Annotated in this window: 51 protein-coding genes, 2 tRNA genes and 1 pseudogene (2 of these 54 running past the window's edge); 24 read left to right on the plus strand and 30 right to left on the minus strand. The window is 55.8% G+C overall.

The window, feature by feature from the left end; genetic code table 11:
• The 12 genes from ybgF to RGU70_RS17010 form a co-directional block, all read left to right on the plus strand.
• Nucleotides 1-532 carry the 3' portion of a tol-pal system protein YbgF gene (gene ybgF, locus RGU70_RS16955; RefSeq protein WP_322210546.1) on the plus strand. 218 nt of this gene lie to the left of the window's left edge, so the window shows 532 of its 750 coding nt (coding positions 219-750); its start codon lies beyond the left edge, outside the window; it ends in the stop codon at nucleotides 530-532.
• Between the two features lie 85 nt (nucleotides 533-617).
• Nucleotides 618-693: transfer RNA gene (locus tag RGU70_RS16960), tRNA-Lys, on the plus strand.
• Nucleotides 694-1,052: 359 nt separating this feature from the next.
• The gene (locus tag RGU70_RS16965) at nucleotides 1,053-1,778 is read left to right on the plus strand and encodes a YebC/PmpR family DNA-binding transcriptional regulator (RefSeq protein ID WP_322210547.1); all 726 of its coding nucleotides are present in this window, start codon (nucleotides 1,053-1,055) and stop codon (nucleotides 1,776-1,778) included.
• Nucleotides 1,779-1,863: 85 nt separating this feature from the next.
• Nucleotides 1,864-3,135 (plus strand): phosphoribosylamine--glycine ligase, encoded by a 1,272-nt coding sequence (gene purD, locus RGU70_RS16970; RefSeq protein ID WP_322210548.1) that lies wholly within the window; start codon nucleotides 1,864-1,866, stop codon nucleotides 3,133-3,135.
• A gap of 87 nt (nucleotides 3,136-3,222) precedes the next feature.
• Nucleotides 3,223-4,134 (plus strand): oxygen-dependent coproporphyrinogen oxidase, encoded by a 912-nt coding sequence (gene hemF, locus RGU70_RS16975; protein ID WP_322210549.1) that lies wholly within the window; start codon nucleotides 3,223-3,225, stop codon nucleotides 4,132-4,134.
• The gene (locus RGU70_RS16980) at nucleotides 4,134-4,799 is read left to right on the plus strand and encodes a nicotinate-nucleotide adenylyltransferase (RefSeq protein WP_322210550.1); all 666 of its coding nucleotides are present in this window, start codon (nucleotides 4,134-4,136) and stop codon (nucleotides 4,797-4,799) included. The genes hemF and RGU70_RS16980 overlap by 1 nt, the downstream gene beginning before the upstream one ends.
• Entirely contained in the window at nucleotides 4,800-5,579 is a 780-nt protein-coding gene (rsfS, locus tag RGU70_RS16985) for a ribosome silencing factor (RefSeq protein ID WP_322210551.1), read from the plus strand. It abuts the gene before it with no gap.
• A gap of 12 nt (nucleotides 5,580-5,591) precedes the next feature.
• Nucleotides 5,592-6,062 carry a 23S rRNA (pseudouridine(1915)-N(3))-methyltransferase RlmH gene (gene rlmH / locus RGU70_RS16990; protein ID WP_322210552.1) on the plus strand — a complete coding sequence of 157 codons (471 nt, stop codon included), beginning with the start codon at nucleotides 5,592-5,594 and terminating at the stop codon, nucleotides 6,060-6,062.
• 137 nt (nucleotides 6,063-6,199) lie between these two features.
• Nucleotides 6,200-6,802, plus strand: a complete 603-nt coding sequence (locus RGU70_RS16995; RefSeq protein ID WP_322210553.1) for a Maf family protein — start codon at nucleotides 6,200-6,202, stop codon at nucleotides 6,800-6,802.
• Nucleotides 6,799-8,262, plus strand: a complete 1,464-nt coding sequence (rng, locus tag RGU70_RS17000) for a ribonuclease G (protein WP_322210554.1) — start codon at nucleotides 6,799-6,801, stop codon at nucleotides 8,260-8,262. The genes RGU70_RS16995 and rng overlap by 4 nt, the downstream gene beginning before the upstream one ends.
• A gap of 103 nt (nucleotides 8,263-8,365) precedes the next feature.
• Nucleotides 8,366-8,992: a sigma-70 family RNA polymerase sigma factor gene (locus RGU70_RS17005; protein ID WP_322210555.1), complete on the plus strand. Its 627-nt coding sequence runs from the start codon at nucleotides 8,366-8,368 to the stop codon at nucleotides 8,990-8,992.
• Entirely contained in the window at nucleotides 8,989-9,663 is a 675-nt protein-coding gene (locus RGU70_RS17010) for an anti-sigma factor domain-containing protein (protein WP_322210556.1), read from the plus strand. The genes RGU70_RS17005 and RGU70_RS17010 overlap by 4 nt, the downstream gene beginning before the upstream one ends.
• Before the next feature lie 174 nt (nucleotides 9,664-9,837).
• Here the strand turns inward: RGU70_RS17010 and RGU70_RS17015 are convergent, their stop codons facing one another.
• The 8 genes from RGU70_RS17015 to dnaE all read right to left on the minus strand — a co-directional run bounded on the left by RGU70_RS17015 (nucleotide 9,838) and on the right by dnaE (nucleotide 20,709).
• Nucleotides 9,838-10,962: a glycosyltransferase family 9 protein gene (locus tag RGU70_RS17015; RefSeq protein ID WP_322210557.1), complete on the minus strand. Its 1,125-nt coding sequence runs from the start codon at nucleotides 10,960-10,962 to the stop codon at nucleotides 9,838-9,840.
• Between the two features lie 23 nt (nucleotides 10,963-10,985).
• Nucleotides 10,986-11,966, minus strand: coding sequence for a glycosyltransferase family 8 protein (locus RGU70_RS17020; protein WP_322210558.1), 981 nt, complete (start codon nucleotides 11,964-11,966; stop codon nucleotides 10,986-10,988).
• A complete protein-coding gene (locus RGU70_RS17025; protein WP_322210559.1) occupies nucleotides 11,963-13,000 on the minus strand; it encodes a glycosyltransferase family 8 protein in 1,038 nt (345 codons plus the stop codon). Before RGU70_RS17025 ends, RGU70_RS17020 begins: the two co-directional genes overlap by 4 nt.
• Nucleotides 13,001-14,095 (minus strand): glycosyltransferase family 9 protein, encoded by a 1,095-nt coding sequence (locus tag RGU70_RS17030; RefSeq protein ID WP_322210560.1) that lies wholly within the window; start codon nucleotides 14,093-14,095, stop codon nucleotides 13,001-13,003. It abuts the gene before it with no gap.
• Between the two features lie 76 nt (nucleotides 14,096-14,171).
• Nucleotides 14,172-15,908 (minus strand): lipid A export permease/ATP-binding protein MsbA, encoded by a 1,737-nt coding sequence (gene msbA / locus RGU70_RS17035; protein ID WP_322210561.1) that lies wholly within the window; start codon nucleotides 15,906-15,908, stop codon nucleotides 14,172-14,174.
• 19 nt (nucleotides 15,909-15,927) lie between these two features.
• On the minus strand, nucleotides 15,928-16,677 hold the full coding sequence (locus tag RGU70_RS17040) for an O-antigen ligase family protein (protein WP_322210562.1): 750 nt from the start codon (nucleotides 16,675-16,677) through the stop codon (nucleotides 15,928-15,930).
• A complete protein-coding gene (locus tag RGU70_RS17045) occupies nucleotides 16,674-17,249 on the minus strand; it encodes a hypothetical protein (protein WP_322210563.1) in 576 nt (191 codons plus the stop codon). The genes RGU70_RS17040 and RGU70_RS17045 overlap by 4 nt, the downstream gene beginning before the upstream one ends.
• 1 nt (nucleotide 17,250) lies before the next feature.
• On the minus strand, nucleotides 17,251-20,709 hold the full coding sequence (gene dnaE / locus RGU70_RS17050; protein ID WP_322210564.1) for a DNA polymerase III subunit alpha: 3,459 nt from the start codon (nucleotides 20,707-20,709) through the stop codon (nucleotides 17,251-17,253).
• Between the two features lie 157 nt (nucleotides 20,710-20,866).
• Between dnaE and RGU70_RS17055 the strand changes: the two genes are divergently transcribed.
• Nucleotides 20,867-21,745 (plus strand): sulfurtransferase, encoded by an 879-nt coding sequence (locus RGU70_RS17055; RefSeq protein ID WP_322210565.1) that lies wholly within the window; start codon nucleotides 20,867-20,869, stop codon nucleotides 21,743-21,745.
• Nucleotides 21,746-21,873: 128 nt separating this feature from the next.
• On the opposite strand, the gene RGU70_RS17060 is transcribed toward RGU70_RS17055, so the two are convergent.
• Both RGU70_RS17060 and RGU70_RS17065 read right to left on the minus strand, forming a co-directional pair.
• On the minus strand, nucleotides 21,874-22,446 hold the full coding sequence (locus RGU70_RS17060) for a flavodoxin family protein (protein WP_322210566.1): 573 nt from the start codon (nucleotides 22,444-22,446) through the stop codon (nucleotides 21,874-21,876).
• 113 nt (nucleotides 22,447-22,559) lie between these two features.
• Nucleotides 22,560-23,261 (minus strand): pirin family protein, encoded by a 702-nt coding sequence (locus tag RGU70_RS17065; protein ID WP_322210567.1) that lies wholly within the window; start codon nucleotides 23,259-23,261, stop codon nucleotides 22,560-22,562.
• 145 nt (nucleotides 23,262-23,406) lie between these two features.
• Between RGU70_RS17065 and RGU70_RS17070 the strand changes: the two genes are divergently transcribed.
• On the plus strand, nucleotides 23,407-24,393 hold the full coding sequence (locus RGU70_RS17070) for a LysR family transcriptional regulator (protein WP_322210568.1): 987 nt from the start codon (nucleotides 23,407-23,409) through the stop codon (nucleotides 24,391-24,393).
• 724 nt (nucleotides 24,394-25,117) lie between these two features.
• On the opposite strand, the gene RGU70_RS17075 is transcribed toward RGU70_RS17070, so the two are convergent.
• The 7 genes and pseudogenes from RGU70_RS17075 to RGU70_RS17105 all read right to left on the minus strand — a co-directional run bounded on the left by RGU70_RS17075 (nucleotide 25,118) and on the right by RGU70_RS17105 (nucleotide 32,118).
• Nucleotides 25,118-26,644: a DEAD/DEAH box helicase gene (locus tag RGU70_RS17075; RefSeq protein ID WP_322210569.1), complete on the minus strand. Its 1,527-nt coding sequence runs from the start codon at nucleotides 26,642-26,644 to the stop codon at nucleotides 25,118-25,120.
• A gap of 240 nt (nucleotides 26,645-26,884) precedes the next feature.
• A complete protein-coding gene (locus RGU70_RS17080; RefSeq protein WP_322210570.1) occupies nucleotides 26,885-27,568 on the minus strand; it encodes a fumarylacetoacetate hydrolase family protein in 684 nt (227 codons plus the stop codon).
• A gap of 63 nt (nucleotides 27,569-27,631) precedes the next feature.
• The gene (locus RGU70_RS17085) at nucleotides 27,632-28,936 is read right to left on the minus strand and encodes an MFS transporter (RefSeq protein ID WP_322210571.1); all 1,305 of its coding nucleotides are present in this window, start codon (nucleotides 28,934-28,936) and stop codon (nucleotides 27,632-27,634) included.
• Nucleotides 28,937-29,143: 207 nt separating this feature from the next.
• Nucleotides 29,144-29,587: a MarR family winged helix-turn-helix transcriptional regulator gene (locus RGU70_RS17090; RefSeq protein ID WP_322210572.1), complete on the minus strand. Its 444-nt coding sequence runs from the start codon at nucleotides 29,585-29,587 to the stop codon at nucleotides 29,144-29,146.
• 221 nt (nucleotides 29,588-29,808) lie between these two features.
• Nucleotides 29,809-30,564, minus strand: coding sequence for a transporter (locus tag RGU70_RS17095; protein WP_322210573.1), 756 nt, complete (start codon nucleotides 30,562-30,564; stop codon nucleotides 29,809-29,811).
• Nucleotides 30,565-30,935: 371 nt separating this feature from the next.
• Nucleotides 30,936-31,441: pseudogene (locus RGU70_RS17100) on the minus strand (MFS transporter); the annotation flags it as partial.
• Between the two features lie 44 nt (nucleotides 31,442-31,485).
• Complete coding sequence (locus tag RGU70_RS17105) at nucleotides 31,486-32,118, minus strand: isochorismatase family protein (RefSeq protein WP_322210574.1); 633 nt, start codon at nucleotides 32,116-32,118, stop codon at nucleotides 31,486-31,488.
• 180 nt (nucleotides 32,119-32,298) lie between these two features.
• Here RGU70_RS17105 and RGU70_RS17110 point away from each other — a divergent pair, with 180 nt between their 5' ends.
• Nucleotides 32,299-33,252, plus strand: a complete 954-nt coding sequence (locus RGU70_RS17110) for a GlxA family transcriptional regulator (RefSeq protein ID WP_322210575.1) — start codon at nucleotides 32,299-32,301, stop codon at nucleotides 33,250-33,252.
• A 109-nt stretch (nucleotides 33,253-33,361) separates the two neighbouring features.
• The gene (locus tag RGU70_RS17115; RefSeq protein WP_322210576.1) at nucleotides 33,362-34,012 is read left to right on the plus strand and encodes a TIGR02466 family protein; all 651 of its coding nucleotides are present in this window, start codon (nucleotides 33,362-33,364) and stop codon (nucleotides 34,010-34,012) included.
• A gap of 86 nt (nucleotides 34,013-34,098) precedes the next feature.
• Here RGU70_RS17115 and RGU70_RS17120 read toward each other — a convergent pair whose 3' ends face one another.
• The 4 genes from RGU70_RS17120 to rpoD form a co-directional block, all read right to left on the minus strand.
• Nucleotides 34,099-35,751 (minus strand): bifunctional diguanylate cyclase/phosphodiesterase, encoded by a 1,653-nt coding sequence (locus RGU70_RS17120; RefSeq protein ID WP_322210577.1) that lies wholly within the window; start codon nucleotides 35,749-35,751, stop codon nucleotides 34,099-34,101.
• A gap of 9 nt (nucleotides 35,752-35,760) precedes the next feature.
• Nucleotides 35,761-36,585 (minus strand): alpha/beta hydrolase, encoded by an 825-nt coding sequence (locus tag RGU70_RS17125; RefSeq protein ID WP_322210578.1) that lies wholly within the window; start codon nucleotides 36,583-36,585, stop codon nucleotides 35,761-35,763.
• Between the two features lie 189 nt (nucleotides 36,586-36,774).
• Nucleotides 36,775-36,853: transfer RNA gene (locus RGU70_RS17130), tRNA-Ile, on the minus strand.
• A gap of 32 nt (nucleotides 36,854-36,885) precedes the next feature.
• On the minus strand, nucleotides 36,886-39,102 hold the full coding sequence (gene rpoD, locus RGU70_RS17135; protein ID WP_322210579.1) for an RNA polymerase sigma factor RpoD: 2,217 nt from the start codon (nucleotides 39,100-39,102) through the stop codon (nucleotides 36,886-36,888).
• Nucleotides 39,103-39,175: 73 nt separating this feature from the next.
• On the opposite strand from rpoD, the gene RGU70_RS17140 reads away from it, so the two are divergent.
• Nucleotides 39,176-39,682, plus strand: a complete 507-nt coding sequence (locus tag RGU70_RS17140; protein WP_322210580.1) for a hypothetical protein — start codon at nucleotides 39,176-39,178, stop codon at nucleotides 39,680-39,682.
• Between the two features lie 189 nt (nucleotides 39,683-39,871).
• Here RGU70_RS17140 and dnaG read toward each other — a convergent pair whose 3' ends face one another.
• The 7 genes from dnaG to RGU70_RS17175 form a co-directional block, all read right to left on the minus strand.
• Nucleotides 39,872-41,662: a DNA primase gene (gene dnaG / locus RGU70_RS17145; protein ID WP_322210581.1), complete on the minus strand. Its 1,791-nt coding sequence runs from the start codon at nucleotides 41,660-41,662 to the stop codon at nucleotides 39,872-39,874.
• A 49-nt stretch (nucleotides 41,663-41,711) separates the two neighbouring features.
• A complete protein-coding gene (locus tag RGU70_RS17150) occupies nucleotides 41,712-42,155 on the minus strand; it encodes a GatB/YqeY domain-containing protein (protein WP_322210582.1) in 444 nt (147 codons plus the stop codon).
• 222 nt (nucleotides 42,156-42,377) lie between these two features.
• Nucleotides 42,378-42,590: a 30S ribosomal protein S21 gene (gene rpsU / locus RGU70_RS17155; protein WP_008451879.1), complete on the minus strand. Its 213-nt coding sequence runs from the start codon at nucleotides 42,588-42,590 to the stop codon at nucleotides 42,378-42,380.
• A 122-nt stretch (nucleotides 42,591-42,712) separates the two neighbouring features.
• Nucleotides 42,713-43,909, minus strand: a complete 1,197-nt coding sequence (locus RGU70_RS17160; protein WP_322210583.1) for an NAD(P)/FAD-dependent oxidoreductase — start codon at nucleotides 43,907-43,909, stop codon at nucleotides 42,713-42,715.
• Between the two features lie 185 nt (nucleotides 43,910-44,094).
• Nucleotides 44,095-45,288, minus strand: a complete 1,194-nt coding sequence (locus RGU70_RS17165) for a YbdK family carboxylate-amine ligase (protein WP_322210845.1) — start codon at nucleotides 45,286-45,288, stop codon at nucleotides 44,095-44,097.
• A gap of 17 nt (nucleotides 45,289-45,305) precedes the next feature.
• The gene (locus tag RGU70_RS17170) at nucleotides 45,306-46,517 is read right to left on the minus strand and encodes a cation:proton antiporter (RefSeq protein ID WP_322210584.1); all 1,212 of its coding nucleotides are present in this window, start codon (nucleotides 46,515-46,517) and stop codon (nucleotides 45,306-45,308) included.
• A 168-nt stretch (nucleotides 46,518-46,685) separates the two neighbouring features.
• On the minus strand, nucleotides 46,686-46,823 hold the full coding sequence (locus RGU70_RS17175) for a hypothetical protein (protein ID WP_322210585.1): 138 nt from the start codon (nucleotides 46,821-46,823) through the stop codon (nucleotides 46,686-46,688).
• 229 nt (nucleotides 46,824-47,052) lie between these two features.
• Here RGU70_RS17175 and trxA point away from each other — a divergent pair, with 229 nt between their 5' ends.
• The 6 genes from trxA to RGU70_RS17205 all read left to right on the plus strand — a co-directional run bounded on the left by trxA (nucleotide 47,053) and on the right by RGU70_RS17205 (nucleotide 54,262).
• The gene (gene trxA / locus RGU70_RS17180; RefSeq protein WP_322210586.1) at nucleotides 47,053-47,379 is read left to right on the plus strand and encodes a thioredoxin TrxA; all 327 of its coding nucleotides are present in this window, start codon (nucleotides 47,053-47,055) and stop codon (nucleotides 47,377-47,379) included.
• 95 nt (nucleotides 47,380-47,474) lie between these two features.
• The gene (gene rho, locus RGU70_RS17185) at nucleotides 47,475-48,737 is read left to right on the plus strand and encodes a transcription termination factor Rho (RefSeq protein ID WP_322210587.1); all 1,263 of its coding nucleotides are present in this window, start codon (nucleotides 47,475-47,477) and stop codon (nucleotides 48,735-48,737) included.
• 241 nt (nucleotides 48,738-48,978) lie between these two features.
• On the plus strand, nucleotides 48,979-50,259 hold the full coding sequence (locus RGU70_RS17190) for an MFS transporter (RefSeq protein ID WP_322210588.1): 1,281 nt from the start codon (nucleotides 48,979-48,981) through the stop codon (nucleotides 50,257-50,259).
• 166 nt (nucleotides 50,260-50,425) lie between these two features.
• On the plus strand, nucleotides 50,426-50,698 hold the full coding sequence (locus RGU70_RS17195; RefSeq protein ID WP_322210589.1) for a type B 50S ribosomal protein L31: 273 nt from the start codon (nucleotides 50,426-50,428) through the stop codon (nucleotides 50,696-50,698).
• Between the two features lie 284 nt (nucleotides 50,699-50,982).
• On the plus strand, nucleotides 50,983-52,719 hold the full coding sequence (locus RGU70_RS17200) for a glycosyltransferase (protein ID WP_322210590.1): 1,737 nt from the start codon (nucleotides 50,983-50,985) through the stop codon (nucleotides 52,717-52,719).
• 190 nt (nucleotides 52,720-52,909) lie between these two features.
• Nucleotides 52,910-54,262 (plus strand): MATE family efflux transporter, encoded by a 1,353-nt coding sequence (locus RGU70_RS17205; RefSeq protein ID WP_322210591.1) that lies wholly within the window; start codon nucleotides 52,910-52,912, stop codon nucleotides 54,260-54,262.
• 4 nt (nucleotides 54,263-54,266) lie between these two features.
• Here the strand turns inward: RGU70_RS17205 and RGU70_RS17210 are convergent, their stop codons facing one another.
• The gene (locus RGU70_RS17210) at nucleotides 54,267-55,733 is read right to left on the minus strand and encodes a putative bifunctional diguanylate cyclase/phosphodiesterase (RefSeq protein ID WP_322210592.1); all 1,467 of its coding nucleotides are present in this window, start codon (nucleotides 55,731-55,733) and stop codon (nucleotides 54,267-54,269) included.
• Between the two features lie 277 nt (nucleotides 55,734-56,010).
• Nucleotides 56,011-56,994 carry a DNA-binding protein YbiB gene (gene ybiB, locus RGU70_RS17215; protein WP_322210593.1) on the minus strand — a complete coding sequence of 328 codons (984 nt, stop codon included), beginning with the start codon at nucleotides 56,992-56,994 and terminating at the stop codon, nucleotides 56,011-56,013.
• Between the two features lie 237 nt (nucleotides 56,995-57,231).
• Here ybiB and tsaD point away from each other — a divergent pair, with 237 nt between their 5' ends.
• Nucleotides 57,232-57,671, plus strand: partial view of a tRNA (adenosine(37)-N6)-threonylcarbamoyltransferase complex transferase subunit TsaD gene (tsaD, locus tag RGU70_RS17220; protein ID WP_322210846.1) — the start only. Its footprint extends 586 nt past the window's final position; only the first 440 of its 1,026 coding nucleotides appear in the window; the start codon lies at nucleotides 57,232-57,234; its stop codon lies off the right edge, out of view.

Here is a 57,671-nt window from a genome sequence, read left to right on the forward strand (position 1 = left end):
GGAAATTGCCGACTTGCGCGGCCAGGTTGAGGTTCTTGCCAATGAGCTGGCCAATACGCAGCAACGTCAAAAAGATTTTTATCTTGATCTGGATGCGCGACTGCGCAAGCAGGAACCGCAAACGGTCACGGTGGACGGTAAGGATGTCAGCGTCGAGCCGTCCGAGCAAAAATCTTACGATGCCGCGCTGGCGCAATTCAAGGGCGGAGATTACAAGGGCGCCATCAGCGCCTTCTCCGACTTTGTAAAGCGCCACCCGGAATCGGGTTATGCCGCCGCCTCCCAATACTGGCTGGGCAACAGCTATTACGCTCAGCGCGATTACAAGGCGGCGATTGCTGCGCAGTCTCTGGTAGTGAAGAACTATCCTGACAATCCCAAGGTACCCGATGCGCTGCTCAATATGGCAAGCTCGTATGCGGAATTGAAGGACAAAGCTGCCACAAAAAAGACATTGGAAACGCTGGTCAAGAAATATCCCGACTCCACAGCGGCAAAAACCGGCAAGGATCGCCTGTCATCGCTCAAATAAGCCACTCTTCAAGCATGTTTATGGAGATAATCGAGTTTGGTGTTTGACAGCGTAGGGCAAAGTTGCATATAATTGCCGTCTTTCGGGGTCGTTAGCTCAGCTGGTAGAGCAGCGGACTTTTAATCCGTTGGTCGCAGGTTCGAATCCCGCACGGCCTACCACGAATACAGTAGTACAGATAAAGGTTACCCGCTTAGGCGCGTAACCTTTTTTTGCGTCTTAGCACTCACTTAGACACTCACTTAGCACACTCACCTAGCGATCACTTCTAAGGTATTAGGGGCTGTTGGCGTTTCACTGCGCCTAGGCAGTCACCGCCTGCTTGCGCGGCCGCACCCGCAAATGAAACGATAACAGGCACTAGTCATGCAGCCGAAATCCGCACCCGTACGGTATGGTAAAATCGCGCTCCGATTACATGAAAAACCGGCCAGGAAAATGCCGTTTATGGCAATCCCTCGCAGCTATCCGCTGCTGCCGGTTTTCGCAATGCCTACTTAAGTGCGCAGGAAAAAATATCATGGCAGGACACAGCAAATGGGCCAACATCAAACACAAAAAGGCCGCTACCGACGCTAAACGCGGCAAGGTATGGACCCGCCTGATCAAGGAAATTACCGTCGCGGCACGCATGGGCGGCGGCGACGCTGACACCAACCCGCGACTGCGACTGGCAATGGACAAAGCCTCCGACGCCAACATGCCCAAAGACAACGTCGTGCGCGCTACCCAACGCGGTGCCGGCAATCTCGACGGTGCCAGCTATGAAGAAGTGCGCTACGAAGGCTACGGTATCGACGGCGCGGCCATCATTGTCGACTGCATGACCGACAACCGTATCCGCACCGTGGCAGAAGTCCGCCACGCGTTTTCCAAATTCGGCGGCAACATGGGAACGGAAGGCTCGGTCGCCTTCATGTTCAAGCACTGCGGACAGCTGCTGTACGCCCCAGGCACTGATGAAGACAAACTGATGGAAGCCGCGCTGGAAGCCGGTGCTGAAGACATCATCAGCGACGAAGAAGGCGGCCTCGAAGTGCTGACCGCCCCGCTCGATTTTTCCGTCGTCAAGACCGCACTCGAAGCCGCAGGCTTCAAGGCCGAAATGGCGGAGATCATCATGAAGCCAGCCACCGAAACCGTGTTTGAGGGCGAAAACGCGATCAAGATGCAAAAGCTGCTCGATGCACTGGAAAATCTGGACGACGTGCAGGAAATTTTCAGCAACGCCATCATCGATGCCTAATGCACGACTAATGCACGACTGACCATGCACGACTACGCCTAATGCGCGACTCTTTGAACTGCCCCTACTCTACTGACTGCACCCTATGAAAATTCTCGTCGTTGGCTCTGGTGGCCGCGAACACGCGCTGGCCTGGAAGATCTCCCAATCCGAGCGCATCCAAACCGTTTTTGTCGCACCCGGCAATGGCGGTACGGCACTCGATGGCAATTTGCATAATATCGACATCACCGACCTCAATGAACTGGCCGACTTTGTCGAAAAAGAACATGTCGCGCTAACCGTCGTCGGGCCGGAAGTACCGCTGGCGGCCGGTATCGTCAACCTGTTTCGTGCGCGCGGACTCAAAATATTCGGCCCGACCAAAGAAGCAGCACAACTGGAAAGCTCCAAGGATTTTGCTAAATCCTTCATGCAACGTCACAACATCCCGACCGCGCTGTCCCAAACCTTTTCCGACAGTGTGGCGGCACACGCCTATATCGATCAGCAGGGCGCACCCATCGTCATCAAGGCAGATGGTCTGGCAGCAGGCAAAGGCGTCGTCGTCGCCATGTCGCTGGAAGAAGCCCACGGCGCGATTGACATGATGCTGTCCGATAACAAACTCGGCGATGCCGGCGCACGCGTCGTCATCGAAGAATTCCTGCCCGGCGAAGAAGCCAGTTTCATCGTGATGGTCGACGGCAAGAACATCCTGCCGCTGGCTACGAGTCAGGATCACAAGCGCCTGAAAGACCACGACGAAGGCCCCAACACCGGCGGAATGGGCGCGTACTCCCCTGCTCCTATCGTGACGCCCGAACTGCATGCGCGCGTGATGCGCGAAATCATCATCCCGACCGTGCAAGGCATGGCCAAGGACGGCATCCCGTTCACAGGTTTTTTGTACGCCGGTCTGATGATCGACGACAAGGGTCATGCGAAAACGCTGGAATTCAACTGCCGCATGGGCGATCCAGAAACACAGCCCATCATGGCCCGCCTCAAGACCGATTTGCTCAGCGTCATGGAACATGCGGTTGCCGGCACCCTGGATACCATCGAACTGGAATGGGACCGTCGTACCGCGCTCGGCGTCGTACTGGCCGCCGCAGGCTATCCCGATGCGCCACGCAAAGGCGATCTGATTACCGACATCCCACCAGCAACAACGGATTGCGTGACGTTTCATGCCGGCACCCTCCTGGACGACAACAAACGCCTGCTCAGCAACGGCGGCCGCGTACTGTGCGTCGTCGGTCTGGGCGACAGCGTCAAAATGGCGCAAAGACAAGCCTATGCAGCGGTCGACATGGTGCGGCTGGACGGCGTGCAATTACGGCGCGATATCGGCTGGCGCGCCATCAAGAAATAAGGCGGCAAACACAGCGCTGCGGCACTTCCCCGCCGCAGCGGCCACAACAGGGTACAATACCCGGTGCTATTCAACCCGCCCGCCGCCGTGACCTCTATCGTTCCCACTCCAGCCGCCGTTAAAACTTACCTGCAAGGTTTGCAACAACGCATCGTCACGGCACTTGAAGAAGTCGATGGCAACGCTTTTTTATCGGATAGCTGGGAACGCCCTGAAGGTGGAGGCGGCACCTCCCGGCTGCTTGAAGAGGGCAATGTATTCGAACGCGCAGGGGTCGGTTTTTCGCACGTAACCGGCAGCAGTTTGCCGCCATCGGCTGCCGCCAACCGCCCGGAAATCGCGGGAAGAGCATGGCAAGCAATGGGTGTGTCGCTGGTACTGCATCCACGCAACCCATACGCGCCGACAGTACACATGAATGTGCGTTTTTTCTCCACCAGCGCAGAAGGCGAAGACCCTGTCTGGTGGTTCGGCGGCGGTATGGATCTGACGCCGTACTATGGCTTTACAGAGGATGCGCAACATTTTCATCGAAGCTGCCGCGATGCAGTAACACCATTCGGCGATGCGCTTTATCCCGAATTCAAACAATGGTGCGACCGCTATTTTTACCTGAAGCACCGGCAAGAGCCACGCGGTATCGGCGGTATCTTTTTCGATGACTTCAACGCCCTCGGCTTCGACGACAGTTTCAACATGATGCAAAGCGTGGGCGACCATTTTTTAGATGCCTACCTGCCGCTGCTAGAGCGTCGCAAGGATATCCCCTACGGCGAGCAGGAACGCGATTTCCAGGCTTACCGGCGCGGCCGTTACGTCGAATTCAACCTGGTGTTTGATCGTGGCACGCTGTTCGGGCTGCAATCGGGCGGACGGACGGAGTCGATCCTGATGTCGATGCCGCCTGTAGTGAAATGGCGCTATAACTGGCAGCCCCCGGAACATAGCGAGGAAGCCCGTCTGTATTCGGAATTTCTGGTACACAGGGACTGGCTGTAGTGACCGCGCCTTCAGCATCGCGCTGCATCGCGATCTTGGGTGGGAGCTTCGACCCCGTGCATAACGGCCATGTCGCACTGGCGCAATATTTTGTCGATCTGCTGCATCCCGACGAGCTACATGTGCTCCCTGCCGGCAACCCGTGGCAAAAGCATGGATTGCAGGCATCGGCCGCAGATCGGGTGGAAATGGTCCGGCGCGCTTTCGACAACCAGAAAGTGCCCGTCGTCATCGACGAACAGGAAATACTCCGCTCCACCGCGACGTTTACGATCGACACCCTGCGCGCGCTGCGTGAAGAACTGGGACCGGACGTTTCTATCGTCTTTTTGATGGGTGCCGATCAATTGCAACATCTGAACACCTGGCAAGGCTGGCGCCAATTGTTCGACTACGCCCATCTGTGCGCCGCTTCGCGTCCCGGCTTCGGCATGGGCGCGGCGCACGTACCGCAAGAAGTGGCGCAAGAATTTGCCAGCCGCAATGCAACACCGCAACAAATCGCCTCGCATTCACACGGCCTTACCTGCCTGGCGTCCAACCTGGCGGTGGACATATCCTCCACCGCCATTCGCGCCAGCCTGCATAACGGAGAACGACCGGATGTGTTAATTCCGGCCCGGGTGCTAGACTACATCGAACAACATCACCTATATCAAAGCTAAATGGACATCAAAAAACTGCAAGCCCTCGTCGTTGACGCACTAGAAGACGTCAAAGCGCAAGACATCATGGTGTTCGACACCACCCACCTGACAAGTCTGTTCGACCGCGTAGCAGTCGCTTCCGGCACCTCGAACCGTCAGACAAAAGCGCTGGCAGCATCGGTGCGCGACAAGGTCAAGGAAAACGGCGGCGTAGTCCTCAGCGTTGAAGGTGGCGACACCGGCGAATGGGTACTGGTCGATCTGGGCGACATGGTCGTCCATGTCATGCAACCTGCCATCCGCGCTTACTATCGTCTGGAAGAAATCTGGGGCGAAAAGCCAGTGAAATTCGGCGCGGCAAAACGCACCGGCTCCAGCGCCAGCGCCAAAAAAGAAGAAGAACTGCTGCCTAAAAAGACCCGCCACCTGACGGTCAATCAAAGCGATGCAGTGACACCGAAAAAACCCGGCGTCCGCAAAACGGCAGCCGCTGCTGCACCTGCTGAAAAGCCGGCGAAAAAAGCGCCGGCCAAAACCACGCGCGCACGCCCGGTTGCGGAGAAAGTCGCTGCAAAGTCGGCAGTGAAGCCAGCAGCTAAATCGGCCGGAAAACCAGAAACCAAAACCAGCGCACCGCGCAAACCGGTCGCCAGCAAAGCCGTCGGTAAAAAAATCAAAGTCTCTGCAACGAAGAGCGCTACGGCATCGAAAGCAGCTTCCAAGGCCGCTCCGGCAGCACGTAAATCACCTACCGTTCCACGCGCCAAGCCTAAGGCAACAAAACCTAAGGCCGTCTAACGCAGCGACGGCATGCAGCTATTGATCATTGCGGTCGGTCACAAGATGCCGACCTGGATCGAAACCGGCTTCGGCGAATATGCTAAACGCATGCCGCCCGAATGCCGGCTGTTACTCAAAGAAATCAAACCGGTCGAGCGTTCCGGCGGCAAAACCGCTGAATCGGCGATGGCTATTGAGCGCACACGCATTGAAGCGGCCTTGCCGAAAGGCGTGCGCATCATTGCGCTTGACGAGCACGGCAAGGACCTCACCAGCATGCAACTGTCGACCTGCCTGACGCAATGGCAGCAGGACGGGCGCGATCTCGCCTTCGTCATCGGTGGCGCTGACGGACTGGATGTCGGCTTCAAACAGAAAGCCGATATGCTGGTGCGCATTTCCAGTCTCACACTGCCGCACGGCATGGTGCGCGTATTGCTCGCCGAGCAACTCTACCGCGCCTGGTCTATCACCCAAAACCATCCTTATCACCGGGTTTGATCAGCACCACTATTACCGTAGAAAAACCTGTCCTTAGTGCAAGGTAGACAAGAGGCATCAGCTCTGCTACGGTGAGTCGTCCCAGTGACAGCGACGCGTATTTTCCGCAGCAACAGCCACCCATACCGGACATTTCTATGATGTTGCACGACCGAATAATTTACCTTGCATCGAAGAGCCCGCGCCGCCGCGAATTGCTGCTGCAAATTGGGGTGTCATGCGAATTATTGCTGGGCGCACAAGAAGTCGATGAAAGCGTGCATCCTGCGGAAAGCCCTACCGATTACGTCGCCCGCGTCACACGCGACAAAGCCATCAACGCCCAGCATCTGATGGAACAACGCAAGCTTTTGCCACGCCCTATTCTCGCCGCCGACACTACCGTGGTGCTCGACGGGCAGATCCTCGGCAAGCCCGCCAGCGAAGCGCAGGCGATCGCCATGCTGGCAAGCCTGTCCGGACGCACCCATCAGGTGCTGACCAGCGTCGTCGTCTGCCACCACAACAACCGCTGGCAAATCACACACTCTTCCGAAGTCCGCTTTGCAACATTGTCGAGCAAACGCATCCGCGCCTACTGCGCGACACAGGAACCTTACGACAAGGCCGGCGGTTATGGCATCCAGGGAATCGCATCCGTATTCATCCGGGACATCATCGGTAGCCACTCCGGCATCATGGGCTTACCGCTGTTTGAAACAGCGCAACTTTTGCAACAGGCAGGACTCGATATTTTATGAACCAGGATATTTTGATCAACATCAACCCGCAGGAGACGCGCGTCGCGCTGGTCTTGCAGGGAGCCGTGCAGGAATTGCACATCGAGCGCACGCTGTCTCGCGGTCTGGCCGGCAATATCTATTTGGGAAAAGTAGTGCGCGTGTTGCCCGGCATGCAATCGGCCTTCATCGATATCGGACTGGAACGCGCAGCCTTCCTGCATGTCGCCGACATCTGGGAAGCGCGCTCGCACGACGGTCAGTCCAACGCACTGACGCCGATCGAAAAGCTGTTGCATGACGGCCAGTCGCTGATGGTGCAAGTGATCAAAGACCCCATCGGCACCAAGGGCGCGCGCCTGGCAACGCAAGTATCGATTGCCGGCCGCATGCTGGTTTATCTGCCGCAAGACAAGCACATCGGCATTTCCCAACGCATCGCCAATGAAGCCGAGCGCGAGCAATTGCGCAGTAAATTGCAAAGCTTGCTGCCCCCCGAAGAAAACGGCGGCTTCATCGTTCGCACCATGGCCGAAGACGCCTCCGACAGCGATCTGCAAATGGATGTCGACTATCTGCGCAAAACCTGGGCCGCCATCGTCGGCAATACCAAAAGCAAACCAGCGCCCAACCTGCTGCATCAGGATCTGAATCTGGCGCAACGCGTACTGCGCGACTTTGTCGGCGAAGATACTGCAACCATCCTCATCGATTCGCGTGAAAATTTTGAAATGCTAAAGGAGTTTGCGGCGGTGTACACCCCGTCGCTATTGCCGAAACTGACGCACTACAAGGGCGAACGCCCGCTGTTCGAATTGCATGGCGTCGAAGCGGAAATCGCCCGCGCGCTCGGGCGCAGAGTGGATCTGAAATCCGGCGGCTATCTGATTGTCGATCAGACCGAAGCCATGGCAACCATCGATGTCAACACCGGCAGCTTCGTCAACGGTCGCAACTTCGACGACACCATCTTCAAAACCAATCTGGAAGCGGCACACGCCATTGCCCGCCAGTTGCGACTGCGAAATCTGGGCGGCATCATCATTCTCGATTTCATCGACATGGAAAACCGCGAGCATAAAACTGCCGTATTGGCAGAACTGAACAAGGCCTTGCAGCGCGACCGCACCAAGATCTCGGTATCCGGATTTTCCCCGCTGGGACTGGTGGAAATGACCCGCAAACGCACCCGCGAATCACTGGCGCATATCCTGTGCGAAACTTGCCCCTCTTGCAACGGCAAGGGCCAGGTCAAGACTTCGCGCACAGTCTGCTATGAAATCCTGCGCGAGGTCATGCGTGAAGCCAAGCAATTCAATCCCAAGGAATTCCGCATCCTGGCCTCGCAAGATGTGGTCGATCTGTTTTTGGAAGAGGAATCGCAACATCTGGCAATGCTGGGGGACTTCATTCAAAAACCCATTTCCCTGCAAGTACAGACGGCCTTCCTGCAAGAACAATACGACATCATCCTGATGTAGATACGCTTCCTCACCCCAACCCCTGCCTTGCATCGATCTATTTTGCATCCATCCATCATCGGCCTACGTATAAGTCTTTGAAGACTAAACAACGGGAGCAGCGATGATGAATGGCACTTTGGGATGGAATACCGTATTCTCGTTGCACCGCGACATCCCCCGGAGAACTGTCATTTCGCATCCCGATCCCTCACAGCTTGAAACTTTCCTCGCCGAATGCGCACTAGGCAATCAGCGTTCATTTGAAGCACTGTATCGCGCCGTTTCACCGCAACTCTACGCCATCGCTCTGAAAAGCCTGCGACGCAAGGACTGGGCCGAAGAAGTGCTGCAGGAAAGCTTTCTCCGCATCTGGCACCATGCAGGCCGTTTCGACATGCATCTCTCCGCACCGATGACCTGGATGATCAATATCACACGCAACCTGGCGATCGACCAGTTGCGCAAGCGGCAGGAAGAAACGCTGCCGGATAACGACCAGAATCCCATCGAACAACATCCCGATGAAGCCGCCGGACCTTACGAACAATTGGCAGCGTCTCAGGATAAGGCGGCATTAAGCCGCTGCCTGGCGACACTGGAAGGCAGCGAGCGCGAAGCCCTCATCACCGCTTACTTTCAGGGAATCTCTTACGCTGAACTGGCCGGACAAATGCGCGCCCCACTCGGCTCCGTCAAATCCTGGATCCGTCGCGGCATGGATCGTTTACGCAAGTGTCTGGAATCATGAATTACTCCCACCCCGATTTGCGACGCGCGCTATCCGCTGAATATGCGCTGGGTACTTTGACGCCAGGTGCCCGCCGCCGTTTTGAAAAACTTTTGCAGGACGACCGCGAACTGCGCCGCGCAGTGGGTCAATGGGAAAACGTGCTGGCGACCCTGACACTCCCACTGGCCCTGCAACGCCCGCCGGAGCGCGTCTGGAACGCCATTCATGCCCGCATTCAATCGCAACGTACGCAATCAGCGCGACGACCGCTCTGGCATTGGTTCGCCGGCGGATTAGCAGGCTTGTCGTTGGTCGCGGTGCTGTTCATCACAATGCAAACCAGCGAAGCACCGATATTGCAAGCGGCACTGCACGGTGAATCAGTCGACACCGCCATGACCATCCGCTGGCACGGCGACGCGCTCGACGTTCAACCTCTGGCAACGGCACCGATAGGCGTCGACCGCAGTCTGGAATTGTGGATTGTTACGGCGAAAGGAAAAGCGATTTCGTTAGGGGTGATCCCAACCCAAGGCAAGCTACGCATTGCCCTGTCAGCGGAACAGAAACGTGAATTCGGCGCACACATATTGCTCGCAGTCACGCTGGAACCACATGGCGGCTCACCGACGGGTGTCGCAACGGGACCGATAGTCTACAAGGGTTATTTGGAACTTGCGCGCACGTGAGGAATATCTGATCAAGTGGGAGAAGCGGAGCAAGCTCTGAGCCAGGCGCGCTGCCGCATCGGGATGAATATGGCGTGAGTCACAAGCCTGGGATTGCAACGCCTGGGGCTTGATCAGGCGTCCCCAAAAAAAGACGAATATCCTGTGTTCATGCGCGGTATTTATGCGCGGTATTTACCGGCTTGTATTTTCTTCGTGCGATTGCATCGCCTCAATTACCTGTTTGACGCTGATTTCAGTGACCCATCCTTTACGCGAAGCAACCGTAATGACTTTGCTGTTAGCGGCATCAATCGGCGTCCACTCCGGGCTGGTTTGTCGCATCAGCGCAATCACGGGCACATGCACCGCATTGGCCAGATGCATCACCGCGGTTTCTACCGAGACGATCAACTTACACTGCGCCAGGATTGCCGGCAGCTGAAAGAAATTTTCCTCTGCACTAAATAGCTGAATATCAGACAAAGCGCATGTGGCGAACAATGCTTTTGCCTGCGCCATTTTTTCCGGCACCACATTCACAATAAAAGCGGCATTTTTCCAGGCCGGCATGGCGCGCATCGCGGTCGCCAGCTCAATGATTCTTTCCAGTGGCCATGAACGCTCCGGCGACTTGGAGAAAGCATTCAGGAACACCACGTTATCGTTCTGCTTCCATCCCCACGCAGCAATCTGCTCTTCTGCCCACTTGCTCCATTGCGCGGGTATCTGCACAAAAGGAAACCGCTCAGCAGAAGTAGACTCGATACCAAACAGGGCGGCAAACCAGCTCGCATAAATATCACTGATGTGCGCTTGCGGCACACTGGTCGCTTGATACGGCGGGACAACGGCATTGAGCTTGCGATAGATCAGATGTTTGCGGATGTCAAAAAAGCGAACCCGTTTTTTCATGCCAACCACGAACCCGTGTGGACTGATGCGTCGCGCAAGCCCGGCATACCAGTGGCGTCGCAAGACCGCCAACGAAACCACCACCGGGTACGCTTCCGCCTGCGCCTCCAGCAAGGATTTTTTTAGCAACGCGGGGCTGTAAGTTTGACGATAAATTTTTGAAATGACAGGACAAGCTTCCACCCAGTCATATAAAGAATACTTGGCCAGATGCGGCCATTGGCTCGCATCCCCCGTCCTCCGCACCTCATCAATCCACAGGTCAATGCGCAAATCGGGATAGGCTTTGGCAAGCGCGTAAAAGCAATTCTGCAGATAGGTAAAATCTCCCAATGCAAGATGCGCGACGATCAGTATTTTTTTTGAACTACGCAGTAAGTCTTGCGGTATTAATGAGTTTTGCATGGGAGTAAGTTACCTAAAGGAAATCAGCCGCGGGGTCGGGCACACAAGTATTTAACAAACCAAACGAAGCTCTGATAGTACTTGCCGCGTTGCTTGAGAAATAGCGCATACATGCGCATTTCCTTATAATTTTGTGGAATTTCATCCATGTCCATATCTGACCACGGACTCTGTGCGTGATGACGCGCAAATAGTTGCGTCGAAGCATGCAAAGTCCAATTGCTCCATGGCTTGACCGAACCGGCAAAATGCACCAGCCGGGCATCGTCCAGTGGTCGCATCTGATAACGCCCATTTTCCAGATCGCCGACCAAGCCGTGCAAAAAATTCCATTTCCGCTCGATAAACTTTACCCTGCCATCCAGCACCACGTTCAAGGCATCCTGATCGGGAAAACGGAAAGACTTGCCGTCTTTCAGTATCGAGGCAATCGTTGCCTGAGTAATCTCTGCGGCGAGCCAACGCTGAACATTGATGAGCATCACGCCGGAATTGAAATAGTCCCCGCCCTTCAAATGCAAGGCAGCAACCCGTCTCTTGGTGGTTGCCTCAGCATCCGGCACCACGAGCGCGATCTCCTCGCTCACATCGGCTTCCAGCAACTCCCTGACATCACCCACACAAAGAATGTCGGCATCCAGATAAAGGACTTTAGCGGCCACCTCCTTCAAGACTTCGGGAATCAGCAAGCGCGTAAAAATCGACGGGGAATAATACGTGGAGCGGACAAAAGGCGCGAATTGCGTGAATTGGTTTGCGTCGATCAAATGGATATCGGCAAGGACATTCAAGCGCTGCTGCAATTGATCAACTCGCTGCCGGTGCTCATCGGCCACTTCAAACGCAAGAATGTGAAAGTGAAAATGCAGATCCGGGTTGTGCGCGATCAGGGAAGCGATCGTCGCGCCCATCGCCCGAAAGTAACGGTTGTCTATGCAAAAGGCAACATGATGATACAGAGCGTCTGTCGCTTCAGAAACACCGGGATTCACATGTCCATTCATTTTGATTTCCGATAACTAGAACCAGCATTGCCGGACAACATCAGCGCTATTTTGACCTTCACCTTGGCAACAACGTAATTCAGATTCCACAGCAGGGATCGCGCGTAATATTTTTGTTTGAACAGAAACAGTCCAAAAAAACGCATTTCCTTGTAATTCAAAGGCGGGTCCAGCGGCATGTCCGCCCAGGGAGAAAGCACCTGGTAGCGTAAGAACAGCGCGCGTGCATCATGCAGGCTCCAGTCGTGCCACGGCTTGACACGGCTGGTGAAATGCAGAAACACCGCCGCATCCACGTTCCGTAATTGCGGCTGACCGGCCATGCAGTCATGAATCATGTTGTAGCGAAAATTCCATTTATCTTCGAGGAAGGCGATTTGCCCGTCGAGCACGATATTCAACGCATCCTGGTCGGGAAAACTCAATGGCAATTCGGTCTGCACGGCCGTCTGCATCACCTTCCGGGTAATGTCTTCTGCGATCCAGCGATCCACATTGATGTACAGCACGCCGGAATTAAAATACGCTTTATGCACCAGCTGCAAAGCAGCCGACTGTATTTTCCCCGTGGTCTCTTTATCGTCCGGCACTGCCGCTAACACATAGCCATCGATATCGATCTGCGCCAGTTCGTCAATTTTCCCCATGCATAAAATATCCGCATCGACATACAGCACGCGTGTGGTAATCCCCTCCATTGCCTTCGGAATAATCAAGCGCGTAAAAATAGCCTGCGTGTAATGTCCGAAGCGAGGAAATTTTGTGAATTCGCTAAAGATATCGGGATCCACCGCAGTCACATGGATGGCGACGCCGTACTGCTCCGCGAGCACCGCTAAGCGACTGCGATCCGCATCCGATACGGTAAAAGAGAACACATGAAACACGAATGCCCGGCCTGGATTATTGACGATGATCGAGGCGATGTTGACCGCCATGCCACGGAAATAATGGGCATCCACACCGAAGGCAATGTGAAAAGGCTCTGTGGATGTCGATGGCAAAGAAGGCAATAAAACGTGGTTCTCCGACATTTACACACTCTCCATGACTTGTTGGACGGTAATCGCACTAACCCAGTCCCGGCGACGCGCAGCAGTGATGACGCGGCTGTTGGCCTTATCGACTGGCGCCCATTCCGGATTTTTCTGCCGCATCAGTGCCACCACCGGCACATGCACGGCGTTGGCCAGATGCATGACGGCGGTTTCCACCGAGATGATCAGATGGGATTGCTCCAGCATCGCCGGCAACTGATAGAAATTCTCCTGCGCGCTGAACACCACTACCCGAGATAAATCGTGTGCGGCAATCACTGCATTGACCTGCGCGACGTCCTGCGGCATGGCGTTAACAATGAAAAAACTGTCGCTCCAGCGCGATGCACGCATGGCGGCAATCAGCGCCGCCACATTCTCCAAGGGCCAGCAACGCTTGGGAGTTTTGGCGAAGGAATTAATAAAAACGATTTGTTCTTTGTTGCGATCAACGCCCCATGCAGTCAGTGCCGCTTGCGCAGCCTCTTTCCAGATCGCGGGAATAGCGACGAAAGGAAAGCGCTCCTCGAATCGGATGTGCATGCCGAACAAACGCTGAAACCAGTCGGCATACACATCGCTGATATGTTCAGAGCGATCACTGGAAAAAGCGAACGGAGCAATGCTGCCGTCGAGCGGACTCTGCAAGCGCAGATTCAACACATTCCACCATCGCTTGGGCTCCAGACCGACCACCAGGCCGTGGCCGCTGATATCACGCGCGAGCCGGGCATATTGACGCGGACGCAGTGTCGCCAGCGACACCACCAGCGGATAACGCTCTCTACGCGCCAGTCGCACCGATTGCTGCAACAGTGCGGGAGAATAGGTCTCGGTATAGACCTTCTCGAACAGTCCGCAACTGCGCACCCAGTCGTACAAAGAATAGCTTTTGAGCTGCGGCCATTTCGAGGCATCGTCCGTGCGTCTTACCTCATCGACCCACAGATGCATTTTGATATGCGGATAGGCTTTCGAAAAAGCCAGAAAACAATTTTGCAAATACGTGAAATCACCGATGGCCAGATGAGCAATGAATAATATCTTGCCGGTTTTTTTTAATATTTCTTCCGACACAAGCGGGATGGTCATAAAAACCTTGAGTAAAAGGAGGCCTTCGTCACTTCAATCAGATACGGCACACTGCTGTTGTTAGCGCACACTGGCGTCAAACAGCCTGCTTCGAAAATTGCAGGTAATACAGTCGGGCGTAGGCGCCGTTTTTTTCCAGCAACTCGGCGTGACTACCGACTTCCACGATCTGGCCATGCGCAAGCACGGCAATCCGGTCGGCGCGTTCAATGGTCGATAAGCGATGCGCAATCACCAGCGTGGTACGGCCTTCCATCAGACCATCCAGCGCGGCTTGCACCGCGCGTTCGGATTCGGTATCGAGCGCTGAGGTGGCTTCATCCAGAATCAACACCGGCGCATCCTTGTAGATCGCGCGCGCAATTGCCAGTCGCTGCCGCTGACCGCCCGACAAGCGAGTGCCATTGTCGCCAATCCGTGTCTGCAACCCTTCCGGCAAGCCTTCGATCACATCGGTGAGATGCGCTGCAATCACGGCCGCGTCGATTCTTGCTTGTTGCGGTGCCGGATCGCCATACGCGATATTGGCCGCCACGGTGTCATCGAACAGCACCACATGCTGGCTCACCATCGCAATTTGCGCACGCAAGCTGAGCAGGGAAATTTCTTCTATCGGCCGGTCATCGAGCAACAGACTCCCGCCCGTGGCCGAATAAAATCCGGGAACCAGATTCACCAGCGTCGATTTGCCGCCGCCCGACATGCCGACGAAGGCAATCGTTTCACCACTGCGGATGTGCAGATCGATTTGCTGCAACACGACCTGCGCATGTCCGGTGTAAGAAAAATTCAAGCCGACGAAATCAATTTTTCCGCTGCTGCGTTTTTCCAGCACGGCACCGCCCTGGCGTTCGCCGGGTTTGTCGATCAGCGTAAACACCGCTTCGGCAGCGGCCATGCCGCGTTGCAGCGGGCCATTCACTTCCGCCAGCTGCTTGAGCGGCGCGAGCAGCATCAGCATTGCTGTAATGAACGACACAAATCCGCCCACTGTAATTTGACCGTTACCCGATTGCACCAGCGCCATCACGATCACCACGGCGACGGCGCAGGCCGTCATCAATTGCGTGATCGGAACCGTTGCAGCGAAAGTGCCGGTCATGCGCATGGTGTAGCGGCGCAAATTTTCAGCACGCTCATGGAAGCGTCCGCGTTCGTAGTCCTGACCACCGAAGATTTTAATGACCTGTTGTGAGCGGGTAGTTTCTTCGATGAGCTGGGTCAGTTCGGCGTTGACCGCCAGCGAATCGCGATTGAGTTTTTTCAGGCGCTTGCCGGTGGTGCGCACGACGAATGCCACCAGCGGCAGCAACACCAGCGTCACCATCGTCAACGCCCAGTTCAGGTACAGCAACCAGCCCAGCAAACCGATGACGGTCAATGCCGAGCGCATGATCGAAGTGAATACCTTAGTGATCATGTCGATGATCTGCTGCACTTCGAACATCATGGAATTGATGACTTTGCCGACCGTGTGCGTGGCATAGAAATCGATAGGCACATCCAACATACGGTCAAACATTTTCCCCCGCAATACATTGAGCAGACGGGTGGATACCCAGGTCATCATGTAGGTGCTGAGAAAAGTCGATACGCCGCGAATGGCAAAAATGCCGATGACCGCCAGCGGCACCAGCCACAGAGAAAATGCGGGTTTGCCAACGAAGCCTTTATCGAGCAGAACCTGAAAAATATAAGGCACGACTGGCTCAGTGGCCGCAGTCATGATCATTCCCAAAAAGGCCAGCGCAAGGCGCTTGCGATAAGGGAGATGCAGTAGTGCGAGCCGTTTTACGTAGGGTGAAATGATCATTGTGCCGTCGTCAAAAGCCTTAAATTGGTGCTGTGTTTTTTTGAATGGAAGCTGGTTCGTCGCGTAACCCGGCCTTGCGGCGGATGATGTACGCAAACAGCATCGCGGAAATGATTGCGTAAAAATTATCGCAACTTCCCCACATGAACATGACATCGCTTAAACCCTGAATGAAAAATCCCAGGCAGAGGAAAACGCCCATCATGGCCACTGCACGAATTGAGCGATCTGCATGACGGGTATCACGGAAAAAATAGATGGCCGGCACCAGATAAAGCGCAAGGATGGCCATTAAACCAGCACTGCCCAGCGTGGCCATGTTGTAGAAAATTTCATTGTGCGAGTGGGCATAGCGGCCAATAATCGGATTCACCATCTCGCGGGCGGCCAGCTCCTGTACCGATATCCTAAAGTGCTCTCTACCCACGCCGGTCACCGGGTGTTCTCGATATAGTAAAAATGCCGTCCTCCACATCTCCAGGCGCGCGCCAATTGATGTATCTGCCGTAAAACCAGACTTGAAATATTGATCCGTTTCGGTTTCCAGCGAAAGTATCCGCGAGTGAGTTGATTGGGACAATCCCCACAGGGAGCTCAAAATCAGTATCAACGCGCCAGCGATCAATAATTTCTTTCCGGGCTTCACGTTTTCAAACAGCCCATAGCAAGCAAGGATGAGAAAAAAAGGAATCGCTAGCCAGGTACCTCTGGTCTGCGACATATAGGCGGCATAGATAGCGCCACTTACGGCAATCAGCTTCAGGATCATTGCCCATTTTTTTGCGAGGCATCGAGGGCAATCGATAGTATCGAGAAAAAACCCAGCAGCAAGGACATCTGCGCAAATTCAATAATCGGCATGAAGTAAACGTATTCCCGATCAGTTCCGCCCTTCGTGGTCACATACATCTTGATCGTCGCCAGAATAGCGCCGACAACAAACGCCCAGCGCATCTGTTTCATCCATGACGCAGGCAGCGCCAGCAGCGCCCACAGAATCAGCGGAAAGAAAAACATCCGCGAGGGATAGTCGTAGGTTTTGGCGTACCAATGACCATGTGCAGTCTGATTGATAAAAATAGCCAAAACGGTTCCGGCCATCGCCAGATGGAGTGGCCAGTAATTTTTCAGTAGCGCCATCAGGTTGCTTACCTCATTGCCGCGTCCCTGACCACGCAGGACGACCCAACGCAAGACCCCGGCAAGCAGCAAGCAGTAAAAAACAAAATTTCCTACTTTCGAATGAATCAATATCAGCGAAGGGAAAATCATCGCGAGGAAAAGCACAATCCATTGAAAATAGCGTGAATTTCCTGACATGTCGTTTTTATTAAATTCCATGTCAATAATCCACTTCGACAGCACTCACGCCGGCCATCTCGGCCAATACGGTCTGCAAGGCATCGCCGGGTGTCAAGCGCCAGTCATCGCCCAATTTTAATTCGCAGGCGGCATCGGTCTGCTCATACCGCAGCACCAGCGGCAAGCCATCCGCACGACGATACGGCAACAGCAATTTGCTCAGGAAAGCGCTGTCGACAGGCTTATTCAACGCAACCGTCATCCGCTGTCCATACTGGATTCGCGCCGCACCTATATCCATCACTTTTTCCGCACTCATCCGCAAACCGCCGTTGAAGCGATCTTCGGAAACTTTGCCGTTCACAATCAGCAGCTCGTCTTCCTTGAAAAAAAGCTTGTTGCTTTCGTATAGCTCGTTGAAGACAGTTACGTCCATGGTTGCGCTGCCGTCATCGAGGGTCACGATCAGCATTTTTCCACGCTGGGTCATCTGCGCCCGGACGGTAGTGACGATGCCGGCCGCGAGCCGTGGTTCACGCGAGGCTTCCAGACTGCTCAGGCTGGTGCGGGCAAAACGCCGCACTTCGGTTGCGTAAAAATCGAACAGGTGGCCGGAAAGATAAAAGCCAAGCGCTGTTTTTTCTTCCTTGAGTTTCTGTTTGCCACTCCAAAGCGCCGCCTTCACGTATTCCAGCGGTGGCTCCATGTCGCTGTCAGCGCCGCCAAACAGACTGACCTGATTGGCAGACGCTTCAGCCTGCTCCGCACTTTCCCACGCCAGTCCGACCGACGCCAAAAGTACGCCGCGATTGACGTCGAAGCAATCGAAAGCACCGGCACGGATCAGCGAATCAATCGTGCGCCGGTTGATCTGGCGCTTGTCGACCCGCTTGGCGAAATCGAATAAATCGGTAAACGGCCGCTCACGCCGGGCGGCAACGATGGCTTCGATCGCGCCCTGCCCCGAGCCTTTGACCGCGCCCAGTCCATAGCGGATTTGCGTCGCTTTCTTGCCCGCCTCGCCAACCGGCGTGAAGCGGTAGTCCGACTGATTGACGTCAGGCGGCAGCAGCGTCAGGCCACAGACGCCGAGCGCATCTTCGACCAGAATCTTGATTTTGTCGGTATCGTCCATTGCCAGCGACAAGTTGGCGGCCATGAAGGCGGCCGGATGATGCGCTTTCAGATAGGCGGTGTGATACGACAGCAGCGCATAGGCGGCGGCATGCGATTTGTTGAAACCATAGCCAGCGAACTTTTCCATCAAATCGAAAATTTCGTCCGCTTTGGCCTGCGACAAACCATCCTTGGCCGCACCTTCGCGGAAAATCTGACGGTGTTCCGCCATTTCTTCCGCTTTCTTTTTACCCATGGCCCGTCGCAACAAGTCAGCGCCGCCAAGCGAATAGCCGCCGACCACCTGCGCCATTTGCATCACCTGCTCCTGATACACCATGATGCCGTAGGTTTCCGACAAAATGCCTTCGGTGCGGGGATCGGGATAGTCGAACCGTTCGCCGTGCTTGCGGCGGCAGAAATCGGGAATCAGGTCCATCGGACCCGGACGGTACAGCGCCACCAGCGCGATGATGTCCTCGAAGCGGTCGGGACGTGCGTCCTTGAGCATGCCTTGCATGCCGCGGCTTTCCAGCTGGAACACGGCGACCGTTTTGGCTTTGGTCAGTAAATCATAGGAAGCGCGGTCATTGAGCGGCAGACGGGCCAGATCGAAATCGGCCATCGCCGGATCGAGCTGCTTGATGTATTTCACGGCGCGATCAAGAATGGTCAGCGTGGTCAGACCCAAAAAGTCGAACTTGACCAGACCGACGGCCTCCACGTCATCCTTGTCGTATTGCGATACCACGCCAGAATCGCCGCCCTGGGTGTAGAGCGGACAAAAATCGGTCAGCTTGCCCGGTGCGATCAAAACGCCGCCGGCGTGCATGCCGATATTGCGAGCGATACCTTCCACCTGTTGCGCCAGACTGAGCAACTGCTTAACTTCTTCTTCGTTTTGCTGACGTTCGGCCAGGATAGGCTCCTCCACCAGCGCGTCGGCGATAGTGACCAGCTTGCCCGGCTTGAACGGAATCAGTTTGGAGATACCGTCGCAAAAGTTATAGCCCAGATCCAGCACTCGGCCGACATCGCGCACCGCGCCCTTGGCGGCCATGGTCCCGAAAGTGGCGATCTGCGACACCGCATCCTTGCCGTAGCGCTCTTTCACATACTGGATGACGCGGTCGCGCCCTTCCTGGCAAAAGTCGATGTCAAAGTCGGGCATCGATACCCGTTCCGGGTTGAGGAAACGCTCAAACAGCAGCTTGTATTCCAGCGGGTCGAGATCGGTAATCAGGAGCGAATAGGCCACCAGCGAACCCGCTCCCGATCCACGTCCCGGCCCCACCGGCACGCCATTGTTCTTGGCCCAGCGGATAAAGTCCGCCACGATCAGAAAGTAACCGGGAAACCCCATCTTGCTGATGGTATCGGTTTCAAATGTCAGGCGCGCCTCATAGCGCGCACGTTCCTGCTCACGTTTGGCAGGATCGGGATAAAGTTGTTCAAGCCGGTGGACCAGCCCTGCCTGCGCTTCCGCGACGAGGAAGGCGTCGATGGTCATGCCATCCGGCGTCGGAAAGTCCGGCAGCTTCGGTTTGCCGAGTTGCAGGCTCAGATTGCAGCGGGTGGCGATTTCCACGGTGTTTTGCAGCGCGCCCGGCAGATCGGCGAACAGCACAGCCATCTCGGCCTGCGTCTTGAAGCATTGCTGCGCGTTGAAGCGCTTGGGCCGACGCGGATTGGCCAGGATTTCGCCTTCCGAGATACAGGTGCGCGCTTCGTGCGCCAGAAACTCGCTGGAGGAGATGAATTGCACCGGGTGCGTGGCAACTACCGGCAATTGCAGACGCGCTGCCAGCGCCAGCGATTGCCTGACTTGCGCTTCCATGTTGGCTTGCTCGGCGCGTTGTATTTCGATGTAAAAATGGTCGTCGAAAATCCGCGCCCAGCGCTGCGCGCAACGCTCCGCCTGAGCCAGATTGCCATTGGCGATGGCAATGCCGATATCGCCGAAATGCGCGCCTGACAAAGCAATCAGACCGTTGCTACCGTCCTGCAAGGGGAGTTGTTGCAGCCATTCGGCGCGGATTTCAGCGCAGCCGCGGTGCAGATTGGTCAGCCAGGCGCGGGAGAGCAGATCGCACAGCTGGAGATAGCCGTGATGGTTTTTTACCAGCAGCAACAAGCGCGAGGGCTTATCGCGGTCTTCGTCGTTGGTAATCCAGACATCGCAGCCGGCAATCGGCTTGACGCCCTTGCCGCGCGCGGCTTTGTAAAATTTGATCATGCCGAACAGGTTCGACAGGTCAGTCATGGCCAGCGCGGGCTGGCCGTCGTCGGACGCAGCCTTGACGGCATCGTCGATACGAACCAGGCCATCGACAATGGAATATTCGGAATGCAGGCGAAGGTGAACGAATTGCGGAGAAGTCATAGGGCAGCATTTTACCGTGTCCGCCCCACTCCCTCGGGCTTAAACCTCGATATTTGTGGATTTCTATATTAAAACTCTCCGAGGCCACCAAGGCGAATTTGGGTCACGCAGAAACGAGCGTCTATAATCGCAGCATAATTCAATGGAAGTCACCTGTATGAATACCCCCTCTTACGTCAATATCGCCGCCTATAAATTCGTCACTTTTGACGATACTGAGCAAAAACGCCCGGAATTCCAGGAATTCTGCCGCCAGCATGGTCTGCGCGGCACCATCATCCTGAGTCCGGAAGGCATCAATCTGTTTTTGGCAGCCAGCCGCGAGGCTATTGATGCCTTCCTGCTCTGGCTGCGCGCCGACGCCCGCTTCAGCGATATCGAGGTCAAGGAAAGCTATTCCGAGCACCAGCCCTTCAACCGCATGCTGGTGAAGCTGAAAGCGGAAATCATTACCATGAAGCATCCGCTGATCAAACCGGAAGAAGGCCGTGCGCCGTCGGTAGAAGCCCAGACGCTCAAGCGCTGGCTGGATCAAGGACATGACGACAACGGCAAGCCGGTCGTGATGATGGATACCCGGAACGCGTTTGAAGTCGATGTCGGCACTTTCGACGACACCATCGACTACCGCATCAGCAAATTTACGGAGTTTCCGCAAGTGGTGGTCGACCACAAGGCGGAACTCGATGGAAAAACCATCGTGACGTTTTGTACTGGCGGCATCCGCTGCGAAAAAGCCGCTATCTACATGCAAAACATTGGTTATGACAGCGTGTACCAGCTCGATGGCGGTATTTTGAAGTATTTTGAAGAGGTGGGCGCCGCTCACTACACGGGCGATTGTTTCGTTTTCGACTATCGCACCGCGCTCAATCCGCAGTTGCAGGAAACCGCGACCGTGCAATGCTATGCCTGCCGCGCAGTGGTAACGCCTCGGGAGCAGTTATCTGCGTCGTATGTCGCAGGAAAGTCCTGCCCGCATTGCACACCGTCGGCATTAGAGAATGCCTCGGCGACGGCTCAGGTCGAAGCTTGAAATACGCCGCACGTATTCAGAGCAGCACATTAAGTAGTCCGCAATAAACAAACCAAACTGAAAAGCCCGCCCATCGCAAGATGGCCGGGCTTTTTTACGTACGCCTGGATTACTCCGGGACAGACGCTTTATTTTTTAACGCGATCGGCTGTTTCCGCGATCCGCTTGCCGAACAACTTGGCTGTTTCCAGATCGCCTGGCAACGGGCCTTCTTCCGGCGTCGAATCGGACGGGCTTTGCGCCATCAGACCAGCGAAAGAGCCGACATAGTTGATGTCATTGCGTTGCGCTGCCTTGCTGTTGGCGGCCATCAGACCAGTGCCGACCCACACCATGCTGTGCTGCATGGCCAGCGTGAACATGGTGTGCAACGTGGACAACTTATCGCCGTTCATGGACGCTGAATTGGTGAAGCCGCCAGCGATCTTGTCTTTCCACTCTTGCGCGAACCACGGCTTGGAGGAGGCATCGGCGAATTTCTTGAACTGCCACGACACGTTACCCATGTAGGTCGGCGAACCGAAAACGATGGCGTCCGATGCCTTCAGCGCGGCCCAGTCAGCGTCGCCGATATTACCTTCGGCATCAATGGCGATCAGATCAACGATAGCGCCAGCGGCCAGTGCGCCGGTCTGCACAGCTTCGGCTTGTTTTTTGGTGTGGCCGTAGCCGGAGTGATAAATGATGGCAACTTTGCTCATGATGTTTCCTTTTCAATAAACAGGGGCTGGCAGTGCCAGACTCCTTTAATCAACCGGACGCACAAGGGCGCCCTCCTTTTTCTGCTTGTTCGATGCTGCTTGTTCGATCCTGCTTACGACGGTAAATCAAATACCAGTACTTCGGCGGCAACACCGCCGGTCAGACGCACTTCCGTTTCCTGAGATAACTTGGCAGCATCCCCCGTAGTCAGCGTATGGCCGTTGACTACCAGCGTGCCGCGCACCACATGCACATACGCCAGCCGTGCCGGGTCCAGCGTCAATTGCGCCTGCTGCGCGCCATCGAACAGGCCGGCATACAGCACCGCGTTTTGATGGATTTTCACCGCGCCGTCACGGCCATCGGGGGCGGCAATCGCACGCAAGCAGCCGTCTTTTTCGGCGGCCGGAAAACTGGTCTCTTCGTACTCAGGGACGATGCCAGCCACATCCGGCATGATCCAAATTTGCAGCAAATGCGCAGGGTTTTCAGCCGAATGGTTGTATTCGGAATGCTGCACACCGCTGCCGGCGCTCATGCGCTGCACGTCACCGGGCTTGATCACGCTGCCGTTGCCCATGCTGTCCTTGTGCGCCAGCTCGCCTTCCAGCACATAGGTGATGATTTCCATGTCCCGGTGGCCGTGCGTGCCGAAACCTTTGCCGGCTTCAATCCAGTCTTCGTTAATGACGCGCAAAGGACCGAAGCCCATGTTTTGCGGATCGTAATAGTCGGCAAACGAAAAGCTGTGATACGAACGTAACCAGCCATGTTCGGCATACCCACGCGCCTTGCTTTGATGAATCTGCAGCATCGTAACCTCACCGTAAGTACAATTAAGTACAAATTTATTGTTGATGTTTTACATCTTAAGCTTTTATTTTATGGATAGTAAGCGCCATAATTCAGACCATATGTTCAATTAATTTGAATATGTTTTCCTCAGGAGAAGTACCGCCATGAATATCTCCCTTGAAGCGCTGCACATCCTGGATGTCATTGACCGGCAAGGCAGTTTCGCCGCAGCCGCGCTGACGCTGAACCGGGTGCCATCGGCATTGACCTATAGCGTGCGCAAACTGGAAGAGGATCTCGATGTGCTGCTGTTTGACCGGCGCGGCCATCGCGCCCGGCTGACGCCCGCCGGCAAGGAACTCCTGACCGAAGGCCGGCACTTGCTGCTTGCTGCCGACGCGCTGGAACAGCGCGTCAAACGCACCGCCACCGGCAGGGAATCGGAACTGCGGGTGGTGCTCAACAGCATCGTGCCGTTTCAGAATATGGTGCCGCTGATCGCCCGGTTCGACAGGGAAGAAACCGGGACGCGTTTGCGCTTTACGCATGGCGTATTGGCAGGAGCATGGGAAGCGCTGATCGATGGACGCGCCGACCTGGTCATCGGCGTCACTCACGACGGGCCGGAAATCACCCGCACCAGCGGCCAGTTTCAGACCCGGCCCTTGGGGGCGATCGAATGGGCGTTTGCGGTTGCTCCCACCCATCCGCTGGCAGAAGCCGAAGAGCCGCTGCCGCCGGAGTTGATTCGGCAATACCGGGCCGTGGCCGTCGGCGACAACAGCCAGAACCTGCCCAGCCTGACCATCGGTTTGCTGACGGGACAAGATACCCTGACGGTGGCCTCTGTAGCCGACAAGCTGGAAGCGCAACTGGCCGGACTTGGCTGCGGGCATCTGCCCTCCTCCTGGGCGGCACCTTATCTGGCGTCGGGCGCACTGATCGAGAAGCGCACCCTGCTGGGCAAGCCGCACGACACCTTCCTGATCGCCTGGCGCAAAGGGGATCGCGGCAAATCGCTCAAGTGGTTTTTGAATCAGCTGGCGGAACCGGAAATACAAGGCATGCTGCTCGGCACCAGCGCCAGCAATAACGGCGACGCGGAGTGCCGTTCAGCGAAAGCCGCAGGAGCCAGAGAAAAAAAGATTTAGGGGAAGCGCGAGCAGCGAAGCTTAGGGTAAGAAGCGCAGTCGTACTTGAGTACGGCGACGATTTTGAATCCTTGCCGCCCTGAGATTGCGCCGCGCCAGATTTCTCCCTGCGCATCAGAACCTCTGAGTAAGCGTAGCGAGCGGCGCAAGGTCAGGGTAAGAAATGCAGCCGTACTTTGGCACGACGAGCATCGCAGCACTAATCCACGTCGCACACCAACTTCCCCACTTCAGCGTCAGAACCTCTGAGTAAGCGTAGCGAGCGACGCAAGCTCAGGGTAAGACGCGCAGTCGTACTTTGGCACGACGAGCATCGCAGCACTAATCCACGTCGCACACCAACTTCCCCACTTCAGCGTCAGAACCTCTGAGTAAGCGTAGCGAGCGACGCAAGCTCAGGGTAAGACGCGCAGTCGTACTTTGGCACGACGAGCATCGCAGCACTAATCCACGTCGCACACCAACTTCCCCACTTCAGCGTCAGAACCTCTGAGTAAGCGTAGCGAGCGACGCAAGGTCAGGGTAAGACGCGCAGCCGTACTTTGGCACGACGAGCATCGCAGCACTAATCCACGTCGCACACCAACTTCCCCACTTCAGCGTCAGAACCTCTGAGTAAGCGTAGCGAGCGGCGCAAGGTCAGGGTAAGAAGCGCAGCCGTACTTGAGTACGGCGAGCATCGCAGCCCTGAGATTGCGCCGCGCAGTAGCTTAATCAGAGGTTCTCAGAGGTTCTTGGGCTGGCCGCCTAGGAGAGCTGCCATTTTGCGCTTCGGCGCTTTCGCTGCTGCGCTTGTACCGGCCGCCGGCACCAGAGTGCTTTTTTCGGGAGCGGGGGTACTTGGTTCGTAAGGCTGCGAGAACCAGGGGTCTACTTTGTCGCGCCGACCGGCGGCAGATGACGGCGCTTTGCCGTAGCTGCTGCGTTCGCCGATCTGGGTGCTGGGCGCGGTTTCAACACGAGGCGGGCGCTCGCTGGATGGTCGTGCTGCAGACGCTGATCCGGTCGAGGCATGCGAACTGGAGCTACCGGAGTTACCGGAACTACGCGAGGGCTTGGCCACGAAGCCGGTCAGTTCGGCGCGCACGAACTGATGCTTGATCAGTTTTTCGATATCGACCAGCAGTCGCTCATCTTTGTCGGAATACAAAGAAATCGCATCGCCCGACGCGCCTGCGCGTCCGGTGCGGCCGATACGATGCACGTAGTCTTCGGCGTTGTAAGGCAAGTCCATGTTGATCACGCAAGGCAGTTCGGCAATATCGAGTCCGCGCGCGGCCACATCGGTCGCGACCAGCACTTCGATCTGGCCTTGCTTGAAGGCTTCCAGCGCTGCCATCCGTTCGCCCTGCGTTTTATCACCGTGAATCGCGGAGGCTTTCATGCCTTCGTTTTCCAGATGGCGCGCCAGTTTGGATGCGCCGATTTTGGTATTGGAAAAGACAATCACTTGCTTCAGATTGCGCTGACGAATCAGGAAACTGATCGCCTCGCTCTTGGTGTCTTCGGCAATTTTATAAATGGTTTGCGTAACGTTTTCGGCGGCGGCATTGCTGCGCGCAACTTCAATGATCAGCGGGTTGTTCTGGAAGCTGGCGGCCAGTTTCTTGATTTCCGCCGAGAAGGTCGCGGAAAACAGCAAGTTCTGGCGCTTCTTTGGCAGCAGATTGATGATGCGCTGCAAATCCGGCAAAAAGCCCATGTCGAGCATGCGATCGGCTTCGTCCATGACCAGGATCTGGGTCTGCGACAGGTTCACCGTCTTTTGCTGCACATGATCCAGCAGACGTCCCGGTGTGGCGATCACGATTTCCACGCCACCGCGCAAAATCGCGGTCTGGGCATTCATGTCGACGCCGCCAAACACCACGGTCGAACGAAGCGGGGTGAAGCGCGCGTACATTTTGACGTTATCAGCGACCTGATCGGCCAGTTCACGGGTCGGAGTGAGGATCAGGGCGCGCACCGGGTGACGCGCCGGCGAAGCGCTGCTGCTGGCGTGCGCCAGTAGCAATTGAATGATAGGCAAAGCGAAGCCGGCGGTTTTACCTGTTCCGGTTTGCGCTGCGCCCATGACGTCGCGGCCTTGCAGCACGATGGGGATGGCCTGCACCTGAATCGGCGTCGGATGGACATAGCCCTGCTCGCTCAATGCACGCAGAATGTCGGGAGAGAGCCCGAAGTCCTCGAAACGGATGGCGGCGGGAGTTTCAGCTACAGGCAATTCGGATAGGGACGAGGTGTCGGACATGTTCTAGACGAACCTTGCGGAGACAGGCACCTGATGTACAGGGCGCATTCGCTTAGAGGCTCTGTTATTTTCAGTGAATGGTGAACGCGGAGGATTCAAGACCGGCCTCAAGTAGAAAATTGGCTGGTCACTGCGTCGCATGGTTTGCAAGGTCAGCACCTTGCGAGTTGGTATTATACCCCGCTCGCCAGAGGGCCATGCGTTTGCCGCCGAAGTGGCGTCCGGCGGCGGTGCGGCAGCTTAGGAAATGGTGATGTCTAGCCCTGGCAGGCCGTCCACATGGCCTTGCAAGTGGTCGCCCTTGACTACCGGACCGACGCCGTCGGGCGTGCCGGTATAAATCAAATCGCCGGGGAAGAGTTCCACCATGCCGGACAGATAGGAAATGGTTTCTGCAACGCTCCAGATCAGATCGCTCAGATCACCCTGCTGGCGGAATTCGCCGTTGACTTTGACCCATATCGCGCCCTTGGAGAGGTCACCGGCATCGGCCGCAGGCAGCAGCGGGCCGCAAGGCGCGGACTGATCGAAGCCTTTGCTCAAATCCCAGGGACGGCCCATTTTTTTGGCGACGGCCTGCAAATCGCGGCGCGTCATATCCAGCCCGACGGCGTAGCCAAACACCAATTCCAGCGCCTGCTCTACGCTCACATTTTTGCCGCCCTTGTCGAGCGCAACCACCAGTTCAATCTCATGCTGATAATCGCTGGTCTGGCTGGGATAGGGAATCGTGCTGCCGCTGGCAACCACGGCATCGGCGGGCTTCATGAAAAAGAAGGGGGCTTCCCGGCTAGGATCGTGTCCCATTTCCCGCGCATGGGCAGCATAGTTACGACCAACGCAGTAGATCCGACGCACCGGAAACGGGTCGCCGCCGACAACGGCGACGGTAGGAACGGCTGGGGCTGGTATCGCGTAAGACATAGTTGAACTCCGTGGATAGTGACGCGGGGAAATGCGCATTTTATCCGGTATTGGCACAACCGTTCAGTGCGCCCCTGCCAGTGGCAAAATCGGTTCGTGCCGTTCGCCCTTGATACGCAGCACCAGCACCGCACCGACGAGGCACGCCGCGCCCATGATCATGGAAGACAGGTCGTAATTGCCTAAGCTGGCGCGCATCGAACCGGCCACCATGGTCGCGGTCGCCGCGCCCAATTGATGCCCTGCGACGATCCAGCCGAACACGACCGGCGCTGCCATCCGCCCGAAAATATCGTTGGCTAGTTTCACCGTCGGCGGTACGGTGGCGATCCAGTCGAGACCGTAAAACAAGGCGAAGATCGGCAAGCCGTAATAACCGAGTCCGAAAGCGTGCGGCAAAAATAGCAGCGCCAGCCCGCGCAATCCGTAGTACCAAAACAATAAGATGCGCGGATTGTAGCGATCCGACAGCCAGCCAGACAGGGTGGTACCGATCAGATCGAGGATACCCATCGTCGCCAGAAGACTGGCACCGCCCACCGCTGAAATACCGTAGTCGCCGCACATGGCGATGAATTGAGTGCCGATATAGCCGTTGGTACTCATGCCACAGACGAAGAAACTAAAAAACAGTAACCAGAAATCGCGTAATTTCACGGCGCTGCCCAGCGCAGAAAAAGCAATCACCAGCGGATTGCGCGGTTTGGCTGCCGGTGCCGCCGGGACATCGGCGTACTGACCCAAGAGTTTGAGTTTTAATTGTTCCGGACCCTCTGGTAAAAACAGGGCGACCAGGGGAATCGCCAGTGCCGCCACACCCGCCACCAGCCAGGTCACCGAGCGCCAGCCGAAATGCTCCACCATCCACGCCATCAAGGGCAAAAACACCATCTGACCGGTCGCCGCGCTGGCGGTCAGCAAGCCCATCGCCAATCCGCGCCGGGTTTCAAACCAGCGACTGACAATCGTGGCCGCCAGCGTATTGGCCGCTACGCCGCTGCCGGCACCGACGATCAGGCCCCAGGTCAGCACCATCTGCCACGGCATCGTCATCCAGGAACTGAGTGCCGTTCCCAAGGACAGCAAGACCAGTGCGCCCAGTACGATGCGACGCACGCCGAAACGCTGCATGGCGGCGGCGGAAAACGGGCCGATCAGACCGTACAAGGCAATATTGACCGAGATGGCAAAGGAGATGGTGGAACGGTTCCAGCCGAACTCATGCTCCAGAGGCACGATCATGACCGAGGGCGTGGCGCGTATCCCAGCGGCGGCCAGCAAGACCAGGAAAGTAATGCCGACCACAATCCACGCATAGTGGAAACGATGGCCAGTGCGTGCGGCGATGGCGCTGATCAAGGGCTTCATGGCTGGAGGTTCCAGATCGATGGGTGTCGCTTCATTTTTATTATTCCCTGATTTTTTTGTACTGACGCAAAAGGCCGCTGGCTAGCCGCATTGCCGTAGGCTGCAAGTAGCATGCCAAGTTGATGCAACAACGCCAGCGGTCTTTTTCGTCAGTCCTGGTTTTTTTAATTGAAATCTATCGCCCCTGCTCGATAGATAGCCCGCTACTTACACTTCTGCCAGCTTTTGATAACTGGCGTCCACCATGCCGTTCAATTCACGGTATTGGGATTCGCCCAGCAGGCGCACGATTTCTTCCTGCGCCTGTTTCCAGCCGGGTTGGGCTTGTGCATATTTTTGTCGGCCAAGTTCAGTCAATATCAGCCCGAACGATCGTTTGTCCGTCCCGGATTCGAGAGGCATGTCCACCGTCGCTATCCATTTCGCCGCAATCAGGGGCTTGAGCGTGCGGCTCATGGTGCTGCGCTCCATCCCCATTTCCGCAGCGAGCTGCAAATTGGCGATGGGGCCGATACGGCCGATGCGCGCCAGCAAAGAGTACTGGGTGATCGACAAAGCGTACGCCAGCAGATGATGATCATAAATGGCCGTGATACGGCGGCTGAGTCGCCGTAACCCGGAACAAGCGCAAACATCGAGAATTTTTTCCATGATATCCAATCGACTGTACATACAATGATGTATATACATACTAATAAGTCGAGTCCCTCATGTCAAGAATTCACATCGCCGCAGACCATCTGTGACGATGAATCGCCACAGAATATTTTCACTATCGATTGATTTGAGAGATTGGCCATCCATGCGCCCCGCCCCGTCCTCGAGCGAGGACAAGGAAAGACTGTGCCACGGAAAAATGTGTCAACGGGAGATTAAAAGCGCCAGGTGACACCGACGCCGAGTTGGCGATGCACTTCCGCCGTATTCAAGCCATATTTGAATCCGACATCGAAATCAAGATTTTTGGCCGGAGAATAAATCAGGCCTGTCAGTGCATAAGCAGGATTGGTATGGCTGGAAACGTCCGGATTACGTGCAATGCCAATATCACCCACGACTTTCCACTGCTCGCTTATTTCACGCACCAAAGCAGTCGACGCCTGCCACAGCCAGCGGCGGTTGGCCTGATCGTCGGATGGCAACTGGTAACGATTCATGGCTACGCCCAGATTGGTGTGCCAGGCCCAGGGACCGGAAACATGGGAAGAAATCAGCGCCGCTGAAGCACTGACGCGCCCGCTTCCCAGTCCCTGGTTCTGATCGCCGGTAGGCATTGACAAGAAGCTCTTGAGAGCGAAACTGGTGTCGTCCTGCTCAAAAAATCGCCACTTCCCGCCTATCGTGACATCGCTCAAACCAGCCGGTGCAAAATTGGAACGAGGCACATTGATGATGGCGTCAAGGTTTTGGGATACGCCGTAGGAGTAAGTGAAATTGGCGACTTCACCGCGCGTGGCCCGGCGTTGTATCCAGTCGGTATTGAGTTCGATCTGCTGATTGCCGGTATCTTGAGTGCCGGTATCGTCGGTCACCAAAGGGTGGACTGCGTGAGCAGCGTGCGCAGCTAAATACAGGCTTGCGAAAATAGTCAGATGTTTGATGTAGAACTTGGTGTAGAACTTCGTCATGGCAGCCATATAAAAAAGGCGAGAAGATCCGGGGGAAATTGCCTGCCGCTCGCCATTACCTCGCTCGTATAGTACTTCACGGTTACCCGCGAGTAAAAGAAACCGGATCTGCCGCAATGGGCAGCCGAGAATAATGAGCGCAAATATTTTTTTTCTCTATGGGATTTATCAGGAATTTTGCGCATGCTGGCACCCGCTATCAGACTGATGCGGACACCTGATACCTAACAACTGATACCTGGAAACGGGAAGCAAGGGTATGGCGCTGATATGGCGCCATGATGCGGGCAAAGCGGATGCGCATACGGATTATTTTATCCAGCTGTTTCGCGGCTTCCCGCGATTGGCGCTGCGGCAGCGGCCAATAGTGAAAATCCGCAAATGGCCGGAATCGAGGCAACGATTCCGGCTTTCAGAATCGACATGCCGCGCCCCTGCACCAGGTACACCGGGAACTAGGCTAGATCAGGAAAAAATAGGTGATGGTGTTGATGCCGTACTGGCCGATGTACACACCGAGCAGCATGCGGTTGCTCAATAATTTTTTGACGTTGTCCCATTTACGCTGACCGCCGACTGCCGGCACTGGCTTGCTTATGCCTCCCTCGTCACCCTTTTCACCCTTGTCACCCTTGTCATCCATGTCAATCAGTCCGCCGCCCTCTGCAATATGCTTGAGTTCGGACGGGCTGATCATCGGAGGGTCTTTCGGGCTATGAATCACTTTCAGTCAGACGAAGGTCATGACCATGCCGATAGCGCCCATCACCGTAAATACATGGTGCCATCCGTACACATACGTAATCCAGCCCATCAATGGCGTAAACAAAACCGCAGCAAAATATTGCGCGGAATTGAATATGGCCGAAGCAATGCCCCCAGGAGCTGAGCTCCCGGAGGCGAGCCTGAGCCCCGGCCAAATCAAGCCTGGGCGGCTTTATAGGATTGATACAGGGTTTCCCTGACTGGTGACTGCTGCGTCTGGATCAGCGCAATCCATTGATCGGTCCCCATCACCGCCGCAAAGCGCGACTGCATGACCACATTGGTCGCATGATGCATGGCTTCCGCCGTCAGCAAGCCCATGCTATTGCGGTAAGAAACAGCACCGGAAGCATCATGCAGATACTCCACGTCCCATCCTTCGTGGGCCGCCTGACGTATGGTGGATTCGTTACAGTTCTGGGACATATAGCCGGCCACGACCAGGGTATCAATCTGCCGCGCAGTCAACCACTCGCCCAATTCGGTATCTGCCAGCGCCGATGGCAAGGTCTTCTGCACCAGAAGGTCGGCAGAGGCCTTGCTCACTACGGAGTGCAATTCGCCGCCAAAGCTGCCTTCCGCAAAAATCGGGGAGCTCGCCGGTGCCATCTGCTGCACCAGTACCAGAGGAATGCCGGCAGCCTTTGCCGCTTCGATTGCCTTGGCAATATTCGGCAATGAAACGTCCAGAGGCGGAAATTCAATGCGCATATTCCCGGTCACGTATTCATTTTGAATATCGATCAGGATCAAAGCGCGTTTGGGTTGATGCGGGGTTGCGGTTTTCATTTTTTCTCCAGAAATAAGATGTTCACCAGCTCAGTGTGCGACACCTGCGGCATTCCCGCCATTGGCCCATGCGACATTTTTAGTTAATATTGAGCCAATTCGTCGACCTGACCTTGCCCCCTGGCCTTGTCCCCTGATTTTGTCCCCCGATTTTGCACCCCTCCTCAAAAGACTCACCCCATGACCAAACGCATTGCCCTGCTGGCCTTTGATGGCATCAGCACCTTCCATCTGTCGATTCCCTATGCTGTCTTCGGAGAAAACCGGCAGGATATCGGCATACCCGCTTACACCATCTCCCTGTGCGCGGCGGAATCCGGGGTCCTGCGCACCTCCATGGGATTAGAAATACAGATACCTGACGGACTAGCCGCACTGACAGAGGCCGACATTATCATCATCCCCTCGTGGAAAGACATTGACTCCCTGCCACCGCCGCATCTGACCGCCGCACTGAAGGAGGCGCACCGGAGAGGCGCTCGCATCGTCGGACTCTGTCTGGGGGCGTTCCTGGTGGCGGAGGCAGGCTTGCTGGCAGGACGTAGCGCCACCACGCATTGGGCGTGGGCGCCTGTTTTCGCTAAACGGTTTCCGTCCGTGATCCTTGACCCGCAAGTGCTGTATATCGACCACGGCGATGTAGTGACGTCGGCAGGTACTGCTGCCGGACTTGACTGCTGCCTGCATCTGCTTCGACAGGAGCTGGGTGCCGAACTGGCCAGCCGGATTGCCCGGCGGCTGGTGATTCCGCCTCATCGGCAGGGTAATCAGGCGCAGTATGTCGAACCAAGCTCCCTCGCCAATACCGGCGCTGACCGGCTCGCCGGGACCCTGGAATGGGCGCAGGGAATGCTGGGGGAGCCGCTGGATGTGGCCATGCTGGCGAACCATGCCGCCATGAGCCGACGCACATTCACCCGTCACTTCCGTCAGGCTACGGGTATGGGCATTGTTCAGTGGCTGACTGTGCAGCGGCTGTTTGCCGCGCAGCGTTTGCTGGAGACGAGTAATGCCTCTATCGAACACATCGCCTCGGCAACTGGCTTCAGGACGGCGCTGTCCTTGAGACTGGCCTTTGCCAAATCGCTGGACACGACGCCCAGCCAGTATCGCCGTGAGTTCGGGGGACAGTAAGGCTTCCGTCCTGCTTTACACATCTTTGCAAGAGAGGCCATATCCAGTTTTTGATTAATTACCTATGATTGAAGAGTCACAAATTCCACGATTCAATTCGCTCAACAGTATGACTACCGACATTGCTCCTTCCGATATTGAGATACATCGTCTGTTTGCCACACCGATTGCCAGCACCGGCTTTCCTGACGCAGGAAATCTCAATGCAGGCCTAAGCGAACTCATCCTGCGCCGCTCAAAAAAAGAAGTTTCCACTCAACACAGCAACGTCGGCGGGTGGCAGTCAAGGGATGATTTCTGTTCATGGGATGAGCCGCCGGTCACTGCCTTGCTGGAGTTTGCGACCGCGTTCGTGACCCAATTGACGGCTGAAAATTCGCCATCAGGACTGGTCGAGCCAACTCGCCCCTGGCATGTAGAAGGCTGGGCGAATGTGAACTATGCCGGCTGTTCCAATGCAATACACGGCCATCCCGGGGCATTCTGGTCTGCGGTGTATTGGGTGGATGACGGCGGGCATGAGGCGTCTCCAGAGGTGGGCGGAGAGCTGGATTTTTATGATCCTCGCGGCCTGCTTCCTGCCACCTATGCGCCCTCCCTGCGATTTAGGATTGAAGGTTGTCTGAGTGCCGGCTATACCCAAACAGCCTCGCCACGGACCGGGAGAATTGTGGTTTTCCCCTCATGGCTACTGCACTCGGTGCGCCCGTACAACGGAACCCAGCCGCGTATTTCGGTGGCCTTGAATTTTTCTATTTGATCAGGACGTGTTGACGTTTGTTGTGGAAGATGCCCGTCTCTCTATCAGTGAGCGGGTCTCTTTATTGCAGGGTCTGGAAGAATTTTTTATTTTGGCACTTCCACATCCGCACTAAACCGCCAGGTATTTTTCCCCGTGGTTTTTGCTGCATACATGGCCGCATCCGCACGCTTCATTAATTGCGAGGACGTATCGCCAAAATTGACTGACATTGCAATGCCAACTGAAATACCGACAGTAATGCTGGCCTCGCCACATTGCCATGGTGCGTTGATCGACTGGATGATCCGACTAACGATCTCCGCGACTTCTTTTTGATCGGCGGGGTTGTCGAGCAAAATAATGAATTCGTCGCCGCCCAACCGGGCTACCGTATCCGTCTGACGCACCTCGAGCTGAAGCCTTCGCGCCACCTCCATCAGCAATTTGTCACCGACTTCATGGCCGTACTGATCATTGATGGGTTTAAAACCATCAAGGTCGAGAAACATCACGGCTACATTGCGTGGCTCACGTTCAATTTTTTGCAGTAATTGGTTCAGGCGTTCCATCAGCAGCAAGCGATTGGGCAAACCGGTCAGCGCATCATGAAAGGCCAGGTGACGCATGCGCTCATCTTTTTCCCACAGCTCGGTAATGTCATTAAATATGGTGACGTAGCGCAGGGGTTCATCAGTAGCGCCTCGGATAAGGGTAACGGACTGCCGCTGCCAGAATATCGTGCCGTCTTTGCGTCGGTTCCAAATTTCGCCCTCCCAATGTCCGCTGACGATAAGCTCCCGCCAGATCGCTGTGTGAAACTGCTCATCGTGCCGATTGGAGTTGAGCATTGCGGGAGTTTGTCCAAGGACGTCACTCGCTGCATAGCCGGTAATGGCGGTAAAGGCCGGATTGACGGAGAGAATAATTCCATTCCCATCGGTCACCATGATGCCTTCGACGGTACTCTCAAAGACGCTGGCGGCCAACTTGAGTTCGAGTTCGGCATTCTTGATTGGCGTGACATCGGTCACCAGAACAAAGAAGCCGACTACATGTCGTTGACTGTCAAAATCAGGAATATAACTGCATAAGGTATGACAAATATCGCCATTCGGCTTGATCAGCGTTCGCTCGAATATTTGCTTCTCACCGCGCAGTACGCTACTGACATAGGGTTGGTTGAGAGCCATTAAGCGTTCGCCAAGCAAGGCAAGCATGGAGATGCCGACCATCTCATCCGATTTTTTGCCAAACCACTCCAGGTAGGGTTTGTTTGCAAACCGGCAGTGCGTGTCCTTGTCCCAATAAGCGACCAAACCAGGCATGTTATCGGTCACGGTCGTGACGAACTGCTGCTTCTCGGCAAGCTCTGCCGAGATCGACTCTGCCCGATTGAGCGCGACCAGAAGTGCGGCCTCAAATTTACTGCGCTCCTCTGCTACAAATAACACCCAGATATAACTGCTTATTCCGTCTAGCACCCGCGTGTTGCAGTTCACCATGACGGGGATGCGCGTATGTTCTGCGTTGCTTATTTTTAGATGGAGTTCACGCACAGAACCGTCTTTGAGCAGCATGGGCCAGACGTGCGTTTGCAAAAAAAGCCTGCTCCCTAAAGGAAACAGGCTTTCCATCGGCGCTTGCAACACTTGCTCTGCCGACAACCCGACCATTGCCAGCAGCCCATGATTGGCCATGAGCACCTGTCCTGTTTCATCCGTAACCAGTACTGCACAAGGCAGTTCATTGATGTCCATGGATAAGTATCAGTCTGTTGAGGTAATGGAGATTGACCGGTCAAGATAGTGCTGCATGGCTTCAATTACCAAATCGGGATTGCTCATATGCGCACAATGCCCGCTGGCTTCCAGGATTGCTAAGGTGCTGCCTTTCAGATTGGCGCGCATATATTCCCCGACCCCGAGCGGCACTAGCGTATCGGCGCGGTGCTGGAGAATCAGACACGGCCTTGATACTTTCGGTAAATCTGCACGGTTGTCAGAGAAAAAAGTGGCCTTGGCAAAAGCGCGCGCTACCTTGGGTTCGGTCGAACAAAAGCTATCGGCTAGCTCACGCGAGACGATGCTGCTCGCGTCTTGCCCAGCCACTACCGGTGCCAGATAGTTGGCCCAGCCAATATAATTTTGCTCCATGAGCAGCAACAGATCTTCTAAGTCTTCTTGTTCGAATCCGCCGAGGTAATCGGGCGGGTGATTCAGAAAGCAGGGAGTGGGCCCGACTAAAATTAAGCGCTCGAATAATTGCGGCCTGACAATGGATGCCAGCATGCCTATGCTGCAACTGACAGAATGCCCTACGAATGTCACGCCGCTTCGCAACTCCAGTGCGTCGCACACATCCAGCAAATCCTGAACGTAGCCTTGCAGGCTGGAATAGCGGCTGGCATCAAATGAGGCGAGGTCGGATTTACCGCTGCCGACATAATCAAATAATATTTGCCTGTGCGTTTTGGCAAATGCGGGCGTAATGCGATCCCACATTGCCTGACTGCATCCAAAGCCATGGCCGTACAGCAAGACAGGCCCTTTTCCACCTAATTGAATGACGTTGTTCCGCTCGAAATGATCCAAGTGGCCTCCGTTATTTCAAGCCAGAAGATTTTTTATTATCGGCGTTTTTACTGATCATATTTTTATTTAATTTTGCAGAAAGTTGCTTCAATCCGATAGTGATCAGATGAATTTCTTCGTGGTAATTGATGGGGATTTTCGGTGAACAAAAAAGGGTTACGTTTGCACGTAACCCCTCTTTAATTTTACTGGTGGCCCCCCCGTGAGTCGAACACGGCACCAACGGATTATGAGTCCGCTGCTCTAACCAAGCATGAGCTAGGGGGCCAGAGCGGGAGAGGAAAACTCCTCTCCCGTCACTTAACTACCTTCCAGGAAGCTTTTCAGCTTATCGGAACGGGATGGGTGGCGCAACTTGCGCAGCGCTTTTGCTTCGATCTGACGGATGCGCTCACGCGTGACGTCAAACTGCTTACCGACTTCTTCCAGCGTGTGGTCGGTCGACATTTCGATACCAAAACGCATACGCAAAACTTTCGCTTCACGTGGCGTCAGAGAGTCGAGGATGTCTTTGACCACACCGCGCATCGATGCATGCAAGGCCGCATCAGCAGGGGCAAGGGTGTTGTTATCTTCGATGAAATCGCCAAGATGGGAATCGTCGTCGTCACCGATCGGCGTTTCCATCGAGATCGGTTCCTTCGCGATCTTCATGATCTTGCGAATCTTTTCTTCCGGCATTTCCATCTTGATCGCCAAGGTTGCAGGATCTGGCTCTGCACCAGTTTCCTGCAAGATTTGCCGCGAGATGCGATTCATCTTGTTGATGGTTTCAATCATGTGCACCGGAATACGGATGGTGCGGGCCTGGTCGGCAATCGAACGCGTGATGGCCTGACGAATCCACCAGGTCGCATAGGTCGAAAACTTGTAACCGCGGCGGTATTCAAACTTGTCCACTGCCTTCATCAAACCGATATTGCCTTCCTGGATCAAATCGAGGAATTGCAAACCGCGGTTGGTGTATTTCTTGGCAATCGAGATGACCAGTCGCAAATTGGCTTCGGTCATTTCGCGCTTGGCCATGCGCGCCTTCTTTTCGCCGGCGCCCATTTTTCTGTTGATGGCGCGCAAATCAGGCAGAGGCAAGACCACGCGTGCCTGCAAGTCGATCAGCTTTTGCTGCAATTGCACGATGGTCGGCACATTGCGGCCCAGAACGACGCTGTAGCTATGGTTGCCGCTGACTTCGCCTTCAATCCAGTCGAGATTGGTTTCGTTACCGGGGAAGACTTTAATGAAATGCGCGCGTGGCATGTTGCACTTGTTGACCGCGACATCCAGAATCTGGCGTTCGATCTGGCGCACTTCGTCAACCTGGCCGCGCAAGGTATCGCACAGCTTCTCAACGACCTTGGCCGTAAAGCGAATGCCCAGCAATTCATGCGAAATCATTTCCTGCGCTTTAACGTAGGGCTTGGAGTTGTAACCCTCTTTTTCATACGCCTTGCGCATATTGTCGAACTGCGTCGAGATGATGGCGAATTTTGCCAGCGCATCGCGCTTGAGTTGTTCAATTTGTTCGGCGGAGAAACCTGCGGCGCCAGAAGCGGCAGCACCTTCGGTTTCTTCTTCTCCCTCTTCTTCGCCGTCTTCTTCTTCGTCTTCTTCTTCGTCAGCCGAGCTGGCAGCAACCACCTGCACGTCAGTGACCGTCATGTCGACCAGACCATCGACGATTTCGTCAATCTTGATCTCGTCGTTCTTAATCTTCGTGGCGGCGGCAATGATTTCTGCGATCGTCGTCGGGCAAGCGGAGATGGCCTGGATCATGTCCTTGAGACCGTCTTCGATGCGCTTGGCGATTTCGATTTCGCCTTCGCGGGTCAGCAGCTCTACCGAACCCATTTCACGCATGTACATGCGCACCGGGTCGGTCGTGCGGCCGAAATCTGAGTCAACCGTTGACAAGGCCGCTTCGGCAGCTGCCTCGGCTTCGTCATCGCTGGCGACATTGGCGACGTTATCCGACAGCAGTAATGTTTCTGCGTCCGGTGCGTGCTCGTACACGGTAATGCCCATGTCGTTGAACGTGCCGATGATGCCTTCGATGGCTTCCGGGTCGACGATATTTTCAGGCAAGTGATCGTTGATTTCCGAATAGGTCAGAAAACCACGCTCTTTACCGAGTTTGATCAGCGTCTTCAGTTTTTGCCGGCGGCGTTCGAGTTCTTCCTCGGTCGCTTCGGTGTCGGACGAAAACGCATCTTTCAACAGTGCTTTTTCTTTGGCCTTGCGATCCTTGGCCTTGGCCTTGTCGGACGCCTTCAGTTCTGCGCGTTCGACCGCATTAAGCGCGGCGACTTCGTCGTTTTCAGGCTGGAATTCTTTGGGCTTGCGGCCGCGGCGACCGGGCACTTTGATCGAGGGCAAAATGTAGCCAGACGTATCGATAGCAGCCAGCGTGGCGGCATCGGTAGTCTGACTCACGCCAGGGGCGATCATCACGCTGGTACTTTTTACTTCGACAGGGAGGTCGGTCTTGGCGTTTTTCAATTCGGGTTTCTTTGTTGTCACGTATGCTTTCGATTGCACTGAAGCCGACTTTGCGGCTCGAGAAGAGGTCTGTCCGGTTTGCACTGCCTGAGACTTGGCAGTTGCAGCACGTCCTGTTTTTGGATCCGTTTCGACGCCTGTTTTTTTTGCGGCAGCTGGTGCTTTTGCTGCCGTTGGCGCTGTTGCCGGCCGGGACTTCGCTTCCGGTTTGACTGCTTTCGCTACGACAGCTTTGACGATCGCTGTCTTTTCTGTGGCTTGCCCCGCCTTGGTCGCCGCCGTTTTCCGCGGAGCGGCTTTGGAGCCAGCCTTCACGATAGTGGTCGATTCTGCTTTTTTTGAAGGAATTGTCAGTTTTTCCGCTGGTTTCTTCATTGCATCCGCCGTGGGGTTAAAGCCAAAGTTTCACATTGATGTCGTTGCAAAAACGGCGCCAAACGACCGTCGAGGAAGTTATTGCGCAGTCTTGCCGCCCTCTGTTACCGGTCTTTGCCGCCGTTGTTCCTGCTACTACTTTCTGCCACCTCTGCGCTTTACGCCGATTACCGTCGGCACCATGACAATCGTCGCTTCGTTCCTGCCGATTGTTCCTGCTGGTTAACTGCCGCTTAATAGCGTTTAACCGCCGTTTAGCTTAACTTAGCTTGTCCCGGCTTCAGAATGCTGCATTTATGCGCCTGTTGGTTTTGCCTGACGTTTTACCCGACAATTGTTACACTTGAGAATGGCAGCCCTCAATAATAACACATATAGGGCCTTTTCCCTCTGGATCAAGAGCCGCGCATCCGGCTCATCCAAGTTCAACGCCGGCTTGCCGCCGCAGAACTTCCTGCTGCCGGGTCAATTCGCGATAGCGCTGCCGTGCCTCTTCGCTACCCAGCCCGGCAGCAGCCAGCTGCTCGGCTTCTTCGCGCAGCATTTTCATGCTGGTTTGACGAATTGCCCCGAATAATTCCAGGCGTGCCGCTTCCAGATCGGACTCCGGTTCGGCCGCGATCTCGAGAATCAGCGCCTCCACATCCGGCCCCGCTTCGCGCAAATGCTCGACCAGCGCGGCGAAATTGGCCTGCTCGCCCATGCTGCGGCCGATACCGACCAGCTGCGTAAGCAAGTCGGCATGCTCAGGGGCGACCTGTTCGATGATCGCGAGCGCAGCGTCGCTGACATCGAGCGTCAGCAGGGGATGCGCAACCAGCAAACGAATCATTTGTCGCTCCAGCCCCATGGGCGCGGCACGTTTTCCGCGCGGCGGTGCCTTGCGGGCACGCGAGACTGGCTGCACCAGTCCAAACAAACTCTCGATTTCTTCCGGCGACGATTGGGTCAGTTGCGCCAGACTACGCACAATCTGCAAGCGCAGCGACGAAACCGGCAGCGCTTGCAACAGAGGCTTGGCGTCGAACTGAACGCGCGCGCGACCTTCGGGCGTTTGCAAATCGTTATCACCCGTCACTTCATTGAGCAAAAACCGGGAAAACGGCATCGCGTTGCGAATCTGCGCTTCAAATACCTCCGCGCCCATTTCCCGCACATAACTGTCGGGATCGTGTTCGGCCGGCAAAAACAAGAACTGGATCGTTTTGTTATCGGTGGCATGCACCAGGCAAGCATCCAATGCACGACGCGCTGCGCGCCGGCCGGCGCTGTCACCGTCAAAACTGAAGATCACCCTATCCGTCTGACGCAACAATTTTTGCACATGCGTCGGCGTGCAGGCCGTACCCAAGGTAGCCACTGCCTGCGGAAAGCCCAGCTGCGCCAGCGCCACGACATCCATATAGCCTTCGGTCACGAGCACGTAGCCCGCTTCGCGTATTGCTTGCCGCGCTTCGAACAGGCCGTACAGCTCATTCCCCTTTTGAAACAGGGGCGTTTCAGGCGAATTCAGGTATTTCGGCTCACCACCATCCATGACACGACCGCCGAAACCGATGGCCTGACCCTTGGTATTGCGGATCGGAAAAATGATGCGATTGCGAAAACGATCGTAGCGCTTGCGGTGCGCGCCGTTGTCATCGGTTTTATCGATGACCAGACCGGCTTCGACCAGCGCGCTGGCTTCGTAATCGCTGAACACCTGGCGCAGACCGTCCCACTCGTCGGGGGCATAGCCCAGACTGAAGCGGGAGGCCACTTCGCCCGTCAGACCGCGCCCTTTCAGGTAATCGATAGCAGGCTGCGCGGTGCGTAGCTGCTGCCGATAAAAATCGCTGGCACGCGTCATTGCCTCGGTCAGCGCCAGACTTTTCGCTTGGTATTCCGCCCTTTGCGCGGGCAGCATACGATCATCGTCATCCGGCAGGGTCATGCCTACGCCCTGCGCCAGATCCTTGACTGCTTCGATAAAGCCCAACCCCGAGTAATCAATCAGAAAGCTGATCGCGGTGCCATGCGCGCCACAACCAAAGCAGTGGTAGAACTGTTTGGTCGGACTAACGGTGAAGCTAGGTGATTTTTCGTTGTGGAACGGACACAGCCCCATCAAATTGGCACCGCCCTTTTTGAGCGGCACATACCGACCCACCACGTCGACGATATCGACGCGATTCAACAAATCCTGAATGAAGGATTGTGGGATCACCGGGAGGCGACGGGGCGGCAGGCGCCGTTCTTGGCACCGTTCAGAGGCATCACGCCAGCGCAGCCTTCACCAGCGCCGACACTGCCGTCATGTCAGCGCGACCCGCCAGCTTCGGCTTGAGCACACCCATGACTTTGCCCATGTCCTGCGGGCCCTTGGCACCAACGGCGGCCACAGCAGCGCTGACTTCGGCTTGAATTTCCTCATCCGACAGGCCTTCGGGCATATAGCCACCCAGAATTTCCAGCTCGGCCTTTTCGATATCCGCCAGATCTTGACGACCGCCGGCTTCAAACTGGCTGATCGAGTCTTTGCGCTGCTTGATCATCTTGTCGATGATGGCTTGCACCTGGGCGTCATCCAGCTCGATGCGCTCATCCACTTCTTTTTGCTTGATGGCGGCAGTAATCAAACGGATGGCACCCAGTCGCGGCGCATCCTTGGCTCGCATGGCGGTTTTCATGTCGTCGGTGATTTGCTGTTTCAGACTCATTAGATTCTCCTTGATGCGACTGGTTGACACCGGTGATCGGGATTGCAATCGGCTTCGGCCTGTTTTTTGCCTGAGTCCGCTTATCGACTGAAAAAAGCAACGCGCAAACAGGGCCCGGACGACAATCCAATCAAATTTTTAAACAGGAAAACCCGCTGCGGAACAACACCGGAGCGGGTTTATATTTCGTCACATCACCGAAGCGATGCGGCGAAAGAATTCTTAGAACAGCTTTTTAGGCAGTTGCTGGCTGCGGATACGCTTGTAATGACGCTTGACTGCGGCGGCAAGTTTGCGCTTACGTTCCGCTGTCGGCTTTTCGTAAAACTCCCGTGCACGCAGCTCGGTCAGCAGTCCGGTTTTTTCAATGGTGCGCTTGAAGCGACGCATCGCAACTTCGAACGGCTCGTTTTCTTTAAGGCGAATAGTGGTCATGTAATTCAAACCGAAGGTTAAAAATTGGGAAGAGCGCGAGTATAACAAACTTATCGAGGCAAGGGAAGATAACTGTCACTTTGTGACAAATCAACCCGATTTGCCACAAAGCTGACAGCCGCTTATAGCGCCAGACCCGCCGCCATTCCTGACGCCCAGGCCCACTGGAAATTGTAGCCGCCCAGCCAGCCCGTAACATCGACCGCCTCACCGATGAAATGCAATCCCGGCACTTTGGTCGCCATCATGGTCTGCTGCGACAACTCGCGGGTATCGACCCCGCCCAGCGTAACCTCTGCCTTGCGGTAACCTTCCGACCCGCTGGGTTTGACGCTCCAACGGTTCAGCGTATCACCGAGGCGCTGCAATTGCTTGTCTGGCAAATCGGCGATACGGGCGTCGGCGGCAAAACCATTGGCCGTCAACCAGCCGTCAGCCAGCCGCCCCGGCAACCATTGCGACAAGGTATTGCCAAGCTGTTTCTTATTGCTGTTTTTGCCTTCTATCAACAGCCCGGCGATATCGATCCCCGGCAAGAGATTCAGAGTCAGCGCAGAACCGGGCGTCCAGTAACTGGAAATTTGCAGTATCCCCGGGCCGGATATGCCGCGATGCGTAAATAGCAAATCCTCGGCAAAAAAGCCGCGCGCTTTTTTCTCTCCCGCCTCGACTTCCACCGGTAAAGCGATGCCGGCCAGATCGGCAAAAGGCTGCCAGCCAGCCGCATCAAAAGTCAGCGGCACCAGCCCGGGACGGGTTTCCACGACCTTCAGATCAAACTGGCGCGCAATCCGGTACGACAGGTCAGTCGCGCCGATCTTCGGTATCGATAAACCGCCCGTCGCCATCACGACGCTGCCGGCGCTGATAACGCCCGCATCGGTCGCAATGTGAAATAGCCCATCCTGCTGGGTCAGTCCATCCACGCGACAAGGCATGCGCCAGCTCACCCCGCCCAGATCGCACTCGGCGCGCAGCATGGTGATGATGTCTTCGGCACTGTTGTCGCAAAACAACTGACCCTTATGTTTTTCGTGATATCCGATCCGATGCCGTTTCAGCAAGGTCAGGAAATCTTGTGGCGTATAACGCGACAAAGCACTTTTGCAAAAGTGCGGATTGCTCGACAGAAAATGCTGAGGCGCAGCGCCAAGATTGGTGAAATTGCAGCGCCCACCGCCGGAAATGCGGATTTTTTCGCCCAACTTGGACGCGTGGTCGATCAGCACTACGCGCTTGCCGCGCTGCCCTGCGACAGCAGCACACATCATGCCGGCGGCACCCGCGCCAATGACGGCGACATCAAACTGTTGAGTCATGAATAAGAACCTGTTTATTAACTACTTGATGATAGAACCGCTACTAAGCGGAACCCGCCAACAGTCTATCGGAAAGGGAAGGAAAAACGGAATGCATACTACTTAGGGGGCGAATACTGCGTTGCGCCACGCCGCAGAGCAAGCAAAAAATGCATGACCGCCAGAATCGCGCTACAAAACTACGCTTACTGGAAATAAGCCGGCGGCTTTCCGCCCATCCACAACTCGGAAGAAAGCCGCATCATTTCGTTGAGCGAACGGCGATGTGAGAAGGTGTGACGCAACCATGCCGCATCACTCAGGTTTTCCAGCGCCATCCGCCGCAAGCGATTCAGTGTTTGCTGCTCTGAATCGTTCTCCACGTACGCTTCCAATATCTGCACATGCTGCAACAGATGCTCAAAAATCGGCAATTTTCGCGATTCCGCGGCGGTCTTCCCGTGCAGCGCCAGCATGCCTTTCAAGCCGAAGCGGCTGGCTTCAAAACGGTTGTACTGATAGAGCAGGTAAAAATCGTCGGTAATCTCAAACGGCCGCTCCGTGAGCAACCAGCGCGCCAGCAGCTGCGCATAGCCACCCAGATGCGCGGCATGCTCTATCGTCAGTGGCGTATCGCAGACACGGATTTCAACCGTGCCGTATTCCGGCTTGGGGCGGATATCCCAGTAAAAATCCTTCATGCTGACGATGATGCCCATTTGCAACAACTCCGCATAGTAGTGCTCAAAATCGCACCAGCGGGTATGTACCGGAGCCGTCCCGGACAAGGGAAAAGCCCGCACCACATTACTGCGGGAAGATTCAAACTGGGTATCGGCCCCCTGATAAAACGGCGATGCCGCGGATAACGCGATGAAATGCGGAATGAAGCGTGAAAAGGCATGCGTCAGGTACAGCGCATCATCACCATTGGCCACGCCGATGTGAATATGCTGGCCGAACACCGTAAAAGTCTTGGCCAGATAGCCGTATTTTTCATGCAGATAATGGAAGCGCTCGCTGGGAGTAATGCGTTGCTCGTTCCAGTGCTGGAACGGATGCGCCCCACCGCCGGAGACGTCAATATTCAGATAGCGGGCGCCGTTGACCAGTGCCGAGCGCAGGTCTTTCAATTCCTCGATCAGCTGGTCCGCCCGGGTATGAATCCCCGAATTGAGTTCTATCATTCCTTGCGTCATTTCCAGCTTGATCTGGCTTTGCAGGGCGCGCGGCTCTATCCAGGTCAGCAGATCCACCGCATCGCTGGCCAAATTGTAATTGCGCCGGTTGACCAATTGCAGTTCCAGCTCGATTCCCATAGTGAAAGGAGTGGAGGAAGTAAACGGCAGTATTTCCGTCACGATCTCTACAGGAAGGTCGGCGGCAAGAGGAGCCGCCATCGTATCGATTGATTCAGTCATGATTCACGCCCGCTTTCACCCGATTTAATTAGTGCGAATTGCGTCGCCACCGGACCCAGCAACTCCAGCACGACCAGGCAGCCCGCCAACAGCGGCACCATATCCGCGGTGGTATTGGGATACAGGGTAAAGGCCGTTTGCATCAGGCCCAAACCTGCTTCGGTCATCGGCAAGGTGCCTAGTGTCAACAGTCCGGCCTGCCTCCAGTTCATGCGCGCAAACCGGGCAAACAGAAATACGCCACACCCCATCGCCAGGAAGCGTGCCGCCACCAGCAGCACAACGGAGACACCCACGACCGTCAGATCTGAAAACCGGATCGACGCACCCATGGTGACGAACAGCATGACCATGAACAGGTCGTTGGCGACACCGAATTCCAGCTCCATGATGTCGTACTGCCGATCCAGATTTTTCGACAGAATCGCGAAAAACAGCATGGTCAGCATGACGGGTAGATTCAGGGCGTGCGCCGCGCCGATGGCCAGCGTGATGATCGCAATGACCAGCACGAACTGGCTGCTGCGCCGCCGTCCCAGTAAGCGCGCCAGCGGTGCCATCACCCAGTAAACCAGATAGGCCAGGGCAAATGCACCGACCAGCGAATACAAGGTATGCGCAAACAGAGTCCAGGCCGACGTGCCGGATTCGGTCGCAATGAGCGGCAGCAAAGCATAGGCGGCCAGCAAGGCGATGCAGTTATTGAGCGCCGTCATCGCCGCGAGTCTGCGGGTCACCTGACCCTCCGCCTTCAAATCGCGCAGCACCACAATCACGACCGCCGGCGAAGTGGCAATCGCCAGCACCCCACCCAGCAGCGCCAGCACCGAGGTGGCACCGAACATTCGCAGCGCGCCGCTGACAAACACGAAACACAGCAGCGACGAGGTCGCCACAATGGCCAGCATCCACTTCTCGCGGAGCAGCCAGCCGATATCGACATAGCGCCCGAGTTGGTACACCACCAGCGCCATGGCGACATCGGAAAAAATCGCGGTCATTTGCAACACATCGCCGGACAACCAGTTCAGTCCGCCCTGTCCCAACAACAAACCGACGAGCAAATAACCTGTAATGCGCGGCACCCAGGGGGATCGCGACACCAGATGGCCGCCGATCAATCCCAGCAAAAGCAAACCGCCAAACAACAGTAAAGCGTTCCATTGCAGCGGCTGACCGAGCGCAAAAGATGGCAAAAACCAAGCCATATGACCTCTCTGATAAGGGTGAAACAGGGCGGAGAAAAGATGCCCGGCGGGTACCAGATTCACAGAACCTGACAATGAGACGATGACTATGTATGAGGCAGGAGGTGAGCAAAGATAAATAAGCGAGAGGCTATTTTTAACACAGCCCTTATCCTGTGCCTACGCATTTCATGCACGCGCCTCCCGGCAGCCTGCCCGGTTCGATGCAAGCAGCACCCGATAGTTCGGCCGCAACACATCCAGCAACAGGCAGGGGCGATTGGCCACGAAGCCATACACAGCATAGCGAAATAGGTTATGATTCATTCACTACCCCGCCGCCGCACCCTTGCCCCTCAGCAAAAATTGTAAAAAAACCGTTTCCGGCTTTGCCTGAAGCAGGAAGAGGAACAGCAAAAAACTGTACCGGCTTGATTTTGCCGGCGGTGTCGCCAATAACTCAATACAACCCGATATAGTCCGCCCTGATTGTTGACTTCCCAGCGGCGCCTGACCATTCTGATTGACCACTTACCTCTCATCCGAGGAAACCACCATGAGCGAAAACATTAAACATATTACAGACGCATCTTTTGAGATTGACGTACTGAAGTCCGACAAACCTGTCCTGGTCGATTTCTGGGCCGAATGGTGCGGTCCTTGCAAAGCGATTGCCCCTATCCTGGAAGAAGTTGCCAAGGAATACGACGGCAAACTGCTCATCGCCAAACTGGATGTCGATGCGAATCAGGCGATCCCTGCCAAATTCGGTATCCGCGGTATTCCAACGCTGATCCTATTCAAAAACGGCGCCGTTGCCGCACAGAAAGTCGGCGCTTTGGCCAAGGGCCAACTGACCTCGTTTATCGATAGCAATATCTGATTGTGACTGCAGCAGTACGCCCGTACTGCTGCATTAGTTCATTTACCACGCAAGTCCCTCCCCCACCTTTTTAAGTCCCGTCCCGGGAAACTCTTATGCACTTATCCGAATTAAAAGCCATGCATGTCTCGGCATTGCTCGAAATGGCAATCAGCCTCGACATTGACAATGCTGCGCGCCTGCGCAAACAAGAACTGATGTTCGCGATCCTCAAGAAGCGCGCGAAATCGGGAGAACAAATTTTTGGCGATGGCGCCCTGGAAGTACTGCCGGATGGTTTCGGCTTCCTGCGCTCGCCCGACGCCAGCTACATGGCGTCCACCGACGACATTTACATCTCGCCGTCGCAAATCCGCCGCTTTAACCTGCACACCGGCGATTCAATCGAAGGCGAAGTACGCACCCCGAAAGATGGCGAACGCTACTTTGCCCTGGTCAAAGTCGACAAGGTCAACGGCGAACCGCCGGAAGCATCGAAACACCGCATCCTGTTTGAAAATCTGACCCCGCTGCACCCGAACAAACCGCTGCTGCTGGAACGCGACATGCGCGGCGAAGAAAACATTACCGGCCGCATCATCGATCTGATCGCCCCCATCGGCAAAGGCCAGCGCGGCTTGCTGGTAGCGTCGCCGAAGTCCGGTAAATCGGTCATGCTGCAACACATTGCGCATGCGATCACCACCAATCATCCCGAAGCCGTCATGATCGTTCTGCTGATCGACGAACGGCCGGAAGAAGTCACGGAAATGCAGCGCTCGGTGCGCGGCGAAGTGGTCGCCTCGACCTTCGACGAACCGGCAACGCGTCACGTGCAAGTGGCCGAAATGGTGCTGGAAAAAGCCAAGCGCTTAGTCGAAATGAAAAAGGATGTGGTCATCCTGCTCGACTCCATCACCCGTCTGGCGCGCGCCTACAATACCGTCATCCCGGCCTCCGGCAAGGTACTGACCGGTGGTGTCGATGCCAATGCGCTGCAACGGCCTAAACGCTTCTTTGGCGCCGCCCGCAATATCGAAGAAGGCGGCTCGCTGACCATCATCGCTACCGCCCTGATCGAAACCGGCAGCCGCATGGATGACGTGATTTTCGAAGAATTCAAGGGTACCGGCAACATGGAAGTGCATCTGGAACGCCGCTTGGCTGAAAAGCGCGTCTATCCATCAATCAACCTCAACAAATCCGGCACCCGCCGCGAAGAACTGCTGATGAAGCCCGACCAGATGCAAAAAGTCTGGCTGCTGCGCAAGTTGCTCTACAGCATGGATGAAATTGAAGCGATGGAATTCATTCTCGATAAAATGAAGGCAACCAAGAACAACGCTGAATTTTTCGACATGATGAAACGCGGCAACTAAGCGTTCATCCACTTCACGTTTTTCCTCTGCAACACAAGGGAATACATTCACGCCGCAATGTGCAAACATCGCGGCGTTTTTTAACGTCAGACATAATGACGCAGCTACGCACCCCATCAGTTTGAACGATGGACATAAAACAAAGTGCGCCAGCCGAAAAATGGCCCGGCCAATAGCTTCTGCAAACAATTCATTGCAAATGCTAGAATCGCGACCTCAGCTCAACTCGGGAATAAAAATAATGGCAAACGCCCAGGCAAGTACATCGAAAGTCGGCACCGTTCTCAAAGTGACGAGCGGCAATTTTATGGAAATGTTCGACTTTTTCCTCTTTGGCTTTTACGCCTCCTACATTTCAAAGACGTTTTTCCCCTCCGGCGATGAGTTCGCCTCGCTGATGCTGACGTTCATGACCTTTGGCGCCGGCTTCCTGATGCGCCCGCTGGGCGCGATTTTCCTGGGGGCCTATGTCGACCGGGTGGGACGCCGGCAAGGTCTGATCGTGACGCTGGCCCTGATGGCACTGGGAACGGTCCTGATCGCCTTCGTGCCAGGTTTTGACAGCATCGGCTACGCCGCACCGCTGCTGGTGCTGATCGGTCGCCTGCTGCAAGGTTTTTCCGCGGGCGTCGAACTGGGCGGCGTCTCCGTCTATCTGTCCGAAATAGCCACGCCGGGCCACAAAGGGTTTTACGTTAGCTGGCAGTCGGGTAGCCAGCAAGTCGCGATTATTTTCGCTGCGGCACTCGGCTACGCGCTCAACATCTGGATGGCGCCAGCGGAAATCAGCGCCTGGGGCTGGCGCATCCCGTTCATCATCGGTTGCCTGATCGTACCGGTGCTGTTCGTCATCCGCCGTTCGCTGGAGGAAACGCCGGAATTTCTGCAACGCAAACACAAACCTAACGCCAAAGAAATTTTCAGCTCCATGCTCAAAAACTGGCGTCTGGTGATTGCCGGCGTGATGCTGGTGGCCATGACCACGGTCTCCTTTTACCTGATTACCGTCTACACCCCGACTTTCGGCAAAAACGTACTGAAACTGACCACGGTCGATGCGCTGATCGTGACCTTGTGCGTCGGGGTCTCCAACTTCATCTGGCTGCCTATCATGGGCGCCCTGTCGGATCGCATCGGTCGTCGCCCGATTCTGCTGACTTTTTGCATATTGACCGTCCTGACCGCCTACCCTGCGCTGTCGTGGCTGGTAGCCAACCCCAGCTTCGAGCGGATGTTGGGCGTTGAACTGTGGTTGTCGTTCCTCTATGCCAGCTACAACGGCGCCATGGTCGTCGCACTGACCGAAGTCATGCCGGTCAGCGTGCGCACTGCCGGTTTTGCGTTGGCCTATAGTCTGGCGACCGCGATCTTCGGCGGCTTTACCCCGGCCATCGCCACTTTCCTGATCCAATACACAGGCGACAAAGCAGCGCCCGGACTGTGGATGAGCTTTGCCGCCATCTGTGGCCTGATCGCCACGCTGGTGTTGTATCGCAAGAACGCGCGTCCGGCGATTGAATAAAGGAAGGGCGAAAGGAAGGGGCGAAACCATCAAAAATGGCGCAAACCCCTGATTTGATTGTATAATCCGACGCTTCACATCCCGGCAAGTGATCGACAATCGGGTCAAGAAGCATGACTGACCGACGAAGTGACGATTGGCTCCCTAATCTTATCAAGGCAAAAAAATGAAAAAAGGCATTCACCCGGAATACCGCGAAGTGTTGTTCCACGATGTATCGAACGATTTCAAGTTCATTACCCGTTCGACTATCAACGCACGCGACAAAATGGAATTCGAAGGCAAGGAATACCCACTCGTGAAGATTGAAGTTTCTTCCGAATCGCATCCTTTCTTCACCGGCAAGCACAAAATCGTCGACACGGCTGGCCGCGTCGAGAAGTTCCGTCAGAAATTCGGCACTGTCGGATCCAAGACACAAGTCGCAGACAGCGAATAATTGTTTCTGTTTCGACACTGACGCATTGAAAAAGGCAGCTACGGCTGCCTTTTTTAATTTCCATTGCGTCGGGAAAGCCGCAATACTGCGCAAGACGAAGACACATCCGGCAACACCCGGCAACAATGAAAAACAATATCCGCACCGTTTTGCTGCACAATGTCGCTGCGCCTGGCGCACACCGCCGACCGATCCGTCCACAGCCCACTTATGGTGCGCTATCGGACCTGCCGGCTTTTCACCGGCAGCCGCACCGGCCCTGATTTCCGCTACCGATGCAAACGATGCAAACCATACTCACCACCAAATTCAAACCTGTCCGTCTACCCGCTTCTGCCACCCGGGCGCTGCCGCGCTGGGCGCTGCTGGCACTAGGTCTCTTGTATATTTTGCCCGGCCTGATCGGCCGCGATCCCTGGAAAAGCGACGACGCCATCAGTTTCGGCATCATGTGGACCATGGCGCATGGCACGCTGCAAGACTGGCTGTCACCGAACATCGCCGGCATGCAGATGGCCGCCGAAAGCCCGCTGACCTATTGGCTGGGCGCGCTCTGCATCAAACTGTTCGGCGCACTTCTTGGCGATCCGCTCGCCGCCCGGGTGTCCGCCGGCATCGCCTTCCTGATCAGCGCCTTGTCGATCTGGTACGCCACCTATCTGCTGGGACGCCGCAGCGACGCGCAACCGCTGAAACTGGCCTTCGGCGGCCAGCCCGAAGCCCGCGACTTCGGCCGCACCCTGGCCGACGGTGCCTTCCTGATTTACCTCGGCTTTCTCGGCCTGTTGCTGCACAGCCATGAAACCAGCCCGAAATCGATGCAACTGGCGCTGCTGGCTTTTGCCATGTACACCGCCGTCCGTTTTTTCGACTCGGGCAAAGCCCGCAACAGCATCGCCATCGGATTGGCGCTGGGTTTGCTGGTCATCACTTACGGCTGGCTATTGCCGGCAGGGATACTCATCGGCCTGCTGACGCTGGCGGTGATTCGCAACAGACGGGCGATACTGCCATTGCTGCTCATCAGCCTGCCACTTGCTGTTGTGCCGGTAGCAGCCTGGATCTTCGCTCTGAAAACATTCACCCCCGACAGCGCCGGGCAAATCGACATCTGGATGAGCTGGAACCTGTACCAACTCAACTGGCCCTCCTTCCCCGCGCTTCGTTATCTGCTGAAATACGGCATCTGGTTCGCCTGGCCGGCATGGCCGTTCGCTGCCTGGGCCATCTATGCGTGGCGTCATCAGGAAAAAACGCTGCACATTTCACTCACGCTCTGCTTCCTGATCCCCATCGCGGCGCTGATCTTGCTCAACGTCCATAGCGAAGAAGAAATGTTGCTGCCGCTACTGCCTCCGCTGGCGATTCTGGCCGCGTTCGGGCTGCCGACCATGAAGCGCGGCGCGATCAATGCCGTGGACTGGTTTTCCGTCATGATCTTCACCTTCAGCGCCACCTTCATCTGGATAGGCTGGATCGCCAAAGAAACCGGCTGGCCGGCGCAAATCGCCAAAAATGCCCACAAACTGGCGCCCGGCTACCAACCCGATTTCAATCTGATCAGCTTCGTCATCGCCATACTCGGCACCCTCTGCTGGATCGTGCTGGTCAACTGGCGCATTTCAAGGCAGCCATCGGTGCTGTGGCGCGCCGTCGTCCTGTCCTCCGGCGGAGTAATCCTGTGCTGGCTGCTACTGACCACCTTATGGATGCCGTGGATTAATTACGGCCGCAGCTACGCTGGCGTCGCCGAGCAGATCGCGCAGCGCTTGCCCTCAACCGTGACCTGCATCGATACCAACGTCGGTCCGGCGCAACGCGCCTCGTTCGCTTATTTCGGCAAGATGCAGTTCGCCACTGATGAAAATAGCGGCTGTGATGTCCTGCTGCTGCAAGACGCCATGCGCGACCAGGATGACCGCTTGCTGCAACAATTCAGCGGCAAATGGAAACTGCTGTGGGAAGGTCGCCGGCCATCCGACCGGGACGAGCGTTTCCGCTTGTACCGACGGGCCCGATGAGGGCATTTGGGGGGAATCAAAACACGGTGCGTTTTGAGAATAAAAACACTGCGCGTTTTGAGAATAAAAACACTGCGCGTTTTGAGAATAAAAACACTGCGCGTTTTGGGAATAAAAACACTGCGCGGTCAGCACAACACCCGATTGTCCGATAACCCATTCCTACACTTCCATTGATCGCCTCCCCGCATTGACTTCCCGCACCCCCACCACCCGTATTGCCGCTCTCGCCTGGCCGATCCTGATCGGCCAGCTGGCGCTGATTGCCAATGGCGTCATCGACACCACCATGGCAGCCCGCTTTTCAGCGATTGATCTCGCGGCGCTGGCGCTGGGCGTGTCGATTTACGTCAGCATCTTCGTTGGCTTGTCGGGAGTGATGCAGGCTTTGTTGCCCACCATTGGTCAACTGGCGGGCGCGCAACGCTTCGCCGCCATCGGCGCTGAAGTCAAACAGGGTTTGTGGCTGGCGTTAATACTGAGTATCGTCGGCGGCGTCGTGTTGCTGTTTTCACCGGCGTTCCTGCAGCTCTCCCACATCGGCCCCGAGCTGCAGGCGAAGACCGGTCTGTATTTGCAGATACAGGTTCTCGCCTTACCCGCCACCTTGCTCTTTCGCGTCTATGCCGCGCTCAACACGGCACTGCTGCGACCCAAAATGGTGATGGCGATTCAGATCGTCGCGCTGGCGCTCAAAGTCCCTCTGAACGCGCTCTTCGTGTTTGGCGGTCTCGGCATCCCCGCATTGGGTGGCCCCGGTTGCGCGCTGGCCTCCACGCTGATTGCCTGGCTGATGGCGCTCATCGCCTGGGCGCTGGTCTACCGCTTCCCGTTTTATCGGCAACTGCACTTGTTTGGCAGCGGCTTCGTCTGGCCGCAATGGAAGACGCTGAGCACTTTGCTGAAACTGGGCATCCCGATGGGGATGAGTTATTTCATTGAAGTCACCGCCTTCACGCTGATGGCTATTTTCATTGCCCGACTCGGGCCGCTGGCGCTGGGCGGCCATCAGATTGCGGCGAACATGGGGACCGTCCTTTACATGCTGCCGCTCTCCATCGCCAGCGCTACCGGCACCTTGGTGGCGCAAGCAATCGGCGCAGGTAATCCGGTGTTAGCCAGACACATCGGAAACGCCGGCATACGGCTGGCGGCATTGTTATCGGTGCTGGTGGGTTTGCTCGTCTGGCTGGGGCGGGAGGCAATCATCCGCGCCTATACGCCCGATGCGGCCATCATTGCCGCTGCCTTGCCACTATTCGTCTACATCGGCTTTTATCAATTGTTCGACTCCGTTCAGGTCACGGCAGCCTTTATTTTGCGCGCCTACAAAGTGGCGCTGGTGCCGACGCTGATTTACGCTCTGGCCTTATGGGGAATCGGATTGGGAGGGGGCTATCTGCTGGGGCTGGATCCCTATCACCTTAGCCCGCCAATGTGGCAGGGTGCCGCTGGATTCTGGCTAGGCAATAGTGCGAGTCTGGGACTTGTTGCTATCAGCCTGCTCTATTATTTGCGCCGGGTGCAGCGCCGCACGGTTTGATCACTTACTCCGACGATGGGGCGCGACTGAATCCCAAGAGGAATTCAATATCACTCGCCTTCATGGGACGTCCGAGCAAAAACCCTTGCATCTGGTCGCATTTCAATTCTTTTAATATTTCCAGCTGCGTCGTGGTTTCTACCCCTTCTGCCACTACCTCCATGCCCAGTGCATGCGCCATCGCAATCATGGCTGACACGATGATTTTTTCTGCTCCGCTTCCATGACCCAGACGTGCAATAAAAGTGCGATCAATCTTGATGTGCTGGCAGTGGAACGCATGCAAATGTGCCACATTGGAATAGCCAGAACCGAAGCCGTCGATCGCCACATCGAAGCCGAAAGTTTGCAGTTCGGCGATAGTCCGGCTACTGCGCTCCACATTTTTCATGGCAGCGGCTTCACTGATTTCAAACACGATCCGGCGAGAGGGAATGCCCATGCCGCCGACCATCTCATTAATCAGTTTCGCCAAATCACGGCGCAATTGTAACGGCGACAAATTCATCGCCACCCGGACCGGAGGCATCCCTAGGGCATCCCATTGCGCAATGCTGGCGCAGACCTCGCGCAACACCCAGGCCCCGATCGCAATAATCTGGCCGGAACGTTCGGCAATCGGGACGAATTCCCCTGGCCCCATGTTGCCCAGAACAGGATGATGCCAACGCAATAAGGCCTCTAAGCCTGTGATCGCCTGTGTTTCGCAATTGAACTTTGGCTGAAAATGCAACTGGAACTGGTTTTTCTCGATCGCACTGCGCAGCGCCTGCCGGATATGCAAGTGGCGCATTGCGCTGGCGTGCATCGCAGGCTCGAAAAACCGATAGGTATTGCGCCCATTCTGTTTGGCTTCATACGTGGCGGCATCGGCATTTTTCATGAGAACCTCTGCCGTTTCACCGCTGTTGGGGTACACCGCAATACCGACGCTGGCCGAGATGCGGAGTACCGCGCCTTCGATATCGAATTCCTGTCGCAACGCCATCAAAATGTTTTCTGCCGAGTTACTGATCGCTTCGGTTGACGCCAGATTGCCCATGATCACCACGAACTCATCGCCCCCCACACGCGACACCATATCTTCACTGCGGATGCAATTCTGAATGCGCCGTCCGACTGCTACCAGCAGGCTGTCGCCTGCAGCATGGCCACAGGTGTCGTTGATCACCTTGAAATCGTCGAGATCCATGAACAGCAAAGCAAACGTGTTGCCACTGCGTCGCGCTACGTGGATGGCGTGCTGGATGCGATCCATCAGCAAGACGCGGTTAGGCAAGTCGGTCAATGGATCGTGGGTGGCGAAATGACGGAGTTTTTTATTGCCGCGGCTTAATAGCCATTTAATGAACTTGTTGCGCTTCATGCCGCGCCAGGAAACCTCGCGGAACAAAAACCAAGCAGCAACAAAAAATAGCGACAGGGAGAGCAGGACGAGTAGGACGATCCAGATGTTATATGTATTTGCCATACTGAACATTGGTGCGCACGCCTGTTTGATTGGTGACTTTAGGCACGAAATATATCCATGCCACTTTGCGCTGAAATCAGATAGAGGAAGCATCCACAGGAGTTATTGCTTTGCCGCCCGAATCTGATCTAAATTTTTTAATTTATTTTTTTAGTACGGATACAGACGTAAGTATGCACCAATCAGGCGACGCCTGAATCAATTATTCGCGTTTTAATGGACTCGAAATACCGGTCTTTTGCAGGCTATTGCCGTAGGAGCAACACTATTGCCGCCGCTAGCGCCGGACGGCAATATTCGCGGCCACGGCGACGCAATGTCGCACCTGTTCAGAGATGGCGGCGGGCACCTCAATCTTGCCATTCAACATTGCCTCGATCATGCGCGCAGTGGCTACGGCATCGCGCTCTTTGAGTGCCTCCGAAAACACATCCGCCACGATTTGTTTGCTGACAAGCGGCGTCGATGTGCCGCGACAAAACCAGTCAATCTGCTGGGCACGACGCGCATTGGCGACTGTCTCGCCCTCGGTACCGCGCATCAGGAAAACATCTCCGCGCGCAGCCGGTGCGGCTTGCGTGAAATAGGTACTCAGCATGGTGAAATATTCGGGATGGGTATATGAAGTCAGGCGCAACGCCGCCGCATCAAAAGGCTGCATAATTTTGACCAGCGTATGAGTCGAATTGCGTACGCCCAACACCCGACGTAGCGACAATAAACGCGCTATTTTTGGCGCGAGCACTTCAATCGGCATGAACGCTGGCAAACCTTCGGAAAAACGGATGCCGGCTTGCGCGGCATCCAGCGCCGGCGGCAAATCCAATGCCTGGAAAATCTCAGCGCTGGTGACGCGCCCGGCATCGTGCGTCACACCGTGCATCAGCACCGGCACACCTTCGCGCGCCAGCAGCAATGCCAGCAAGGGCGTCAGGTTAACCATGTGGCGTGCGCCGTTATAACTGGGAATGACCACCGGCGCATAAAGGCCCGCTGGCGCAGTCACGGGGGTAAACGATGTTTCAGCCGCCGCCAGAAAACCGGCGATTTCCTCCACCGATTCACCCTTGATCCGAAACGCCAGCAAAATAGCACCCAGTTCGAGATCGCTGACGCGACCGTCGAGCATCGCGCTGTAAAGCAAGCTGGCATCTTCGCGCGAAAGACTGCGTGCGCCGTCTTTTCCGCGGCCTATTTCCTTGATGAAGCGCGCCGCCGCCAGCGGTGCTGCGGGGTCTTGTTGCTGAGTCTGATTTTCCATGCCGGAAGTTTACACCGAAGCCGGCGATTTTTCCGACAGCGCCGCGCTCTGAAGCAGCATGGCGCGGCTTATGTGATCTGGCAGAAACCGTTAGCTACGGTCTGTGGCGGCTAACAGGAATTCATTTCCGTGCGCTACGGCGACACCGAAAAACAGTGCTACGCCAGACCTGCCACAACCGGCAGCAGGCCCTATCCCTTACAATGTCGCCTGACTTACTTTCCCACCTCCCCTCCCATGATCGTTCTCGGCGTCGAATCGTCTTGTGATGAAACCGGACTCGCGCTCTACGATACGAGTCAAGGCCTGCTCGCGCACGCACTTTATTCGCAGGTCGCGATGCACCAGGAATACGGCGGCGTCGTCCCCGAGTTAGCCTCGCGCGACCACATCCGGCGCGCCATCCCTTTATTACGGCAAGTGTTGCAGGAAAGCGGGATTGATCGTCACAGCATCGATGCCATCGCTTACACGCAGGGACCTGGCTTGGCGGGTGCGCTGCTGGTTGGTGCTGCGGTTGCGTGCGGCTTGGGACTGGCGCTGGACAAGCCCATGCTCGGCGTGCATCACCTGGAAGGACACTTGTTATCTCCCCTGCTGGCCGCTGCGCCGCCGGCCTTCCCTTTCATCGCTTTGCTGGTATCGGGTGGCCATACGCAATTGATGCAAGTCGAAGG

The organism is Herbaspirillum sp. RTI4 (assembly GCF_034313965.1).
GTDB lineage: Bacteria > Pseudomonadota > Gammaproteobacteria > Burkholderiales > Burkholderiaceae_D > Herbaspirillum.

Excerpts from the sequence above, each read along its gene's own strand:
- RGU70_RS17200 (WP_322210590.1), top strand. The coding sequence starts at position 50,983 with ATGCAAACCATACTCACCACCAAATTCAAACCTGTCCGTCTACCCGCT.
- RGU70_RS17150 (WP_322210582.1), bottom strand. The coding sequence starts at position 42,155 with ATGAGTCTGAAACAGCAAATCACCGACGACATGAAAACCGCCATGCGA.
- ybiB (WP_322210593.1), bottom strand. The coding sequence starts at position 56,994 with ATGGAAAATCAGACTCAGCAACAAGACCCCGCAGCACCGCTGGCGGCG.
- rpsU (WP_008451879.1), bottom strand. The coding sequence starts at position 42,590 with ATGACCACTATTCGCCTTAAAGAAAACGAGCCGTTCGAAGTTGCGATG.
- RGU70_RS17060 (WP_322210566.1), bottom strand. The coding sequence starts at position 22,446 with ATGAGCAAAGTTGCCATCATTTATCACTCCGGCTACGGCCACACCAAA.
- RGU70_RS17020 (WP_322210558.1), bottom strand. The coding sequence starts at position 11,966 with ATGAATGGACATGTGAATCCCGGTGTTTCTGAAGCGACAGACGCTCTG.
- RGU70_RS17085 (WP_322210571.1), bottom strand. The coding sequence starts at position 28,936 with ATGAAGCCCTTGATCAGCGCCATCGCCGCACGCACTGGCCATCGTTTC.
- RGU70_RS17165 (WP_322210845.1), bottom strand. The coding sequence starts at position 45,288 with ATGGCGGCTCCTCTTGCCGCCGACCTTCCTGTAGAGATCGTGACGGAA.
- trxA (WP_322210586.1), top strand. The coding sequence starts at position 47,053 with ATGAGCGAAAACATTAAACATATTACAGACGCATCTTTTGAGATTGAC.
- rng (WP_322210554.1), top strand. The coding sequence starts at position 6,799 with ATGAACCAGGATATTTTGATCAACATCAACCCGCAGGAGACGCGCGTC.
- RGU70_RS17190 (WP_322210588.1), top strand. The coding sequence starts at position 48,979 with ATGGCAAACGCCCAGGCAAGTACATCGAAAGTCGGCACCGTTCTCAAA.
- RGU70_RS17090 (WP_322210572.1), bottom strand. The coding sequence starts at position 29,587 with ATGGAAAAAATTCTCGATGTTTGCGCTTGTTCCGGGTTACGGCGACTC.
- RGU70_RS17080 (WP_322210570.1), bottom strand. The coding sequence starts at position 27,568 with ATGTCTTACGCGATACCAGCCCCAGCCGTTCCTACCGTCGCCGTTGTC.
- RGU70_RS17005 (WP_322210555.1), top strand. The coding sequence starts at position 8,366 with ATGATGAATGGCACTTTGGGATGGAATACCGTATTCTCGTTGCACCGC.
- msbA (WP_322210561.1), bottom strand. The coding sequence starts at position 15,908 with ATGATCATTTCACCCTACGTAAAACGGCTCGCACTACTGCATCTCCCT.
- dnaE (WP_322210564.1), bottom strand. The coding sequence starts at position 20,709 with ATGACTTCTCCGCAATTCGTTCACCTTCGCCTGCATTCCGAATATTCC.
- RGU70_RS17010 (WP_322210556.1), top strand. The coding sequence starts at position 8,989 with ATGAATTACTCCCACCCCGATTTGCGACGCGCGCTATCCGCTGAATAT.
- rsfS (WP_322210551.1), top strand. The coding sequence starts at position 4,800 with ATGGACATCAAAAAACTGCAAGCCCTCGTCGTTGACGCACTAGAAGAC.
- RGU70_RS17160 (WP_322210583.1), bottom strand. The coding sequence starts at position 43,909 with ATGACTCAACAGTTTGATGTCGCCGTCATTGGCGCGGGTGCCGCCGGC.
- purD (WP_322210548.1), top strand. The coding sequence starts at position 1,864 with ATGAAAATTCTCGTCGTTGGCTCTGGTGGCCGCGAACACGCGCTGGCC.
- RGU70_RS17055 (WP_322210565.1), top strand. The coding sequence starts at position 20,867 with ATGAATACCCCCTCTTACGTCAATATCGCCGCCTATAAATTCGTCACT.
- RGU70_RS17120 (WP_322210577.1), bottom strand. The coding sequence starts at position 35,751 with ATGGACATCAATGAACTGCCTTGTGCAGTACTGGTTACGGATGAAACA.
- RGU70_RS17115 (WP_322210576.1), top strand. The coding sequence starts at position 33,362 with ATGACTACCGACATTGCTCCTTCCGATATTGAGATACATCGTCTGTTT.
- RGU70_RS17195 (WP_322210589.1), top strand. The coding sequence starts at position 50,426 with ATGAAAAAAGGCATTCACCCGGAATACCGCGAAGTGTTGTTCCACGAT.
- RGU70_RS17030 (WP_322210560.1), bottom strand. The coding sequence starts at position 14,095 with ATGACCATCCCGCTTGTGTCGGAAGAAATATTAAAAAAAACCGGCAAG.
- RGU70_RS16965 (WP_322210547.1), top strand. The coding sequence starts at position 1,053 with ATGGCAGGACACAGCAAATGGGCCAACATCAAACACAAAAAGGCCGCT.
- RGU70_RS17210 (WP_322210592.1), bottom strand. The coding sequence starts at position 55,733 with ATGGCAAATACATATAACATCTGGATCGTCCTACTCGTCCTGCTCTCC.
- RGU70_RS17075 (WP_322210569.1), bottom strand. The coding sequence starts at position 26,644 with ATGTCCGACACCTCGTCCCTATCCGAATTGCCTGTAGCTGAAACTCCC.
- rlmH (WP_322210552.1), top strand. The coding sequence starts at position 5,592 with ATGCAGCTATTGATCATTGCGGTCGGTCACAAGATGCCGACCTGGATC.
- RGU70_RS17065 (WP_322210567.1), bottom strand. The coding sequence starts at position 23,261 with ATGCTGCAGATTCATCAAAGCAAGGCGCGTGGGTATGCCGAACATGGC.
- RGU70_RS17015 (WP_322210557.1), bottom strand. The coding sequence starts at position 10,962 with ATGCAAAACTCATTAATACCGCAAGACTTACTGCGTAGTTCAAAAAAA.
- RGU70_RS17025 (WP_322210559.1), bottom strand. The coding sequence starts at position 13,000 with ATGTCGGAGAACCACGTTTTATTGCCTTCTTTGCCATCGACATCCACA.
- RGU70_RS17040 (WP_322210562.1), bottom strand. The coding sequence starts at position 16,677 with ATGATCCTGAAGCTGATTGCCGTAAGTGGCGCTATCTATGCCGCCTAT.
- rho (WP_322210587.1), top strand. The coding sequence starts at position 47,475 with ATGCACTTATCCGAATTAAAAGCCATGCATGTCTCGGCATTGCTCGAA.
- RGU70_RS17105 (WP_322210574.1), bottom strand. The coding sequence starts at position 32,118 with ATGAAAACCGCAACCCCGCATCAACCCAAACGCGCTTTGATCCTGATC.
- RGU70_RS16995 (WP_322210553.1), top strand. The coding sequence starts at position 6,200 with ATGATGTTGCACGACCGAATAATTTACCTTGCATCGAAGAGCCCGCGC.
- RGU70_RS17175 (WP_322210585.1), bottom strand. The coding sequence starts at position 46,823 with ATGAATCATAACCTATTTCGCTATGCTGTGTATGGCTTCGTGGCCAAT.
- RGU70_RS17170 (WP_322210584.1), bottom strand. The coding sequence starts at position 46,517 with ATGGCTTGGTTTTTGCCATCTTTTGCGCTCGGTCAGCCGCTGCAATGG.
- RGU70_RS17070 (WP_322210568.1), top strand. The coding sequence starts at position 23,407 with ATGAATATCTCCCTTGAAGCGCTGCACATCCTGGATGTCATTGACCGG.
- RGU70_RS17045 (WP_322210563.1), bottom strand. The coding sequence starts at position 17,249 with ATGGAATTTAATAAAAACGACATGTCAGGAAATTCACGCTATTTTCAA.
- RGU70_RS17110 (WP_322210575.1), top strand. The coding sequence starts at position 32,299 with ATGACCAAACGCATTGCCCTGCTGGCCTTTGATGGCATCAGCACCTTC.
- RGU70_RS17095 (WP_322210573.1), bottom strand. The coding sequence starts at position 30,564 with ATGACGAAGTTCTACACCAAGTTCTACATCAAACATCTGACTATTTTC.